Genomic DNA, 56,853 nt, shown 5'->3' on the forward strand with positions numbered 1-56,853 from the left:
CGCCGCGACCGAGCGGCTGCTCGCCGACTCCGGCCTCGCCTGGACCGCCCTGCGCAACGGCTTCTACGCCCACAGCCTCACCCACCTGGCCGGGCCCTGGCGCGAGACCGGCACCCTCACCGTTCCCGCCGACGGCCCGGTCTCCTGGACCGCCCGCGAGGACGCCGCCGAGGCCGCCGCGGTCATCCTCGCCGCCCTCGGCGGGTACGGCGGCCCGGGCGCCGACGGACAGGACGGCCCGGCCGCCCTCGGACACGACGGCCCGGCCGCCCTCGGACACGACGGCCCGGCCGCCCGCGGGTACGACGGCCCGGTCACCCTCACCGCCACCGAGGCCCCCACCTTCCACCAGGTGGCCGACCTCGCCGCCGAGCTGACCGGCCGCCCGGTCCGCTGCGTCACCGTCGACCCCGAGGAGTGGGTGGCCACCCAAGTGGCCTCGGGCGCACCGGAGTTCATGGCCCGCTTCACCCTCGGCATCTACCAGGCCGCCGCCCGGGGCCACTTCGCGGGCACCGACCCGCTGCTGTCCGCCCTCCTCGCCCGCGAGCCCCGCACCGTCCGCGACCTGCTCGCCACCGCCGCCTGACCTGACACGGCGGAGGCCGCCACCCCGGCTCGCGGGGTGACGGCCTCCGGTCGGAGCCGTTCGTGCCGGTGCGGCGTCAGCCGGTGAAGGCGGCGGTGCCGTTGGGGGTGCCGAGGCCGGTCGGGCCGTCGTAGCCGGCGCCGGCCTTGCAGAGGTAGGAGGGCGAGCAGGAGCCGTTCGAGCCGGAGGTCACGTCGAAGAGCGCGGAGGTGTGGGCGTAGGGGAAGGACGCCGGGCTGGAGCCGCTGGAGGGGTTGCCGCCCAGGGCGTAGACGCCGGCGATGATCGGGGCCGCGGCGCTGGTGCCGCCGTAGACGGCCCAGCCGCTGCCGCCGTAGGTCTGGTAGACGGCGACGCCGGTGGCGGGGTCGGCGACGGCCGAGACGTCGGCGATGGTGCGCTTGGTGCAGCCGGTGTCCTTCTGCCAGGTCGGCTTCGCGTCGTACTTGGAGCAGCCGGAGCCGGTGCCCTCGGTGGAGTTGGTCAGCCAGACGCTCTCCGACCAGCCGCGGGCGCTGGAGTCCCGCTTGAGGGCGGTGCCGCCGACCGCGGTCACGTACTTGGAGGCGGCCGGGTACTGGGCGCCGTAGGCGGAGTCGCCGGAGGAGACGGTGATGGCGACGCCCGGGTGGTTGAAGTACGAGGAGTCGTACGAGGTGTCGGCGGAGGACTCCGAGCCGCCGTAGCTGTTGGAGACGAACTTGGCGCCCAGGCTCACCGCGGTGTTCACCGAGGTGCCGAGGTTGGCCATGGTCGCGCTGCTCGCCTCGACCAGGACGATGTGGGCGTTGGGGGCGATCGCGGAGACCATGTCGAGGTCGAGCGATATCTCGCCCGCCCAGCCGGAGTTGTTCGCCGGCAGGCTGCTGCCGCCGGTCTGGTTGACCTGCTTGAAGCACCCACTGGCCTTGGTGCAGGCGGGCAGTCCGTACTGGGAGCGGTAGACGGCCATGTCCGACTCGGCGTTCGGGTCGTTGTACGCGTCCACGATCGCGATGGTCGTCCCGGCGCCGCCGTTGGCGGGCAGCTTGTAGGCGCTCAGCAGGTCGCTCGGCCCGAAGCCGGACGGGGTGGCGTTCGGGGTGACGCCGAGCTGCCGGACGCCCTCCACCGTGCTGGTCACGCGCAGCGCGTGACAGGCCACGGTGTCGCCGTGGGCGAGGGTGTCGCACGCCTTGACCCAGGACGTGCCGTCCTTGCCGTACACCTGCGGGTCGGCCGCCGCGCCCGCCGGGGCGGCGGCCGTGAAGGCGGAGAGGAGGAGGGCGGCGGTGCCCGCGACGGCGAGGGCCGTACGGCGGGCTGCGGCGGAAGTGCGCATGCGGAGGTGCCTCCTTGGCTGGGGTAGACCGGAAGCGGTGCAGGCCGGGCCGCACCGGCGGAGGGTGTCCGCCCGCGTGACCGGGCCGGGCCTGACGGCGGGATTCGGGGCCGCCGTCGAGCCGGGGAGTCCGTGCAACACCGGACTGGCGTTCGACAGTAGGCGGGCATGCTCATGCCCAACAAGCGGCCCGGGACGATCCGAACCGCACCTTTACCCAACGGGCCTGACGCTTGGCCAGTCGACGCCCCTTCGCCTGGGGAGGGTTTGCCTCCGCTTCCGCCTCAGGCCGTCCCCTCCGCCACTTCCACCCCCTTCCGCCGCTTCCGCCCCCGACCCCCGGGAACCCGGCCGTGACCGTCGCCGGACCGGGCGGTGACACCGTCACAGTCCGGGAACAGGCCGCGCCCCTCCCCTGTCGCGGCGCACCCGACTCCTGCCACAGTGAACCGGTCGCAGGCCACGGGGGCCGCACGGGAACGAGGTTGGCAGATGAGAACACGTCTGGCAGGAGTGCTGCTCGCCCTGGCACTGGCGGGCGGCGGCGCTACGCTGGCCACCGGCACGGCGTCCGCCGCACCGCGCACCACCGCGGTCACGGCCGCCGCCCAACAGGCACCCGCCGCCGCACCGGCGACCGGCACCCAGACCCGGCCCCAGGCCCCGACCGGCCAACGGGACCAGCACGCCAGCCAGTTGGCGAAGAGCAAGGCGAAGAAAAAGAAGAAGTCCAAGGGCGGCCTGATCGGCTTCCTGCTGGTGTCCGTGATCGTGATCGCGGTGATCGCCCTGGTGGTCTGGCTGATCTTCCGCAAGCTCCGCCGCCCCTGACCCACCCCGGCCCGCCATCGGGACCTCGATGGCGGGCCGTAGTGCGGCAGCCGGGCAACCGGACCCCCACCACCCAAGTCGCCCCCGCCGCGCCGGAGTCGGCGGGGGTCGATGCCCCGCCCGCACTTCGCCGTCGATGCGCTGGGCGGTGATCGGCGGCATGGCCCGCCGACTCACGCGCGGACGGCCTGCTCGGCGCTCCGGCCCGGGGCCTCCTCGCCCTCTTGCCACGACATCCGCACTACCGCTTCTGAGCCCTGTACCGCTTGAGGAGAGCGGTAAGCCGCTCCGGATCGGCCCCACCGTTCAGTTCGGCAGTGAGATCGTCGGGGCAGAGCTCGTAAAGGTCACCCCACCACCGGCGCCCCCGGTTGTCCCAGATGCGGTATCCACCAGGAACACCTCTGGCCACGTAGCGACGCCTACTCACGAGGCCATCCGCTGAAAGCGATTCCCACGTCCGTAGCCCACTTCCCTTCCCGCACGATCTGCGGGCAGCAGGCTACGACGGATCTTCCACGCGGTCACGAGAAAACAGGGTCGATCCAGAAGCCCTCGCAGGGCGCCGGCGCACCGGCCGCCTGCGAGGGCGCTCACCGCAGCACGGCACCACCGTCCGGGCCATGTCCTCCTGCGGTCGGACCGGACCTTGACGACGGCCCACCTGACGGAGGACGACAGCTCCGGCCGGCCGCACTGCGGGTGTCGCCGTCCGGGCGGAGCAGAACGCGGGCCAGGTCCTGCGGAGGTCAGGGTGCGATGTTCTCCAGGTCCTCCAGCAGGCTCGGGTGGGTGGGCGTCCAGCCGAGGGCGGCGCGGGTGCGGGTGCTGGTGGCGGGCTGGTCGGTGGCGAAGATCGGGCCGAGGAAGCCGAAGTCCTCCTGCGGGACGGGCCGGACCGGGAGGTCGAGGCGCCGGCCGATGACCGCGGCGATGTCGCGGACCCGGTCGCCCTCGTCGGCGACCGCGTGGTAGACGCCGCCGGCGGGGGACTGCTCCAGGGCCAGGCGGAACAGCACGGCGGCGTCGCGCGCGTGGACGGCGGGCCAGCGCTGCCCGCCGTCGCCCGGGTAGCCCGCGACGCCGGTGCGGCGGGCGGCCTCGGTGAGCAGTCCGGCGAAGCCGCCGGCGCCGTTGTCGTGCACGGTGCGCGGCATGCGCACCGCGGAGCTGCGCACGCCCCGGGACGCCAGCGCGAGCGCGCGGGCCACGGTGCGGCTGCGCTCGGCGACCGGGCCCTCGGGCAGGGCGTCCTCTTCGGTGGCGGGCCGACCCGGTACGGCGGGGGTGCCCGAGACCACGACCAGCGGGCGGTCCGTGCCCACCAGGGCCTCTCCCAGCGCGTCGACGGCGGCGGCCTCCTCGGCCATCGCCCGGACGAACGCGTCCGGCGCGCTGAAGTCGTTGCCGAAGGCGAGGCTGATCACGCCGTCGGCCTGCCGGGCGCCCTCGCGCAGGACGTCCAGGTCGGTGAGGCTGCCGCGCAGGACGTCGGCGCCGGCCGCCTGCGCCTTCGCGGCCGACGCGTCGGAGCGCGCGAGCGCGGTGACGCGGTGGCCCGCGGAGAGGAGTTCGGCGAGGACCGCAGATCCGATCAGGCCCGTCCCGCCGGTGATGAACACGTGCATGGGAGTCTCCCCAGAGTGATGCAACAGGTGTCTCATCAATGTACACGCGATGCGTCACCTGTCGCATCACGTACGATGGCGGCATGCCACGATGGAAGCCCGACGCCCGGCAGCGCCTGGTAGCCGAAGCACTGCGGCTGTTCGCGGAGCAGGGCTACGACGCCACCACCGTCTCCCAGATCGCCGAGCGGGCGGGTCTGACCCGCAGCACCTTCCACCGCTACTTCGGCGACAAGCGGGACGTCCTCACCGCGGGCCAGGAGACGCTCGGCCGCCTGCTGGCCGACGGCATCGGGGCCGCCCCGCCCTCGGCCACCCCGCTGGAGGCCGTGTGGGCCGGGCTGGAACGGGCCGCCGCCGCGATGACGCCCTTCAACCGCGAGATCAGCCCGCTGATGCGGGCGGCGGTCGAGGCGAACCGGGAGCTCCAGGAGGGCCTGGAACAGAAGCACGCCGGCCTCGCCGCCGCGATGGCCGAAGCGCTCGGGAGGCGGCAGGTGCCCCGACCGGCGGCGCGGATAGCGGCCGAGATCGGCGTGCTCGCCTTCACCACGGGCTACCAGCGGTGGAACCCCGAACGGGACGACGAGGAACTCACCCCCCACCTCCGGGCGGCGTTCGAGGAACTGCGCTCGGCCGTCACCGACCTGCGGTAGCCCCCCGGCCGCCCCGGCAGGTGGCACCGACCTCGGCGACGTCGTCGCCCTCGCCCGCCCCGCCCCTTCGACGACCCCCGGTCGACGCACCGCCCGCCGACCCGGACGATTCCGCGGACGGGGGATCATGGTGCGTCAGCACGTGGTCACGGAGCCCGCTCCAGGGCGGTCCGGTCGAGTGGAACAGGGAACGGGATGAAGGTCGGGTTCGGGTGGAAGCTGCACGGGGACGGGCGGGCGCCGCGGCCGGGGGCGGTGGTGCGGCCGGACGAGCGGCTGTCGTGGGGGCGGACGGTCGGGCTCGGGGCGCAGCACGTGGTGGCGATGTTCGGGGCGACGTTCGTGGCGCCGGTGTTGATGGGTCTGGACCCGAACCTCGCGGTGATGGTGTCGGGTGTGGCGACGGTGTTCTTCCTGCTGGTGACGCAGGGGCGGATTCCGTCGTACCTGGGCTCCAGCCTGTCGTTCGTGGGCGTGGCGGCGGTGATCAAGACCCAGGGCGGGGACGCGTCGACGCTGACGGGTGCGCTGCTGGTGGTGGGTGCGGTGCTGGCGGCGTGCGGGGCGGTGGTGCAGGGGTTCGGGGCGCGGGTGATCCACGCGGTGCTGCCGCCGGTGGTGACGGGCGCGGTGGTGATGCTGATCGGGTTCAACCTGGCGCCGGTGGCGGCGGGGACGTACTGGCCGCAGGACCAGTGGACGGCGCTGCTGACGATGGCGTTCACGGCGCTGGCGCTGGTGGTGCTGCGCGGGTTCTGGTCGCGGATCGCGATCTTCCTGGGGCTGGTGTTCGGCTACGCGGCGTCCTGGCTGTTCGACCGGGTCTTCGGGCGGATCGACTCGCCGGTGGGCGGCGGGGCGTCGACGGAGCACTGGCGCCTCGACCTGTCGGGTGTCGGCAAGGCGGACTGGATCGGCCTGCCGTCGCTGCACGCGCCGAGCTTCTCGACCTCGGCGGTGTTGGTGGCGCTGCCGGTGGTGGTGGCGCTGATCGCGGAGAACGCCGGGCACGTGAAGGCGGTCTCGGAGATGACGGGTGACCCGCTGGACGACCGGATGGGCACCGCGATCATGGCGGACGGCGCGGCGACGGTCCTCTCCACGGCGGTGGGCGGTCCGGCGACGACCACGTACGCGGAGAACATCGGCGTGATGGCGGCGACCCGGGTGTACTCGACGGCGGCGTACTGGTGCGCGGCCGGCTTCGCGATCCTGTTCGGCCTGTGCCCGAAGTTCGGCGCAGTGATCGCGGCGGTCCCGGGCGGGGTGCTGGGCGGCATCACGGTGGTGCTGTACGGCATGATCGGCCTGCTGGGCGCGCAGATCTGGATCCACAACAAGGTGGACCTGACCAACCCGCTGAACCTGGTACCGGTCGCGGCGGGCGTGATCGTCGGCATCGGCAACGTGACGCTGAAGTTCACCGACGACTTCGAGTTGAGCGGCATCGCGCTGGGCACCCTGATCACGCTGCTCGGCTACCACGGCCTGCGCGCCCTGGCCCCCGCCCACCTCAAGGCGGGCCCGGCGGACGGCCCGCTGCTGGACGAGGGCACCAGCGCGTACGACGACGACCGCCGGGAGTGAGGCCGGCTCGGTCCGCCGTCCCGTCGAGGCAGTCCTCGTACACCGCGACCTTGTGCCGGACGATGTCCAACGGGCGGTGCGGCTCGGCGAGTCGGTCCGGGACGCGCCGCCCGCCGCCCGCCGCCCTCGCCCCGGCCGCCCTGCGCCGCCCGGTCGCCGACCGCGCCGCGGCGGACGCCTGACGCCGAGAGCCCGCCCGTCGACCGGCCGGTTCAGCCCCCGGCCGGCAGGCGGCCCTGCAGGGTGCGGGACAACTCGGCGATGCAGTCCGCGAGTTGGCGGTCGGACAGCTGCGCCGGGTCGCCGCCGCAGCCGGAAGCAGCCGGAGCGGTGGCCGGAGCCGTGGGCGGAGCGGTGGGCGTCGCCGCCGGATCGGGCTGCGGTTGCGGCTGGGGCTGCGGCTGGGCGCCGGGCGGGGTGATGGCGCCCTTGAGGGAGACCAGGTTGGGGGTGACGGTGGCGTCGCCCGAGAGGTCGATGTAGTCCTGGGTCTGCCCGTTGAAGTCGACGAAGCCGCGCCACATGTCCCGGCCGAACGGGATGATCTCCTGGAGCGCGCCGCCCTCGCCCGCGCTGATGCTGATCGAGGTCTGCTGGGCCAGGTACGAGACCATCCGGCCGGCCAGCACGTCCAGGTTGACCGACGGGGCGTCGTCGGCCCGGACGTACACGTGCAGGTCGTTGAGGCCGTCGCCGACCCGGTCGGCCTGGAGGACCGCGAAGGCGACCACCAGTTGCGAGGAGCTGTCCCGGGGCACCAGCGGCGTCACGTAGTACAGGTGGCCGTCGGCCTTCGAGCGGAGCAGGAACTCGCCGGGGTTGGTGGCGTTCGCGGCGGCCGAGGTGTGGTCGTAGCCGAAGCCGCGGTCGTCCTTGGCGCCGCGCCCGCCGAGCCACTGCACCTCGTGGATCTGCGAGCGGACCACCGAGGCCGGGTAGACCGCGCCGGGCAGGTCGCCGGGGGCCGCGGTGGGCCGGTGGACGAGGTCGGGGCGGCCGTCGGCGGAGCCCTTGAGCACCAGGACGCCGGCCGGGGCGAGCACCGTGCGCTGCTTCCAACCGGTCTGCCTGGCCACCGAGATGACGACCACGGGCCGGGCGGTGCGGACGTCCGGGCCGTCGCAGTAGCCCCAGATGTCCTGGTCGCTGTAGACCAGGTCGGGGAAGCGCTCGGCGAGCAGGTTGCGCAGGCTGACCGCGCCCGTCCCGCCGAAGGCCCGGTCGAAGGCGTGGTCGCCGCCGAAAGCGCAGGAGGTGACGGAGTTGGAGCCGCCGTCCCAGACCGCGACGCCCTCCATCGGCTGCTCGCCGGAGCCGTCCAGCACGGCCGTCCACACCCCGGCCGCCGGCCGGCCGCCGCTGCCGTCACCCGCGGCGCCGTCGCCGGCGGCGGCACCGGGCAGGTAGTGCAGGCTGTGGTTCAGCAGGTGGACGCCGGAGGTCAGGCCCGCGCTGTCGGTGAGCGCCTTGGTGGCGGCGGCGTAGGACGCGGTGCGGGCCTCGAAGTCGAAGTCCGGCATCGGGGCGGTCTTCACGCAGGCCGGGACGTCCGAGGTGCCGACCAGGTCGCAGCGGGCACCGTCGCCGGGGCGACTGTGCTCGGTGACCGGGAGCACCGAGCGCGGGGTGGCCGCGCCGCCCGCCGGGACGTCCAGGACGGTGGAGCGGGCGTAGAACCGGCCCGCGTCCTTGTCGTCGTCCCACAGGCCGGTGCCCGCGCGCACCAGCGAGCCGAGCACCGCCAGCACCACCGCGGCCGTCGCCAGCCGGACCCACCAGTCGCGCAGGCCCGCCCCGGACTCCTCGACCACGTACCCGAGCGCCACCCCGGTGCCGCCCAGGCCGATCGCGAGCCAGAACCAGAACAGCGGCGCGGCGTCCAGCGGGCCGCCGCGCGGGAAGAACAGGCGCTCGACCAGCAGCAGGTAGCTCTGGTCCTGCTGGCCGAAGCCGCCGAACAGGAAGTGCTTGACCACCCGGGTCAGCACCGCCAGCAGCGGCATCCACAGCCACCAGACGGCCACCCCGATCAGGGCGTCCCGCGCCGCGCGGCGGCCCCGTGCACTCGTCATCCCGCTCCCCCGTTCCCGACCCGCTGCGCAGCGCGGGCCCCCCTGGTCCATCGTTCCCGCCGCGCCCGCCCGGCAAGCCTGCGGGACGGGCGGACGGACGATCGGACCGAGCGCCGCCGTGAACCCCGGTCCTCGGCCGTTGCCGGACACGCTGGCGTGACGGTCCGTCAGGCGGACCCGGCGGCCTCCCGCAGGGTGCGGGAGAGCGTGCCGCGCAGGTGGGCGAACTCGGGGGTGCCGCGCAGCGCGGCGGGGTCGGTGGCGCTGTCGCGGGGCAGGTCGACGGGCAGGTCGGCGACCACCCGGCCGGGGTCGGCGGCCATCACCAGGACCCGGGAGCCGAGCAGCACCGCCTCGTCCACCGAGTGCGTGACGAACAGCACGGCGGTGCCGGCCCGGGCGGTGAGGGTGCGCAGTTCCTCCTGGAGGCGTTCGCGGGTGAGCGCGTCCAGGGCGGCGAACGGCTCGTCGAGCAGCAGCAGCCGGGGCCGGCCGGCCAGCGCCCGGGCGATGGCGACCCGCTGCTGCTGGCCGCCGGACAGCTCCCAGGTGCGCCGCCCGGCGTAACCGGACAGGCCGACCAGGTCGAGCAACTCGGCTGTGCGGGCGGCCCGTTCGGCCCGGGGCAGGCCGTGCCGGGCGAGCGCGAAGGCCAGGTTGCCGCCGACGGTGCGCCACGGGAACAGCCGCGGCTGCTGGAACACCAGCCCGGTGCCGTGCCCGGGTCGGGGCGGCGCGCCTTGCACCAGCGCGCCGCCCTCGACGGCCGGTTCGAACCCGGCGACCACCCGCAGCAGGGTGGTCTTGCCGCAGCCGGACGGGCCGACCAGGACGACGAACTCCCCCTCCGCGACGGTCAGCGAGACGTCGTGGACGGCGGTCACCTCCCGCCCGGCCCGCCGCCGTCCCCGGGTGCCGCCGTACCGGACCGTGATCCGGTCCAACGCGACTGCGGGGGCCGTGCGTTCGGCCGCCTCGGCCACCTCGCTCACCTCGGCCGCCTTGCCCGCCTCGGCCGCCCCGGTCGGCGGTCCGGGCGCCTCAGCCGGTGACACGGGCCAGCTCCTCCACGGCCAGCGCCTTGGCGAACACCGAGGCGTCGGGCACCGCGTCGATCTTCTGCTGGCCCTTCAGGAACACCGCGGCGTCGTGCAGGTTGTCGGCGAGCTTGCCGGGCGCGCCTGGCTTGCCCAGGTAGTCGGGGCCGGCCTGTTCGGCGGCGGTGAGCAGGACGAGCTGCTTGAGCTGGGCGAGCGCGTCGGCGGGGCTGAGGTTGAGCTCCTTGGCGATCGAGGCGGCGGCCTGCTCGGGGTCGCTCTTGGCGAGCGTGACGGCCTGGTCCTCGGCCTTGAGCCAGGCGGTGACGATCTCGGGGTGGGCCTGGGCGAAGGCGTTCGTGACCACGCCGAGGTCGGCGGTGCGCTTGCCCTGGTCGGCGAGCTGGCGGCTGGTCACCAGCACCTTGCCGTCCTTCTCCAGCTCGGTGAGGGTGGGCGTCCAGGTGTAGGCGGCGTCGATGTCGCCGCGCTTCCAGGCGGCCAGCGCGTCCTGCGGCTGGAGGTCGATGACGTTCACCTTCGCCGGGTCGACGCCGGCCGCCTGGAGGGCGGCCAGCAGCGAGTAGTGCGAGGTGGAGCCGAACGGGGTGGCGACCTTCTTGCCGACCAGCTGCTCCACCGAGGTGATGCCGCCGCGGGCGACCAGCGCCTCGTTCTCGCCGATCAGGTCGTGCACCCAGAGCACCTTGTACGGGATGTTCAGCGGCGCGGCCAGGCCCTTGGTGACGGGGCTGGAGCCGGCCAGTCCGAAGTCGACCGAGCCGGCCAGGACGGCGGTGTTGACGTCGCCGCCGGAGTCGAACTTCACCCACTTGACGTCGGCGTCGGGCAGCGCCTGCTCCAGCAGCCGCTTGTCCTTCACCACCAGGTCGGCGTTGGGTATCTCCTGGTAGGCGATCCGGACGGTGGTTCTGCCCTTGCCGTCGGCGCTGCCGGACCCGGAGCTGGAGCAGGCGGTGGCGGCGGCGGTCAGCAGCACGGCCGCGGTGGCGGCGGTGGCGGCGCGCAGGACGGTACGGCGGTTCTCGGACATGACGAACTCCCTTGTTGGGATGAAGGATTGACGAATGGTCAGGCGCGTCCGCGCCAGGGCACGGCGAGCCGTTCGACGGCCTTGAGCAGGCCGTCCAGGACGATGCCGGACAGGCCGATGGTGATGATTCCGGCGAGCACGACGGCGGTCTGGTTGTAGCGCTGGGCGTCGCGGATCATGCCGCCGATGCCGGGCACCCCGTTGATGGTCTCGGCGGCCACCACCGAGGTGTACGCGACGCCGACGGCGATCCGCACCCCGGTGAGGATCTCGGGCAGCGCGGCGGGCAGCACCACCCCGCCCAGCAGCGACCAGCGGCCCGCGCCGAGCGCCCGGGCGGCCTCCAGCAGGTCGCCGGGCACCCCGCGCACGGCGGCCGCGGTGGCGGCGGCGACCGGCGGCAGCGCGGCGATCAGCAGCAGCCAGACCTTGGGCGACTCGTCGATGCCGAACCAGATCACCAGCAGGCTCAGGTAGGCCAGCGGCGGCAGGGTGCGCAGGAAGGTGACGGCGGGTTCCAGCACCACCGCGACCGGGCGCAGGGTGCCGATCGCCAGGCCGAGCGCGGTGCCGAACAGGACCGCCCAGCCGGTGCCCTGGGCGATCCGGCGCAGGCTGGCGGCGAGGTGCTCGCCCAACAGGTGGCCGCTGTAGCCGCGGACGCCGTCGTGGACGGTGGAGGCGAGCACGAACTGGTGCCACACCTCGCCCGGCGAGGGCACCAGCACCCGTGGCCACACCTGGAGTTGGACGACGAGCTGCCAGCCGGCCAGCAGCGCGGCGAGCGCCAGGGCGCGCAGCGCCGTCCAGCGCAGCGCCTCGGCCACCCGGCCCCGGGCGGCCCCGCCCCGCGCGCCCGCCGCGCCCGTCACGTCCGCTGTTCCCGTCACGCCCGGCGTTCCCGCCGTGCCGGCCGCCGTACCGACCGTCGTGCCGGTCCCCGTCGCCGCGCTCATGCCGCGTCCCGTTCGGCCAGCAGGGCGCGCACCCGGGGGACGACCTCCTCGCCGACCCGGTACGCCTCCTCCAGGTGCGGGTAGCCGGAGAGGATGAACTCGTCGACGCCCAGGGCCCGGTACTCGGCGAGGCGGGCGGCGACCTCGTCGTGCGAGCCGACCAGGGCGGTGCCGGCGCCCTCCCGGACCAGGCCGATGCCGGCCCACAGGTTGGGGGCGACCAGCAGGTCGCGGGCGGCGGCGGTGCCGCCGCCGTGCAGGGCCGCCATCCGGGCCTGGCCGGTGGAGTCCATCGCCGCGAACCGGGCCTGGCTGGCCCGGACGGCCGCCGGGTCGATGCCGGACAGTATCCGGTCGGCCTCGGCCCACGCCTGCTCGGCGGTGTCGCGGCTGATCACGTGCAGCCGCAGCCCGTACCGCAGGGTGCGCCCCTGCTCGGCGGCGATCGCGCGCAGCCGGGTGATCCGCTCGGCGATCGCCGCCGGCGGTTCGCCCCACAGCAGTTGGACGTCGGCGCGGCGGGCGGCGACCTGCTCGGCGGCGGGCGAGGCGCCGCCGAAGTACAGCGGGACGGGGTGCTCGACGGCGGGGTCGACGAGCTGGGCGTCGACGAGTTGCAGGTGCTCGCCCCGGCGGTCGACGCGCTTGCCGTCCAGCAGGTCGCGCAGCGCGGCCATCACCTCGTCGGTGCGGGCGTAGCGCTCGTCGTGGGCCAGATGGTCGCCGTAGGCGCGCTGTTCGGCGGGGTCGCCGCCGGTGACCACGTTCAGCCGCAGCCGGCCGCCGGCCAGGCGGCGGAAGGAGTCGGCCTGCTGGGCGAGCAGGGTGGGGCTGGCGAAACCGGCCCGGAAGGCGACCAGGAAGCCGATCCGGCGGGTGTGCTGGGTGAGCGCGGTGGCCAGGACCCACGGGTCGACGCAGCCGAGGCCGACCGGCGCGAGCAGCGCGGTGAACCCGGCCTGCTCGGCGGCCCGGGCGACCTGCGCCAGGTAGTCGACGTCGGCGGGCCGGCGGGTCGCGGCACCGGTGCGGCCCTGCACGGCGGTGACGCCGCCGGGGTCGCGGCCGTCGCCGCCGGTGGGCAGGAACCAGTGGAACACGGGGGTTCGGTCGGGCACGGGGGTCCTCTTCTCCGGGGGCGGCCGAGGCGGCGGGCGGGACAGCGGGCGGGGCTCGCACCCGGGCGTGCCGGGCGTGCCGGGCTTACCGGGCGCACCGGGTCGTACGGTCGGCAGGATGCGGGCGCGGCGACGGCGCCCTCCGCACCCGCTGCGGACGCGGGGGGTGCGGACGCGGGGGGTGCGGACGCGCAGGTGCGGCGGGGTACGGGCGAAGCCGGGGGTGTGCGGCGCTCAGGCGCGGCGACAGGCAGCGGAACACACCCGGAGAAGGTCGATGTGACCCCGGGTGGTGAGGAATACGCGCTGCGACATGCGCCGGAAGCTACCACGTTCCGGCCGGTCAGGGGTCGAGAACGTCCACATCGCGGTCACCGCGTCCACGATCCGGACGGCCGGTCGAAGTGGTCGGCGCCACGGGACTTTTCGGCCAACCCCGGTGACGTTCGATCAGTTATTCGACGGACCGCGCCTACTGGAAACAAACCTTTCGTTCAACCACTTGACCACGCCCGGTACGCCGCTATCGTCTCCCCCAGCAGTCGGTCTAGACCTATGACCGTCTCCGGCCTGTCGCAACGGTCGTACGGAGGAGCCCCGTTCGTGTCCGCCCCACCGCGGCACGACGGGGACCGCCGCACCTGGACGGTCCAGGACGGACCTGAACCCCCACATCAGGAAGGCACCCCACATGCAGACCAAGAGAAAGGTGACCGCCGTCGTCGGCGCGCTGGTCGCCCCCCTGCTCGGCATGACCATGAGCGCGGGCACCGCCAGCGCCCACGGCTGGATCACCAACCCGGCGAGCCGCCAGGACCAGTGCGCCAACAACGTGGTCAGCTGCGGCCAGATCAAGTACGAACCGCAGAGCGTCGAGGGCCCGAAGGGCCTGTTCACCTGTTCCGGCGGTCACTCCGAGTACGCCGAGCTGGACAACGACAACCTGGGCTGGAAGGTCACCAACGTGTCCTCCGTCCAGACCTTCACCTGGCACTTCACCGCCCGGCACTCCACCGCGAACTGGCAGTACTACATCGGCAACAAGCTGATCGCCACGTTCCCCGGCAACAACGCCCAGCCGCCGGCCGACCTCAGCCAGACCGTGAACTTCGGCAGCTACACCGGCCGCCAGAAGGTCCTCGCGGTGTGGAACATCTCGGACACCGCGAACGCGTTCTACTCCTGCATCGACGTCAACATCGGCGGCACGGGCGGGACGACGGGCGGCACCACCGGCGGCACCACGGGCGGGACGACCGGCGGGACGACGGGTGGCACCACCGGCGGCACGACCGGCGGCACCACGGGCGGGACCACCGGCGGCACCGGTAGCTGCACGACCGCCGCCTGGAACGCGACCGCGGCGTACAGCGCCGGCCAGACCGTCTCCTACGGCGGCCACAACTGGCGCGCCAAGTGGTGGACCCAGGGCGAGCAGCCCGGCACCACCGGCCAGTGGGGCGTCTGGGACGACCTCGGCGCCTGCTGACGAGCCACCCGGCACCCCGCGAAACCGCTTGACCGACCGACGGCCCCCTGTGGGGGAGGGCCGCCCGACCCGGCCCGGCACCAGGCCCCCGACCCGCACCCGGGTCGGGGGCCCACGCGTTCCCGAGCCCCACCCGGGACCCCGGCCGACCGTCCGCCCCGGCCGCGACCGCCACGCCCCGAACCGTCGCCGCGACCTCCGCGGTCCTCGCGCCCCCAGCTTCCTGGACGCGCTGCGCGCGCACGCCATGCGCTTCACCGGGCACGACCTGGACGGTGAGGTCCGGGCCACCGGACTGCCCGGCCACCCGTGCTACCTACCTGGCCGCCCTGTTGCAGCCGGAGCTGACCCCGGAGCACGAGGGCCCGCGTCCGTTCGTCCGCGCCTTCGCCCGGGCCTCGGCCGGGACGGCGGCAGGCCGGACCACCGCCCCGACCCGGATTTCGGCCCAGATCCCGGGTCCGGCCCCGGCTCGCCCCTCCCGGTAAGGCCGGGGCGGAGACCGGCCGCCCCCGTCAGCCCCGGAGCCGGGCCAGCAGCGCACCCCACCAGCCGCGCCGCTGCGAGGGCACCACCGGCGGCGCGGGCGGCAGCGGCGGCGTGACGGCCACCGGGGCGGGCGCCATGCGCGACGGGGTGGCGGCGGGCGTCCGCGGGCCGGGCACGGACGGCCCGAACGCCGTCGCCGAACTCGACGGGTACGGCGCGGACGACACGGTCGGCGCGGTCGGCGCGGACGACACGGTCGGCGCGGTCTCCGGATACCGCGAGGTCGACGGGTACGACGGGTTCGGGGGGACGGCCCCGGCGGCCGGTGCCGCCGCCTGCGGCTGAAGGGCGGCGCGCGGGGTGAAACGGGCCGGCAGCTCGGTCAGGTGCCGGGACATCCAGTTGCCCCGCCAGACCAACTGGTCCTCGTCCACCGAGAGTTGGAGGTCGGGCAGCCGGGTGAGCAGGATGTCGATGCCGGACTCGGCGATCGCCCGCCCGATCTCCTGCCCGGGGCACTCGTGCGGGCCGCTGCCGAACGCCAGGTGCGAGCGGTTGCCGAACAGCGGGGTGTCCAGGTCGGGCCGGACCGCCGGGTCGGCGTTGCCCGCCGCGACGCCGAGCAGCAGCATGTCGCCGGCCTTGATGGCCTGCCCGCCGAGTTCGGTGTCGCCGGTCGCCCAGCGGCCGGGCACTAGCATGAACGGCGGTGAGTCCCAGAGCACTTGGTCGAGGGCGTCCGGCAGGGTCATCTGGCCGCCCGACAGGTGGGCGCGGAAGCGGCTGTCGGTGAGGACCATCTTCAGCGTCTCGGAGATCAGGTTGATGGTGGTCTCGTTGGCGGCCAGCAGCACCGAGCGCAGGTGCTCCAGCACCTCGTCCTCGCTCAGCCCGGACGGGTGCTCGATCAGCCAGGTGATCAGGTCCTGGCCGGGCTCGTCGCGCTTGCGCTCCACGGTGCGGCGCAGCGACTCGACCACGTACTCGTTGCTGGCGACGGACGTCTCGGTGCCCTTGACCAGGTCGCGGGCGGCCTCGACCAGCCGCGGGCCGTACTCCTCGGGCATGCCGAGGAGTTGGGTCATCACCAGCATCGGCAGGTGCTCGGCGAACCGGGAGACCAGGTCGACCCGGCCGCTGTCGCCGAACTCGGCGATCAGCTGGTCGGAGAACCGGGTGACGTAGCGCCGCATGCCGCGCCGGTCGAAGCGGTTCAGGCCGTCGGTGACGGCGACCCGCAGCCGACGGTGCTCCTCGCCGTCGACGAAGGAGCAGGTCGGCTGCCAGGCGATCACCGGCAGCACCGGGGAGTCGGGGGCGACCCGGCCCTCCCGGAACTCGGTCCAGCGCCGGGAGTCCCGGGAGAACCGGGACGGGGTGCGCATCGCGGTCAGGTTCGCCGAGTAGCCCAGCACCAGCCAGGCCGGCAGGTCGCCGTGCAGCAGGACGGGCGCGACCTCGCCGTGTTCGGTGCGCAGCTTCTCGTAGAAACCGGCCGGGTCGGCCTCGGCCTCGGGGCCGAACAGCCGCAGCAGTCCACCGCCCGGCGGCCCCCCGGCGGCGCGGTGGGCGGGACAGCCGGGCGGCGGGACGGGCGCGCCCTGGTACGCGTGCTCTTCGTACGTCACGGGATGACTCCGGGGAGAGGGGGAGGAGTTGACGGGCCGCGGGCGGCCGGTGGGCGGCGGTCGGGACGGCGGGACGGCGGGACGGCGGGACGTCAGCCGACCGGCTGGGCCGAGGGCGCCGGGGCCGGGACGGACCCGCCGGACGCACCGGACCCGCCGGGCCCGCCCGGCTGGGCGGCGAGGTCGTAGAGGTACCGCATCAGGGCCATCAGCACGTCCCGGCTGGACTCCCGGGAGCGGGCGTCGCAGTGGACGATCGGCACGTGGTGCGGCAGGTCGAGCGCGGCGCGCAGTTCCTCGACGGGGTAACGGGGCGACTCCGGGAAGCCGTTGAGCGCGACCACGAACGGCACCCCGCGGTCCTCCAGCCGGCCCAGGACGTCGAAGGAGACCTCCAGCCGACGGGTGTCGACCAGCACGACCGCACCCAGCGCGCCCTCGAACAGGCCGTTCCAGAGGAACCAGAAGCGCTCCTGGCCCGGCGTGCCGAAGACGTACAGCACCAGTTCGTCGCTGATGGTGATCCGGCCGAAGTCCATCGCCACGGTGGTGGAGTCCTTGCGCTCCACCCCGGCCAGGTCGTCGATGCCGACGCCCGCCTCGGTCATGGTCTCCTCGGTGGTCAGCGGGCGGATCTCGCTGACCGCGCCGACCAGGGTGGTCTTGCCGACCCCGAAGCCGCCGACGATGACGACCTTGACGGCGGTGGCCACGGTCGCCGGGAGCAGCTCGGCCTCGCGCGGCCCGCGCGGCTCAGAGCCGTTGAAGTCCATGGATCACTGCCTCCAGCAGGGAAAGGTCGGGAAGGGCGGCCGGCGGGACGGGGGCGCGGACCTCGATCCGGCGCTCGGCGAGCAGGTCCGCCAGCAGGACGGTGACCAGGCTGTTCGGCAGCCGCAGGTAGGCGGAGATCTCGGCGACCGAGAGCGGGGAGCCGCAGATCCGCAGGATCGCGGCGTGCTCGGGCTGCATGGTGGGCTCGGGCCGGGCGCGGGCGACGACCAGTGTGACCAGGTCGAACCCGGCGGTGGCGGACTTGCGGTCGCGCCCCCCGCTGATCACGTAGAGCCGCTCCGGGTTGGCGTCCGCCCAGTCCTGGTTGCTCATCCCCGCACCTCGGTGTGGCCGACGGCCGGTCGGCGCGTCGGCGGTGTTCCGGTGGTTCCGGCCGTCCCGGCGGCTGCGACTGGCGCCGCTGCCGCCGCCGCTGCCGCATCGGGCCCGGCGGGCGGTGCGTCCGCCCGGCCCGGCCGTGACCCGGCCCGACGGAGCGCCCGCCGTCCGGCTCGTGGCCCGACGGAGCGCCCGGCCCCTGGCCCGACCCGTCGGCCGGTCGGGTCGGCGGCGCGACTCACGCGATCTGCTCGCTGCCGCGGACGGGTGTGGTCAGGTGCTCGCCGATCCGGGCGACCAGGTCGCGCATCCGCTGGCCGACCAGGCCCGCGTCCACGCCCTCGTCCGCGAGGACCGCCAGGTAGGCCCGGGAGCCGGCCGCCATCAGGTAGAAGAAGCCGCCGCCGACCTCGATCACCACCAGCCGCATCCGCCCGTCGCCGTGCGGGAACTCGTGGCCGACCGCGTTGGCCAGGCTCTGGAGTCCGGCGCAGGCCGCGGCCAGCCGGTCCGCGGTGTCGGGGTCGGTGCCGTGCTGGGCCAGCCGCAGGCCGTCCGCGGACAGCACGATGACGTGCCGGATGCACGGGACGGTCTCCGCGAGGTCCTTGAGCATCCAGTCCATGTTGGTCCGTTGCTGAATCACTTGTCGCCTTTCCCTGCTGATTCGTCACTGGCGTGGCTGCCGCCGCCCGGCCCGGCGGCCGGCGCGGTGCCGTTGACGCCGTCGGTGAAGGCGGCCAGCCACAGGCCGGGTTGGACCGGCTCGGGGGCGGGTGCGGGTACGGGTGTCTGCGGCGCGGCCGCGGCCCGCACCGCGGGCGCCGGGGCCTGGGTCGGGGCAGGGGCCGGCGTCCGGGCCGGGGCCTGCTGCGCGGGGCGGGAAGCACCGAAGCGGGACGGCGCGGCGTGCCGGCGGCGCTGGGGCAGCCCGTTCGCGGTGCGCTCGAACACCTGGGGCGCGTCGTCCTCGTACGGCTTGGACGCCGGCCCGGACGCCGCCGCGGACGCCGGCCCGGACGCCGCCGCGGGCACGGCGCGCGGGAACGTCCCGCCGGAAGGGGCCGGGAACGTCCCCGGCGCGGAGGCCGGGAAGGCCGCGGTGGCGGCGAAGCCTCCGGCGGGGGTGTGCGTGGCGGCGGCGGGGTGCGGGCGGGGCGCGGTGTCCGCGAACTCGGCGCCGGGCACCGGCGGGTAGGGCTCGCCGTCGTACTGGCCGCCCGGCCCCTGGGGGGAGGGGAAGGCCAGCGGGGTGGTGGTGGCGATCCGGCCGATGCCGTGGGCGCGGCTGGGCGCGGGCGCGGTGGTGATGTACGCCTCGGGGACGATCAGCACCGCGCGCACGCCGCCGTACGCGGAGGGGCGCAGCGAGACCTGGAAGCCGTAGGCGCGGGCGAGTCGGCCGACCACGGCGAGGCCGAGCCGGGGGGCCTCGCCGAGGCCGTTGAGGTCGATGCCGGACTCGGCCTCGGCCAGCATCCGTTCGGCCCGGGCGCGGCCCTCCTCGCCGAGGCTGAGGCCGCCGTCCTCGATCTCGATGGCGATGCCGGTCTGCACCTCGACGGCGGTGAGGTGGACGTTGGTCTGCGGCGGCGAGTAGCGGGTGGCGTTGTCGAGGAGTTCGGCGAGCGCGTGGATCAGCGGTTCGACGGCGGGGCCGACTACGGCGACCTCGGAGACCGGGTGGAGTTCGACCCGGCGGAAGTCGAGGATGCGGGAGATGCCGCCGCGCAGCACGCTGTACAGCGGGACGGGGTTGTTCCACTGGCGGCCGGGGCGGGCGCCGCCGAGCACGGCGATGGAGTCGGCGAGGCGGCCGATCAGGGCGTTGCCGTGGTCGAGCAGCAGCAGGTCGTCGAAGACCGCGGGGTCGTCGCCGTGCCGGTCCTCCATCTTGCGCAGGTCGATGGCCTGGCGGTGGACGATGGCCTGGACCCGGCGGGCGATGTTGACGAAGGCGCGCTGCGCGGACTCGCGCATCGCCTCCTCGTTGTCGACGGCGTCCAGGACGGCGCGCAGCACGGCGTAGCGGAAGTCGTGGAACTCGTCGCCGGCGTTGTCGACGCGCTGCTGCTCGTAGGAGCGGAGCACGTCGGTGATGAACTCGCCGCCCTGCATCCGGGCGACGGCCTGCGGGAGTTCGTTCCTGGCGAGTTCGAGCATGCCGGCCTGCTGCCGGGCCAGGCGGTGCCGCTGCTGGGCGTCCTGCCGGGCGGCCTCCTCGTGGGCCAGTTCCAGTGCGCGGCCCCGGCGCACCGCTTCGTACCCCGCCACCGCCACGGCCGCGGCGCCCACCAGGCCGCACCAGATGATCCCCGAGGTCGCCGCGCCCGGGTTCGCCGCGGCGGCGAGGCCGACGGCCGCGCCGATCACCGCCACGGGCAGCAGACAGACGAGCACGGCCGCGGGCAGCCGTCCTCCTGAAGACGATCCGTCTGGTGACGATCCGGCTCGAAGCATCAGCATCCTCATACGCTCGGAGGGGACAGGGGGGTGGGCGGGGCCGGGCGGTGCGGCGGGGCCCGGGCGCGAAGCAGCATAGCCGGTGCACGGAGGACCTGACGGCTCGTCAGGTCTCTTTTCCCCCAGGAGATTTGCTCCTCCGGGAGGCCGCTCCCCGGGCCCGCCCGGGCAGGCCGGACCGCCGCGCGCCCGACTCATAGGCTTGTCGCACCATGCGCCCCCGGAGTAGCCCCACCCGCCGGATTCACCCGGACGAGCGGCAGTCCCGGCAAACCTTCGACCACGGCCGGTCGAAACTGCTAGGGCCCGCCATCGAACCCGCGACCGCCCCTGCGACGGGGGTTCGAGGGCTGGCCCCGGTCCGACCCGGACGCTGCCGCGCACCCCGTTCACGGCTCCTCCGCAGCCCGGCGGCGGGCTCCGGGCCAGGGCCCACCATGGGCCCCGTCCTCCCCCGGGGCCCGATGGCGGCCCGCACCGACCCGGTCCTCCGCACCACCCCCTGACCCGCCCCGCTCCTCCCCCACCCGCTCAGGTCAGTTCCAGCACCTTCCGCCCGCAGCGCAGGAACACCCGGCGGGTGGCGGTCGGGCGGGCGAGGCCGTGGGCGCCGAGGACGACGAGCAGGCGCTCGTCCGCGTCGGTGCGGGTGAGCGGGACGGTGTGCTGCGCGCCGTCGGTGTGTTCGACGACGAGCCTGAGGCCGCCCGCCGCGGCGACCCGGCGGACCTGGTTGAGGCTGGGCAGCTCGCCGCTGACCTTGACCAGCAGGTCGCCGAGGGTGGCCGCGCCGTGCGCGGCCGGGTCGACGGCGGGCAGCGGCCCCGCCTGGGAGTAGCGGCGCACCGCGTACCGCGCCCGGAACGCGTCCCGGGCGGCGATCGCGGCGTCCTCCCGTGCACGGTGGCGGTGACGGCGGCGGCCAGCAGGGTCTTCGCCGCCACCGGGTGCCGGCGGCCGTCGCCGACCTGGGCGAGCAGCAGCTCGACCTCCCCGTCGAGGAGTTCGGTGAGCGCCCGGAGGTACCCGGGCAGCAGCCGGTCCGCGCAGGCCATCAGGCGGCCGAACATCTCCTCGGCGGGGAAGCCCAGGGCGACGTAGTTGTTCTTCGACTTGCTCATCTTGGCGCCGGTGCCGTCGGTGCCCTCGATCAGCCCGGTGGCCAGCACCACCTCGGGCCGCTGCCCGGCCGCCGCCATCACCCGGCGGCACATCTGCAGGTTGAGCAGCTGGTCGAGGCCGCCGAGTTCGAGGTCGGCGGCCAGTTCCACCGAGTCCGTCGCCATCACCACGGAGTAGACGAGTTCGGCGAGGGTGAGCCCGCTGCCCTCGGCGAGCCGGGTGCGGAAGTCCTCGCGCTGGAGCGCGGCGGAGGCGGGCAGCCGGGCCAGCACCGCCAGGAAGCTCGGCAGTGTCATCGGCGCCAGCCACTCGCTGTTGAAGCGGAACTCGGCGCGGGAGAAGTCGAAGAACGGGCCGACCTGCTGCCGGTAGGTGGCCACGTTGCGCCGGACGTCCTCCTCGGTGAGCGGCGGGCGCTCGGCGCTGCGGCCGGACGGGTCGCCGATCCGGGCGGTGACGTCGCCGACCAGGAACACCACCCGGTGGCCCATCCGCTGCAACCGGCTGGCCAGGATCATCGGCACGGCGTGCCCGAGGTGCACCTCCGCGCCGGTCGGGTCGATGCCGAACTTCACCGTCAACGGCCTTCCCTCGCCCAGCAGTTCGGCCAGCGACCGGACGCCGGGCAGCACCTGGGCGGCGCGTGCCCCGAGCAGTTCGGCCTGCCGCTGCGGGCCGAGCCCCGACAGGTCGGCGCACCGGCGCCCGGCCAGCAGCCCGAGCAGTCGGCCCAGCTCCGGGCCCTCCCGCCACTCCCCCTCGTCCTCGATCAGTTCACGGATCTGTGCGGTGGTGCGGTCGAACGCGGTGGCGGTCATGGCCATCCTCTCGGGGGGCGTCGGCGTACGGCGGCACGGCAGGCACGCGGGCACAGCGAACACAGCGACGCGATGGACGCGGTGGGCGCGGTGGGCGCGGCCGGGCGGCACGGGACGACGGAGGCGGGGGGTTCGGAGGAGGCCGGACGGCAGCGCTGCCGGCCGGCCCGCGAAGGGGCGACCGCCCACGGCTCGCGGCAGGTGCCGGCGCCCGGCTGCGCCCGGTCGGAGGCGCAGCAGGCACGGCAGGGTGAGCGCGTCGGCGCGTCAGTACGTCACTACGTCAGCGCGTCAACGGGATCGTCCGAAGGGCCGGGAGACCCGGCCGCCCACGGAAGGAGGGCAGGCCGGAGGGCGGTGCGAGCCGCCACTAATATCGCTTCACCACGCGAACCTCCGGGGACAGGGAACGGCGGGAGCGCGAACCGCGCCCGGCACCGCCGTCGCCGCCCATGCTGCCGCATCTCCCCCGCCCCGCGCACCCGGTTTTTCCCCGCCCCGCGCACCCGGTTTCCCCCGTCCCGCGCGCCGCGGTTTTCCACCCGCCCGCACCACGTGTGCGCCTTGGCAGCGGCGCCCCCGGCTGCGAAGGTGACGGAGTATCAGCCCACCATCCCCTTGTCCGATCATCCTGATGGGAGCGTGCGCATGACCGCACCGGTACTGACGGTGGACCAGGTGGTCGACCGGATGACGGACCTGGCCGCCGAACTCCCGCCCCGCGACGGGGTCGCCGTGTTCAACGCGATGTACCTGACCGTCACCCGGCTGGTCCGCGACCACCTCACCGCCGGGTACTTCGACGACCCGGCCGCCATGGCCGAACTCGACGCCGTCTTCGCCGCCCGCTACCTCGCCGCCGTCGACGACGACCGCGCCGCACGCCGCCCCGCCGCCTGCTGGCGCCCGCTGTTCGAGCTGCGCGCCGCCCCGGGCGTCCACCCGCTCCAGTTCGCCCTGGCGGGCATGAACGCCCACATCGAGAACGACCTCCCGCTCGCCGTCCTCGACACCTGCCGCCTCACCGACCGCACCCCCGACCGGCTGCACGCCGACTACCTGCGGATCAACGCCCTGCTCGCCCGGGTCGAGGCCCAGGTCCGCGCCTCCCTGCTGCCCGTCCCGGCCGGCGGCGCGCTGCTGCACGTGCTGTCGGTCTGGAGCATCGACCGCGCCCGCGACGCCGCCTGGGCCTCCGTCCTCGCCCTGTGGGAGCTGCGCCGCCTGCCGCCCGCCCGCGCCCTGGTCGCCGACGCCCTCTCCGGCTCCGTCGGCATGGTCGGCCGCGCCCTGCTCACCCCGCTCAACCCGAACTGACCGCGCTCCGGGGCCTGACGGACCGGTGCCCGATGATGGTTCCACCGGCGGGACGGACGGGACGGGACGGACGCCGGAACGGCCTCCGGACGAGAGCGGACACGGGCACGGGCACGAGCACGGACACGGACACGAACACGGGACGGAACAGCCATGGCGAAGCGCACGAAGGACCAGCCGGGGTCGAAGCGCCGTGGCCCCGACCCGCGGCACTTCGTGCAGGTCGCCCGCCGGCCGAGCCTCGGCGTCGAGGTGTCGACGGGCCGGGCCTGGATCGGCGTCGACCAGCAGGTCGGCCACGGCTCCGCCGACGCCCTGTTCGCGCTGACGGAGGAGCAGTACGCCGCGGCGCTCGCCGGTGCGGGGCTGGGGCCGTTCGAGGGCGAGTGCTGGCGGGGCGAGCACGACGACCTGCTGCTGTTCCACCCGGGCGGCGGGTCCTGGTACCCGGAGCGGTGGTCCCCGTGCCGGGCCCGCATGCTGCCTCCCCGGTTCGAGGGCGAACTCTGGTGGCATGTCGACGCGTGGGACGAACCCGCGGACAGCGCCCGGGCCGAAGTGTCCCGAAGCCTCGCCGCCGGCCCGAACGGCGCCGCCGACCGGGTGTTCCGGCTGGTCGGCGACGGCGCCCACCCCCGCCCGGCCGCGCTGATCGGCGGGCTGGCCCCGGGCAGCGACCGCGCCCGGGCCCGGGCGGTCCTGGGCGATCCGGTGGAGGCGGGCGGCGACGTGTACGCCGTCGAGGGCGACCGGGTGCGGCTCGGGTACGCCGACGGCGGGCTGGTCGAGATCGCCCTGGAGCGCCCGGCCCCGCGGCCGCTGCCGGAGGGTCCGGTCCGCGCCTTCCTCGCCGTGCTCGGGGAGCCCGAGGCGGGCGCGGCCTTCCGGGAGGTGGCGCGGCTGGCCGGCGGTACGGGCCGCCGGTGGGCGGCGTCCTCCGGCTCCCCCCGGCGGCTGCTCGCGTTCGACGGCGGCGTCGAGGTGCAGGTCGAGGAGGGCCGGGTCCTGAGCGCCCGGGTCCGGTTCCGCCCGGACGCCTCCGGCCCGGCCTACCGGCACGCGCCCGACCTGCTCCCCGGGGTGGCCCGGCGGCCCACCCGCGCGGACTTCCACCGCGCGCTCGGCGCGCCGTCGGCGACCGGCGGGGGCACCGACCTGTACCGCTACGGCACCCGCGACCTCCTGGTCGAGTACGTCGAGCACGTCGAGCACGTCGAGCCCGTCGAGCACCTCGAATACGCGGCCGATACCGCGGACGCGGTGACGGCGGTCCTGCGCGGGACCAGCGCCCCGCCCGGCGTCCACCGTTGGCGTTCCGGCGAGTTCACGCTGTTCCTCGACGTCCTGGGCCACCCGGAGGCGCACCCGCTCGTCGCCCACGTGCGCGGCCTCCCCGGGGTGCACCTGACGCTCCGGCGCGGCGCCGTCACCGAGGTCGGGATCGGCGGCCGCGGCCACCGGAGCGAGCGCTTCGCGGCCTTCGTCGACGGGATGCCGGGCGAGCCCACCCGCGCGGACCTGCCGCTCGGGGCGCCCACCGAGCGCGGCCCGCACGACGACCTGTGGGACTTCGCCCGGGGCTGGGTCCACGTCCACTCCTCCGACGGGACGGCGGTCAGCACCGTCACCGTCCGCCGGGAGCCGCCGCACGGCCTCGCGGCACGCTCCCGGACGGCGCACCGCGACCGCTGACCGGCCCGCGGAGGAGGCGGCGCGGGCCCGGTGGCGCTGTCGTACCGCGCCCGTACGCTCCGGCCATGAGCGTCTCCCTCTACTACTCCGCGGACCGTGCGCTGCCGCTGACCGCGGCCGAGGCGTCCGCGGTCGCCCGCGTCGCCGCCGCCCACCTGGCGTCCTTCCCGTACCGGGACGAGGAGAGCCTGTACCTGTACGACCTGCACGAGGACGGCGGCGGCGAGCCGGAGCGGATCGTGGCGGGCTCCACCAAGCTGCCGCTCGACCCGGACCGGGCGCTGCCGGTGATCACCCACGTCCTGGCGGCGGTGACCGCCCTGCGCCGCGCCCTGCCCGGGGCGCGGTGGCACGTGCACCTGGACGACCTCGACGTCCCGTGGGACGAGCACGGCGGCTACGCCTTCTGACCTCCGGGCCGGGCGGGCGCGCGGAAGGGGCCGGGCACTCCCCCGGAGTGCCCGGCCCCTCTCTTCTCCCGGCTACCGCCGACTACCGACCACCGACCGCTCAGGCCCAGCTGGAGTGCAGCGGCTTGCCCTCGGCGTAGCCGGCCGCGCTCTGGAGGCCGACGATCGCCTTCTCGTGGAACTCCTCCAGGCTCGCCGCGCCCGCGTAGGTGCAGGAGGAGCGGACGCCCGCGACGATCGAGTCGATCAGGTCCTCGACGCCCGGGCGGGCCGGGTCGATGAACATCCGCGAGGTGGAGATGCCCTCCTCGAAGAGGGCCTTGCGGGCCCGGTCGTACGCCGACTCCTCGGAGGTGCGGTTGCGCACGGCCCGGGCCGAGGCCATGCCGAAGCTCTCCTTGTACTGGCGGCCGTCCGCGGTGGTCTGGAGGTCGCCCGGCGACTCCAGGGTGCCCGCGAACCAGGAGCCGACCATCACGTTGGACGCGCCGGCGGCCAGCGCCATCGCCACGTCGCGCGGGTGGCGCACGCCGCCGTCCGCCCAGACGTGCCTGCCCAGCCGGCGCGCCTCGGCGGCGCACTCCAGCACGGCGGAGAACTGCGGCCGGCCGACGCCGGTCATCATCCGGGTGGTGCACATCGCGCCGGGGCCGACGCCGACCTTGAGGATGTCCGCGCCCGCCTCGACCAGGTCCCGCACGCCGTCCGCCGAGACCACGTTGCCCGCGACGATCGGTACCTGCGGGTCCAGCCCGCGCACCGCGCGCAGCGCGCTGATCATCGACTCCTGGTGGCCGTGCGCGGTGTCGACCACCAGCACGTCCGCCCCGGCCTCCAGCAGCGCCTTGGCCCGGCCGGCCACGTCGCCGTTGATGCCGACGGTCGCGGCGATCCGCAGGCGGCCCGCGCCGTCCACCGCGGGGGTGTAGAGGGTGGCGCGCAGTGCGTTCTTCCGGGTCAGGAGGCCGACCAGGGTGCCGTCCTCGGCGACCACCGGGGCGAGCTTGCGGTGCGCCTCGTTCAGCCGGTCGAACGCCGTGCGCGGGTCGATGTCCCGGTCCAGCAGCAGCAGGTCGCGCGACATCACCTCGGAGAGGCTGGTGAAGCGGTCCACGCCCTGGCAGTCGCTCTCCGTCACCACGCCGACGGGCTTGCCGCCCTCGACCACCACCAGCGCGCCGTGCGCGCGCTTGGGCAGCAGCGAGAGCGCGTCCGCGACGGTGTCGCCGGGGTTCAGCGTCAGCGCGGTGTCGTGCACCAGGTGCCGCTGCTTGACCCAGCCGATCACCTCGGACACCACGTCGATCGGGATGTCCTGCGGGATCGCCACCAGCCCGCCGCGCCGGGCCACCGTCTCCGCCATCCGCCGCCCGGCGATCGCGGTCATGTTCGCCACCACCAGCGGGATGGTGGTTCCCGTCCCGTCGTTCGAGGAGAGATCGACACCCTGCCGGGAGCCCACCGCGGAACGGCTGGGGACCATGAAGACGTCGTCGTACGTGAGGTCGTACGCGGGCTTGAGGTCGTTCAGGAAGCGCATGAAGGGGCTCTCTGGCTGGGGAGAAACGTTACGGCGCCGCGCGACCGAGCCGCGCACACCCAACGTTCGATTCTCATTGATTCCCCCGCCCCGAGCCAGCCCACGCCCGAATCCTGAAGATCACCACAACCGGACGCCCCCGATCCCGGAACCCCCTCGTACGAACCTCCAAAGCCCCACCACCCGGCCCCGCCCGGCCGCCCCCGGCCGCCCCGGTTCGGCTCAGTCCGCCGACGGGAACAGCGTGCGCAGCGCCAGGTCGGCCACCTGCCGCACCTGCTCGCGGGTGTGACCGCTCGCCGCCTGGACGGCGATGCCGTCGGTGACGGTGTGGACCAGCCGGGCCAGGACGCCGGGGTCGCAGCCCGCCGTCAGGTCGGGGGCCCGCTCGAAGCGCCGGCGCAGGGCGGCTTCGCCGGCCATCCGCCGGGCGATCACCTCCTCGCGGACCGCCCGGGAGTCCGGGCCGCAGGCGTGCACGCTGTTGACGCTCAGGCACCCGGGCGGCGCGTGCGTCCCGCCGGTCAGCTCGACGGCCCCGAGCAGCATCCGCTCGACGACGGCTCGCGCGGTGGGTTCCTCCAGCGCCTCGGCGGCGAAGGCGCCGGGGCCGGTGAAGTAGCGGTCGAGCGCCTTGCGGAACAGCTCCTCCTTGTTGCCGAACGTCGCGTAGAGGCTGTTGCGGTTGATGCCCATCGCCGCGGTCAGGTCCGACAGGGACGTCCCCTCGTAGCCCTGCCGCCAGAAGAGCTCGAGCGCCCGGTCGAGCGCGGTCCGCGGGTCGAAGGCGCGCGGGCGACCGCCTGGCATGCCGTACCTCCTCCGATTTCCGGCCTCCCGGCACGGTACTCCCTCGACCCCCTTGAATTCGCGCGCCCGCTCGCCTAGTTTCTAACCGATCGGTTAGAAACCAGGCAGGACGGGCCCTCGGGGAGGACGCGTGATCAGGGTCGGAATCGTCGGAGCGAGCGGCTGGGCCGCCGCCTCGCACCTGCCCGCACTCGCCGGGCTCGCGGACTTCGAGGTGACCGCGGTCGCGACGACCGGGCAGGCCGGTGCCGACCGGGTGGCGGCCGCCCACGGCGTCCCGCTGGCCCTCGTCGGCGCCGAGGCGCTCGCCGCCCGTCCCGAGGTGGACCTGGTCGTGGTGTCGGTCAAGGCGTCCGGGCACGCGGCGGCGATCCGGGCCGCGCTGGCGGCGGGCAAGCACGTGCTCTCCGAGTGGCCGCTGGGCGTGGACGCCCCGGAGGCGGAGGAACTCGCCCGGGCGGCCGACGCGGCGGGCGTCGTCCACGCCGTGAACCTGCAGGGGCACCGGTCGCCGGACGCCCGGTACGTGGCCGACCTGCTGGCCGCCGGGACGATCGGCCGCCTGGAGTCCGCCGTCCTGGTCGCCGCAGGCGATCCGCTGGGCGGGCCCCGGATCGCGCCGGAACTGGAGTGGTCCACCGATCCCGCCGCGGGCACCTCGCTGCTGACCGTCATGGCCGGCCACTTCCTGGCCACCCTGCACCGGGTCGCGGGCCCGCTGGTCGAGGTCTCCGCGAGGCTGCCCCGGTCCCGCGACCGCGTCGAGGTCACCGGCACCGGGCGGACGGTCCGCAACGGGGTGCCCTCCCAGGTGCTGCTCCTGGGCACGCTGGAGAACGGCGCCGCCGCGTCCGTCACCGTGCACGGCGGCAGCGGCAGCCCGGACGGATTCCTGATCAAGCTGGTCGGCTCCGACGGCACGCTGACCGCCGTCCCGCCCCGCCCCGGCACGTACATGCACTGGACGGACTGGGACATCCGGATCGACGGCGAACCGGTGCCGGTCCCCGCCCGCTACCGGACCGTCCCCTTCGACCCCGCCGCCGGACCGGTCGCCAACGTCGCGGCCGTCTACCAGGAGGTCGCCGAGGCGATCGCCCGGGGCCGCACCCCCTGCCCGGACTTCCACACCGCGGCGGCCCACCACCGCCTCCTCGCCGCGATCGAGCGCTCGGCGGCGACCGGCACCTCGCAGCAGGTGCGCTGAGCGCGACGCCACCGGCCCCCCGCCCGCCGCGGGCATGCCGCGGCCCCCTGCGGTGCGGTGCACCGAGGGGGCCGAGAGGCGGTTCCGCGCTGGTGGGCGGTTCCTAGTAGCCGCGCCAGTTGGCGCCGTAGCCGCGGGCGGCGGCCATGTTGTCCATGTTGCCGTAGCGGGCGTCGCAGTAGCGGGAGCTGGCGATCAGGTTGTCGACGGGGTTGCGGATGTCCGTGTGGCCGGGCAGCGCGTACACCTTGAAGGTCGGCATGATCACCTGGGTCAGGCCGATCGACGGGGTGCCCTTCTTGGCGTTCGAGTCCCAGTTGTTCTGGGCGTTCGGGTTGCCGGAGGACTCGGCGATCGCGGCGGCGCGCATCGCCTTCGCGGACGGGACGTGCTGGCCGTTGGCGGCCAGGACGTCGCGGGCCTCCTGGATCCAGCCGTCCAGGTTGTTCGGGTAGGTCTTCTTCGCGGCGGCGGCGGCCTGCTCGGCGGCCTGCTGGTCCGCGGCCTGCTTGGCCTGCTCGGCGGCCTGCTGCTGGGCGGCCTGCTCGGCGGCCTGCTGGTCCGCGGCCTGCTTGGCCTGGTCCGCGGCCTGCTGCTGGGCGGCCTGCTCGGCGGCCTGCTGGTCCGCGGCCTGCTTGGCCTGGTCCGCGGCCGGCTGGTCGGCGGCCGGCTGGTCCTGCTGGACCGGCTCGCGCGCCTCGCTGCGGGAGGCGGCCTGGCCGCCGTCGCGGTTCGCGTCCTGGGTGTCCGCGGCGGTGACCGCGGCGGCGTCGGTGCGGTGGGACGCGGGTCCGGCGAACGCCTGGGTGACGGGCAGCAGCGTGCCCACGGCGATGGCGCCGGCCAGTCCGATGCCGAGGACGGCGTCGGGCATGCGGTGGTGGCCCATCCGCACCTGGGGCAATCGGCCGAGGTTGTGCTTGATGCGTCGCATGTTTCGGGTACCTCCGAGAGTCGGTTCCAGGTCATGCCGGGCCCGGGCGGACATGCGTGGTCCCCGCTCGGTGCGGGTTCCTCGGCCCGGGACGGCCGGCCCGGCGGCTCCTGCTCACCGGGGACGCCGCGCCGCGCTGGTCTCGCGGTCCGCTGCGTCATGAAGCCCCGTGAGCACTCGGATCGGCTCGGGGCACAACCACGAGACTGCCGGAGCCCCAACCGGGCGGCAAATACCCCCAAATGGGACCTACACAACTCCTCCACAACTCGAATTCCCTTACGCTCCAAGGGAGTTCACCCACGCCGACCCCCGGTATTCCACCCCGCCTATGAAGAAGGTCACAGCACCGCCCAACCTCCCCCGACACCGGGAATTTGGGCCCGGACCCAGTCCCGCCAAGGGTTCCGCCCCCTCCGCCCCCGTTCCGCGTCCCCACCCCCCGTGTGACCCCGACCACCGCCCCGCCCTGTGACGCCGCTCTCCCCCCGACCACCCACCGCATCCGCCCGACCACCGGAACCGCCCACCCCGTGACCCGGCTCACGCCCCCGCACTCCCCTCGCCCCCTTCGCCCGGCCCCACCCCCCCCCCACCGGCCCCGGGCCCGGGCGGGCCTGGTTGACTGCGGCGGGAGGTCAGGGTGGAGGCGTTGGTCTCGGCGTTCGCGCCGATCTGGGTGCTGACGGCGGCCGGGTGGCTGGCCGGGCGGACGGGGCTGCTGGGGGCGGACGCGGAGGCGGTGCTCGGGCGGTTCGTGTTCCACGTCTCGATGCCGGCCGCGCTCTTCACCGTGGTGGCCCGCACCGACCTGGCCTCCTTCGCCGACCGCTGGGTACTGGCGTTCGCCGCCGGGACGCTGATCGCCTCCCTGCTGGGCCTGCCCGTCGGACGGCGGCTGCGGCGGCTGCCCCGGACCCCGGCCGAACGGACGGTGGCGGTGATGGCGGCGGGCTACGTGAACTCGGGCAACCTCGGCATCCCGGTCGCCGCGCAGGTCCTCGGCGACGCCTCGTACGCGGCGCCGGTGCTGCTGTTCCAGGTGCTGCTGGTCACCCCGCTGATGCTGACCGTGCTGGACGCGACCACCCCCGCTCCCTCTTCCTCCCCTTCTCCCGCCGACCGCCCCACTTCCCGCCCCACCTCCCGCCCCGCCGCGCGGCTGCGGCGCCTGGCGCTGCTGCCGCTGCGCAACCCGGTGATCCTCGGCGCGGGCCTGGGCGCGCTGTTCTCCGCGGCGGGCTGGCGGCTGCCGGGGCCGCTGGCGCACTCGGCGGACCTGCTGGGCGCGGCGGCCGTCCCGACCGCCCTGGTCACCCTCGGACTGTCGCTGCGCACCCCGCCGGGCGCGGCGGCGCAGCGCCCGGACCGGGGTGAGCTGGGTCTCGCGGTGCTGGTGAAGACGGTCGGGCAGCCGCTGGCCGCGCTGGCGGTGGGCGCGCTGCTGCTGCACCTGCGGGGGCCGCAGCTGCGGGCGGCGGTGCTGCTGTCGGCGCTGCCGACCGCGCAGAACGTGTACGTGTACGCGCGGCTGTACGGGGCGGCTCCGGTGCTGGCCCGCTCGGCGGTGCTGGCGTCGACGGTGCTGTCGATGCTGACGCTGTCGGTCATCGCCTGGTCGCTGGGCGGCGGTTGACCGGACCCGCCGGGGAACGCAGCGGGCCGGCGACCGGGAAGTGCGGCAGGTCACATGTCCGGAAGGGCCGCGGGCCGCCGGCCCGGGAGTGCGGCAGGTCACGTGTCCGGGAGGGCCGCGGGCCACCGGCCCGGGAGTGCGGCAGGTCACAGGCTTCGCCCCGGCGGGGGCCGCTCCGTAGAGTTCGGCGGTACGGATGGGGCGACGAGGAAGCATCGGCAGTGACGAACCAGCAGAGCGGCCCGGGCAGCGCCCCGGTCGAGGACGACACCGACTACGGCAAGGGCATCGACCCGAACGCCTGGAGCTGTGCCTGAGCGTGCTCGCCGAGCTGGACGAGATCCACGTCGACCACCCGGACGCGATCCGGGTCCGGCTGGCGGTCGGCGGCCTGTTCCGCACCCTCAAGCAGCGCCGCCGGCAGGAGACCCGGGCCCGCAAGACCGCCAACGACCGCGCGGTGACGGCGAAGACCGCGACGGGCGCGCCGGGGCGGATCGACGACGAGACGGCGGGCGCGTTCGGGCTGAGCACCGAGACCACCACCGAGCTGGCCGGCATCCTGGAGCGCCCGCGCTCCTGCTACACCTGCAAGCAGCGGTACGTGGAGGTGGACGCGTTCTACCACCAGCTGTGCCGCTCCTGCGCCGCGCTGAACCGCTCGCGCCGGCACGCCCGGACCGATCTGACCGGCAAGCGCGCGCTGCTGACCGGCGGACGCGCCAAGATCGGCATGTACATCGCGCTGTGCCTGCTGCGCGACGGCGCGCACACCACCATCACCACCCGCTTCCCGAACGACGCGATCCGCCGCTTCACCGCGATGCCGGACAGCGCCGAGTGGATCCACCGCCTGAAGATCGTCGGCATCGACCTGCGCGACCCGGCGCAGGTGATGGCGCTGGCGGACGAGGTCGCCGCGGACGGCCCGCTGGACATCCTGATCAACAACGCGGCGCAGACCGTGCGCCGCTCCCCGGGGCGTACCGCGAGCTGGTGGCGGCCGAGTCGGCGCCGCTGCCGGCCGGGGCGCTGCCCGCGTCCACGGTGATCGGCCGGTTCGGCTCGGGCGCGGTGGACGTGCCGGCGCTGCCGGGGCAGCGCGGCGGCGAGCAGCCGTCGGTCAGTGCCGAGCAGGTCACCTCGCTGGCCCTGGTGACGGGTTCGGCCTCGCCGGAGCGGATCGCGGCCGGGACGGCGATCGACGCGGGCGGCCTGGTGCCGGACCTGGCGGACACCAACAGCTGGGTGCAGACCGTCTCCGAGGTCGGCCCGATCGAGCTGCTGGAGGTGCAACTGTGCAACTCCACCGCCCCGTTCATCCTGATCTCGCAGCTGCGCCCGGCGCTCGCCGCGTCCTCGGCACGCCGCAAGTACGTGGTCAACGTCTCGGCGATGGAGGGCGTCTTCGAGCGCGGCTACAAGGGCTCGGGCCACCCGCACACCAACATGGCGAAGGCCGCGCTGAACATGCTGACCCGCACCAGCGCGCAGGAGATGTTCGAGACCGACGGCATCCTGATGACCGCGGTGGACACCGGCTGGATCACCGACGAGCGCCCGCACCCGGAGAAGATGCGCCTGCACGAGGAGGGCTTCCACGCCCCGCTCGACCTGGTGGACGGCGCGGCCCGGGTGTACGACCCGATCGTCCGCGGCGAACTCGGCGAGGACCTCTACGGCTGCTTCCTGAAGGACTACCAGAAGGGCAAGTGGTGACGGACGTCCGGCCCCTCGACGCGCGGCTCCCGGCCGCCGCGCACCCGCTGCCGCCGCTGGTCGGCGCGGGCGTGATCGTGCCGACCGGGGACGGGCGGGTGCTGATCGGGCGGCGCACCACCGCCGGGGAGTCGCCGACCTGGAGCCTGCCGGGCGGCAAGGTGGACCACCCCGGGGAGTCCTTCGAGGCCGCCGCCGCACGGGAGTTGGCCGAGGAGACCGGGATCGTGCTGCCCGCCGAGGAGATGCGGGTGCTGGCGGTGCTGCTCGATCACGAGCTGGGCCGCACCCGGGTGACGGCGGCGGTCCTGGCCCCGCCGAGCCTGGCCGAGGCCCTGGTCACCGAACCGCACGCGTGCGCCGGCTGGGAGCGCTTCCCGGTGGACGCGCTCCCCGAGCCGATGTTCTACCCGTCCGCGCAGGTGCTGGCCGCCTGGCTGCCGGACCACCGCGCCCCGGGCGGCACCTGGCACTACCCGGCGGCGACACCGCCCTCCTGACGGGCCGTCAGTCCCCTGCGGAACCTCGCGGCGGCACCCCGGAGACTTCCGGGGCGCCGCCGCGACGCGTCCTCCGCGCCCCGGGCTACCTGCGCCCGGCCGCCCGGAGCCGGACGTCCGCCGGGGGCCTGGTCCCGGCCCGGCGCACCAGCAGGACGAAGGTCCGGGCGTAGGCGTCGCCCTCGGTGACCCGGGGCCAGTCCAGCCCGGCGAGGGCCGCGGACGCGGCCGCGTGCGGTTCACCGTGCACCCACACCTCGGCGGACTGCCCGGCGCCGCCACCGCCGTTGCCGCCACCGCTACCGCCGAAGTGCACCTGCACGCCGACGAGTTGGTCCCGGCCGAGGTCCCCGCCCAGGGCCGGGGCGAGGGCGGGCAGCACGGGGTTGCGGACCAGCCAGTCCTGCACGTCGTGGAAGTGCCGGCCGGTGCCCCAGCCGACCACGCCGCCGTGGATGGCGTGCCAGCCGGGCAGGCCGTCCGGGTCGGAGGGGTCGAGGTGGCCGGCGAACCGGCCGTTGTGGGCGACGAGTTCGATCAGCGCGGCGCCCGTGGTGGACGCCCACGCCTCGACGCCCCGGCGGACCGGGTCCTGGTCGCCGCCGTCGATCCGGGGCACCCGGTCCCGGACGGCGGTCTCCGGGCGGTCCCGGTCGGCCAGGAACACCAGTTCCAGCCGGTCCGGGTCGTCGTCCGGCGCGGTGCCCAGCTGGACCGCCAACTCGCCCGGCCCGCGGACCTCTTCGCCCTCGACCCGCCACTGCTCGCCGTGCAGCGCGGACAGTTCGTCCGCCACCGCTCCCAACACCGCCTGCTCGGACGGTCGTTCCGTACTCTTGCCGGACGCGTCCGGGCCGGTGCCCGACCGGCCGCGCCACCATGATCCCCATGCCATGGCGCACACCGTAACGTTGTACAGATTTGCTCACAATGTGTGGGTGGGGATCGGGTCAGGTAGTCGATGTCGTCCGCTGTGTGTATCGTCGCACTGCGCGATCAGGGACTTACCGCGGGCAGCAGCTGGGGGCGGCAATGGCTGTGGAACTACCATCGGGGCTCACCCACATCATCGGGCTGCTGGGCGTGCGTTTCCCAGCCGCCAACGAGGACGAACTCAACCAACTGGCCGACCAGTTGGACAAGTTCGCCGGAGCGCTGGACAGCGCCCAGATGACGGCGGACAAGGCGCTCACCATGCTGCACGAGGTCTACCAGGGCGAATCGGCGGACAAGCTCTCCGAGCTGTGGAGCACCATCACCAAGTACTCCAAGGTGATCGTCGAGACCTGCCAGACGGTGTCCAAGGTGCTGCGCGCGGCGGCCGTGGTGGTCGAGCTGGCCAAGACCCAGTCCATCACCCAACTGTTCTCCATCCAGGCCCAGTTGGCGGCGGCCTCGTCCACCGGGCCGTGGAGTGCGGCGGCGGTGCTGCGGATGGGCCGCGAGATCATGAACCAGCTGCTGGAGGCGGCGGTCGGCAAGCTCGCCCAGACCGTCACCCGGCCGATCGAGGACATGATCGAGAAGGCCGCGCAGAAGATCGTGCCCACCCCGTCCAACAACTCCAACGGGCAGGGCTTCTCCATCGACCTGGCCCAACTCGCCCAGTGCGCGGCCGACCTGCGCCGCGGCGCGGACGACATCGAGACGCACGGCACCAGCTTCAAGCGGATCGTGCAGAGCCTGAAGATGGGCGACTCCGGCGACAAGTTCGGCAAGCTGGTGATCGAGGCCGCCGAGAAGGTGCTGCAGACCATCGCCGAGGACGTCCTCAAGCGCATCCTCGCCTCGTTCCGCGACACCGCGGACAAGATGGACACGATGGCGGGCAACCTCAACGAGAACGAGGACAGCAACCGCACGGTGCTGAACAGCCTCACCTCGCTCGCGGCCAACCCGCTCAGCCCCAACGCGACGGCCACCAACGGCGCTTCCGCCGGCGCGTCCCCCGCGCTGAACGGCCCGCGCCTGGGCGGCGGCGACGCGGGGCTCGCCGCGTTCGCGGGCCTGATGCCCAAGCTCGGTCCGATCGGCTCCGGGCCGGCCGGCGGCAGGAGCGGCGGCTCGGGCCTCAACACGCTCGGCCTCAAGGAGCCGCTCGTCTCCGGCGGCCACGGCGGCGGCGCGTCCGGCGGGTCCGGTTCCGGGTCCGGCAGCGGCGCGGGCGGGGGCACCGGCGGCCCCGGCGGTCAGGGCGGCGGCGCCTTCGTCCCCCGGCTCTCGATGCCGGCCGGCAGCCTCGGCAACAGCGGCCGGGGCAGCAGCGGCACCCGGATCGAGACCCAGAAGTCCGGCGAGGGCAGCGGCGGTTCCGGCTCCGGGTCCGGTTCCGGCTCCTCCCCCTCCACCGCCACCAACTCCGTCGGCCGCGGCGTCCCGCCGGGCGGCATGATGGGCATGGCGGCCATGGGCCACGGCGGCTACGGCCCGGTCGGCGGCTCCGGCATCCGCGGCTCCTCCCAGCGCCGCACCAACCGCACCGCCGAGGGCGGCCCCGAGGACACCGCCTCCGCCGACGGCATCATCGCCGACGACCTCGGCGCCGCCATGTACCCCAACCTCCAGTTGGGCCGCGTCACCCCGCAGCGCAAGCCCGAGTCCGAGCGCGACGACCGCTACGACGACGACTTCGAGCTCGACCTCGAGGAGCTCGGCGACCTCGACGACCTGCACTGACCCCGGCCGGTCCACGGCCCAGGAGCCCCGCCAGCGCCCCCGAAAGGGCCTGCCGGGCTCCGTCCTTCTCCCCCGGCCGCCCGGTCCGCGACCTGGAACGCACCCGCCCGGTCTGTGAATTGACCGTGAACCGTAAACTTTTCGCCGTGGTGGTATGGACCACGAACGAAACAGATGGCTAGGGTCGTAGCGGTTCGCACGCGCGGCCGTTCGGAACCCTGGGACAGGACGTGACCGTGGCCGAGACACTGGTGGCCTCCGAGTACGAGGCCGAACGGCTGGACGCCACCGCCGCCTGGGTCGCCCGCCACCGGCCGCCGGGCAGCGGAGCGCTGGCCGAACTCGGCGCCGGCGACGGCGCGCTGACCGGACGGCTGCTGCGGGCCGGGTACACCGTGCACGCCGCCGAACCGGACCCGGCCCTGCGGGCCCGACTCTGGGACCGACTCCGCGGACGGGCCCGACTACGGCTCAGCGGGGCCGACCTGGCGGCCCCGCCACCGGTGCGCCGCCGCTTCGGCGCGGTACTGCTGATCGACACCCTGCACGCCGGCCAGGACCTGGAACTCCTGCACGCCCTCCCACCGACCTGCTGTTCGTCGCCCTGGCCCCGCCCGCCCTGGACGGCCGACTCCGCCCGTGGCTCTCCGCCCAACAGGGCTGGCTGCTGGTGGAGGAGATCGACCTGGCCGCCCCGCGCCCCACCCAACGCACCCTCGCCCCGGGCAGCCGCGGCGTCCTGCTCCGCCGGGCCGGCTGATCCCGGCAGCGGCGAGACGGCGACAGCGACAGCGACAGCGACAGCAGCGACACAACGCGCGACACGGCATGGGCCCGGCACGGCCCGGCACGAGCCTGCCCGGCCCGGCGACGGCCCGACTGCGGCGCGGCTCAGGACAGCCGGGCGATCAGCTCGTCCATCGCCACCCGCCCGGCGTCCATCGCGGCCCGCAGCAGCACCGGGTCCCGGGTCAGCCGTCCGACCTTCGGGGCCTCCGGCCCGGGGCGGACGGAGAGCACGGCGGGGCCGTCGGCGGGCGGGGCGAGGTCGTGGCGGCCGAGCAACTCCTCGTCGGCGAGCAGCCGTTCGGCCCGCCCCAGGTAGGAGTCGCGCAGCGGCGCGGGGTAGCGGCGCAGCACCGTCCGGGCGACCATCCGGGAGCCGCGCGAGGGCCCGGCCGCCACCGCCGCCGCCGCAGCCGTCGCCGTCGCCGCCGGGACCGGGCCCGGGAGCGCAGCACCAGGACGTGCGTGGCGCCCTGGGCGAGCGCGGTGCGGAACGGGATGGACTCGGCCAGCCCGGCGTCGTAGTAGCGGCTGCCGTCGAGTTCCACCGGCGGTCCGGCGAGCAGCGGGAGGGCGGCGCTGGCCCGCAGGGCGAGGCGGAGCCGGGCCGGGTCGGTGAGCAGGGGGTGGAGGTCGGTGGCGACGCCGGTGCCGGTGTGGGTGGCGATCGGGTGCAGGGTGGTGGGGTTGGCGAGGATCGCGTCGAAGTCCATCCGGGCCACGTGCGCGTAGAGGTGCTCGACCAGGTTGTGCAGGTCGACGACGGGACGGCCGCGCAGCACGTTGCCGGGCCGGACCATCGCCCGGGCGTACTCCTCGTCGGCCCAGCCGCGAGTTGCCCGGGGTCGCTGCTGAGCAGCCAGGCGCCGGTCAGCGCCCCGGCGGAGGCCCCGTAGACGGCGTCGAACACCCCGGTGAGACCGGCCTCGTGGAGGGCCAGGGCCATGCCGCCGGAGATGATGCCGCGCATGCCGCCGCCCTCGACGGCGAGCGCGATCCGCAGCCCGTCGGTCCGCCCGCCGGGACGGCTGCCGGTGCGCCGCCGCTCGGCGAGGGCGGCCAGGACCCGGCCCCGCGCGCCCGTGGCGTCCACGGCATCCGTGGCGTCCGCGATCCCGAACCCGTCCTGCTGATCCACGCCGTACTCCCGTACTCCCGCACCTGTACCGACACCCGCACCACGCCCGCCCGGACGTCCCGCCGGGCGCCGGGGCCCGGCGTCCGGAACGCCGAGAAGTGTCGCACACGAACCCGGGCGCGCCGCCCTGCCACGCCACCACCGCCGTCCCCCGCCCACTCTCCCGCCCCGTCACCCTGCGCCACGCTAGTGTGACGTCATGTCGGTCCTCGGCACCTCCGCCCACTCCGCCACCGCCGCGCTGCCCGAACCCGTCGCCCGGGCCGTCGAGTTGGCGGACCGGCTGGGGTTCGCCCAGTCCTGCCGCCCGGAGCACGGGCGGCTGCTGCAGGCCCTCGCCGCGGGCGCGACCGGCCGGATCGGGGAGACCGGCACCGGGTGCGGCGTCGGCCTGGGCTGGCTGCTCGCCGGGCGGCGGCCGGGCGTCCGGGTGGTGAGCGTCGAGCGGGAAGCCGAACGCGTGGCCGCGGTAAGGGAGTTGTTCGCCGACGTGCCCGACCTGGAGGTGCTGCACGGCGACTGGACGCGAATCCACCGGCACGGCCCGTTCGACCTGCTGGTCCTGGACGGCGGCGGCAACGGCAAGCAGTCCGCAGCCGCCGACCCGGAACGCCTGCTCACCCCGGCGGCACCCTGGTGGTCGACGACCTCACCCCGCTCACCGGCTGGCCCCGACCTACCGAGGCGCGCCCGACACCGGCCGCACCGTCTGGTACGACCACCCGGCCCTGCTCACCACCGAGGTCCGCCTCGCCCCGGACCTGTCCACCCTGCTGGCCACCCGCCGCCCCTGACGTCCGCTCGGCGCTCGGGTCCGGTCAGCGCTCGCGTCCGCTCGGCTCTCGGGTCCGGTCAGCGCTCGCGTCCGCTCAGCGCTCGCGTCCCCGCGGCTTGAGCGGCACCGGCGGCAGTTGGGGGGCGTGCAGCCGTTCGCCGTCGTAGCCGTGGACCCGGCCGAAGCGGGTGCCGGTCTCCCAGTCGGCGCGGGCCGCCGCGATCTCCTCGTGCGTGCGGCCGACGAAGTTCCACCACATGACGAGGCGTTCCTCGAAGGGTTCGCCGCCGAGCAGCAGCAGGGCGGCGTCGGTGCGGGCGCGCAGCGGGAGTTCGCGGCGGCCGCAGCCGAGGTAGAGGAGGGAGCCCGGTTCGACCGGGACGCCGTCGACGTCGGTGCTGCCGGTCATGGCGAGGACGGCGTACTCGAAGCCGGGTTCGAGCGGCAGGCGGTGGGCGGCGCCCTCGCGGAGGGTGAGGTCGGCGCCGGTGAGGGCGGTGTGGGTGGTGCCGGGCGAGGTGGTGCCGTCGAGGGTGCCGAGGATGAGGTCGGCGTGCAGGCCGCCGGCGGTGACGACGGGCAGCTCGGGGTGGTGTTCGAAGGCGGGCGCGGTGTGCCGGTGGGCGTCGGGGAGGGCGACCCAGAGTTGGGCGCCGTGCAGCAGCGGCGCGTGCTCGCGCGGGGACTGCTCGGAGTGCGAGATGGCCCGGCCGGAGGTCATCAGGCCGAGTTCGCGCGGGCGGACGGTCTGCACGTTGCCGAGGCTGTCCCGGTGCAGCACGCTGCCCTCGTGCAGCCAGCTGACGGTCTGCAGGCCCGTGTGGGGGTGCGGCGGCACCTGCATGCCGGGCTCGTCGGCGATGTCGTCGGGGCCGTAGTGGTCGACGAAGCACCAGGCGCCGACCATCCGGCGGCCGAGGTTGGGCAGCAGCCGCCGGACCACGGTGGACTCGCCGAGCGGGACGCGCCGCCCGGTCAGCAGGTCCTTGACGGGGCCGGTGGCGGCCTGGCGGCCGCAGACGGCCGGGGCGGGTTTCCGGTCGAGGTTGCTCATGGCCGCCAGTATCGACCGGACCGCCCGCCGCCCCCGGCCGCACGCACCCCGTGTCCGGACGAATCCCGCGAACGCAGCCGCTCCCGTCCCCGCCCCTACACGCAGACGCAGACGCGGACGCACCCCCCGTCAGCCGACGAGGCGGCCTCAGTGCTTGCAGGCCCACCACGCCTCGGCGCTCGCCGCCTCCGCCTGGGCACGCAGCGCGCGGACGGCCTCCGCCGGGTCGGCCGCACCGTAGACCGCCGAGCCGGCCACGAACACGTCGGCCCGGCCTCGGCGCAGGCTTCGATGGTGGCGGGGGCGACCCCGCCGTCGACCTGGAGCCACAGGTCGAGGCCGTGCTTGTCGATCAGCTGCCGGGTGCGGCGGATCTTGGGGAGCATGATGTCGAGGAAGGCCTGGCCGCCGAAGCCGGGCTCCACCGTCATGATCAGCACCATGTCCAGCTCGGGCAGCAGGTCCTCGTACGGCTCGATCGGGGTGGCGGGGCGCAGCGCCATCGAGGCGCGGGCGCCCTTGGCGCGGATCTCCCGGGCGAGGCGGACGGGGGCGGCGGCGGCCTCGACGTGGAAGGTGACGGAGCCGGCGCCGGCCTCGACGTACTGCGGGGCCAGCGGTCGGGCTGTTCGATCATCAGGTGGCAGTCGAGGGGGGTGTCGGTGGCGCGGGCCAGCGACTCGACGATCGGCACGCCCAGCGTGAGGTTGGGGACGAAGTGGTTGTCCATCACGTCGACGTGCAGCCAGTCCGCGCGCGCACCGCCTCGGCCTCGTCGGCGAGGCGGGCGAAGTCCGCGGAGAGGATGCTGGGGTTGATCTGCGCCATGGCGAGGGTACCTTCACGACTCGGTGCGGGCGGCCCGGGCGACCGCCCCCGACCATCATCCCCCGTCCGCCGGACGGCCCGGCAGGTGGCCGGGCAGCGGATCGAGCAGGTGACCGGGCGGCAGAACCGTCTCGGAGCGCCCGCACGTCGCGGAGGCGCACCCCCGAAGTGTTCACACGGCCGAAACACTTCCCCTTCCCGGTGTCGGCCCGCTCTGGCAGGCTCCACAGCAGGCGGACCCAACGCTGCTCGCCCCTCACGAAAGGCGTCCGATGACCCAGGTCGTCCACCCCGCACGTGCTCTCTGGTGGCTGTTCGAACCCGTCCACGCCCTCACCTACTTCTCCCCCGAGGCCCGCGCCGCGTACGAAGCGGCGGGGCTGCGCGGCTACTGGCGCGGTTACTTCGGCGGCCGCTCGGCGCCGCTGGGCGCGGTGGACGCGGCGCCGGTGGTGGCCGCGTTCTTCAACTTCGCGCCGCAGATGGTCGAACGGGCGCTGCCGGAGGTGTGGACGCTGGCGAGCCCGGAGCAGGCGCTGGAGGCCCGGGTCGAGGGGGTGACGGGCGCGCTGCGGCGCGTCCTGGCGGACGTGAAGCCGGACCTGATCGACCGTTCGGTGGAACTGCTGGAACGCGCCGTCGAGGGCCTGGACTGTTGTGGGCGCGTGCTGGCCGCCGCGAACGCCGACCTCCCCCGCCCGGAGGGCCGCCTGGCCCGACTGTGGCAGGCCACCACCGTGCTGCGCGAGCACCGGGGCGACGGCCACGTCGCCGCCCTGGTCACCGAGGGCCTCGACGGCTGCGAGGCGCTGGTGGTCCGCTGCGCGCTGGACACCCGCCGCGAGACGCTCCAGCCGCACCGGGGGTGGAGCGACACCGAGTGGGACGAGGCCACCGCCCGGCTGACCGACCGCCACTGGCTGGCCCCGGACGGCTCGCTGACCCCCGAGGGCCGCCGCCGCCACCTCGCCCTGGAGGCCGCCACCGACCTGGCCGCCTCCCGGGTCTGGACGCACTTCCACCGCTCCGAGCTGGACGAACTCCTCAGCGCGCTGCGCCCGATCTCCGCCGCCTGCCGCGCCGACCTGCCCCCGACCACCCCGATCGGCCTGCCCAACGCGGCCTGACGCCGAGCGGGTCCCCACCCCGGCCACCCGGCCGGGGTTCAGCCGCACCGGACGTCGCCCGCCATCGGCCACTGGCCGTCCACCGGACCTGCCCCGGAGCCAGGCCGGCCGGTCAGTACGGGGGCGGTCCGAGGACGATGGCGCGGCCGGAGTAGAACCGCTCCAGGTCGCCCCAGGGGACGCGGGCGGCGCGCTGCGAACCGTCGGGGAAGCCGGACGGGTTGTGAATCCGCAGCGCCTCGTCGTCGGCGCCGACCGCGAGCACCAGGTGCCCGCCGGTGTGCGGCACTTCGGGGGCGAGGGTACGGATGCCGGGGTGGACGGAGAGCACCGGGAGCCGGCCCGCGGCGAGTTCGGCGGCGATCCGGTCGGCGGGCAGCGGGTCGACCGCCTCGGCGTGCAGGCCCCAGCGGGTGCGGGCGTACGCGGCGAACGGGGCGTGGATCAGACCGTCGAGCCGCCCGTCGGGGTGCCGGACGTACGCCCCGGCCCGTTGGCACTCCTCGGCGAGCGGGACGGCCGCCGGGGCGACGCCCCACCAGTGGTCGAGCGCCATCCGCAGGCAGGCCATCCCGCACAGCCGCCACGACCAGTACTCGTACTCGTCCTCGTCGGCGGCGCCGGAGCGCTCCCACAGCGGGTCGTCGGCGGCCCGCAGCGTGCCGTCCAGGATGTCGGGCACGAGTTCGGGCGACTCCCACTGGGAGTAGTAGGGGACCTGATGGCTGATCGGCTTCACCCGGTCATCCTGGCGCACTTTCGTCCCCGTCCCCCGGAGCGCCGTCCGCGACACCGGGAACCGCCACCCCACCGGCAGCGGGAGGAACCGCGCCGCGCGGCCCGGCGCACGCGGTGGCCGCCGCCCGTCCGCGTGATCGCCCGCCCGCCGTTTCCGCAGTATCGTCCGTGCTCGCACCCGCGCCCCGCGCGCACCCGCCTCCAACCGCCCCGCCCACCCCACCCGCCCCCCGAACGGAACCGCCGTGGCCGAGATCCGCCCCGAACCCGTCGACTCCCCCGACGCCCGCCTGCTGCTGACCGAGTACCAGGCCGAGGTACGCCGCCGCTGGAGCGGACCCCCGCCCGCCGGAGCGCTGCCCGTCGAGGAGGCCCCGGCGGACCTCGAACTCACCGCGGCGCGCGGCGGCGTGTTCCTGCTCGCCCGGCTGGACGGCCGCCCGGCCGGCTGCGCGGGCGTCCGGACCCTGGCCGCCGACCCCGCCGACGCCGCCGACCCCGCCGTCTCCGGCACCCCCGCCGTCTCCGGTGCCCCCGGCAGCGCCGAGCTGAAACGGCTGTACGTCCGCCCGTCCGCCCGCGGGCACGGCCTGGGCCGCGCCCTGCTCGCCGCCGCCGAGGACGCCGCCCGCGCGCTGGGCCACACCCGGCTACGGCTGGACACCATGGCCGAATTCGCCGAGGCCCGCGCGCTGTACACGGCCGCCGGCTACGCGGACATCCCGCCGTACAACGCCAACCCGTACGCCGCGCACTGGCTGGAGAAGACCCTGTGACCGGGCCGGTGGTGAACCTGTGGCGGGCGGGCCTGAGCGCCGTACCGGACGGGGTGTGGGCCCGCACGGACGCCGAGGTGCTGATCCTCGCGGACAACGAGCTGACCGAACTCCCGGATACCATCGGCGAGTTCACCCGCCTGCGGACCCTCGACCTGGGGCACAACGCGCTCACCGCCGTCCCCGACCGGATCGGCGCCCTCACCGGCCTGTCCGGCTTCCTCTACCTGCACGACAACCGGCTCACCGCGCTGCCGGCCGCCCTCGGCCGGCTGCACCGGCTGCGCTACCTCAACGTCGGCGACAACCCGCTCACCGAACTCCCGGACAGCATCGGCGACTTGACCCATCTCCTCGAACTGCGCGCGCAGAGCTGCCGGTTGACCGCCCTCCCGGCGACCCTCGGCGCGCTGTCCCGGCTGCGCGAACTGCGCCTGCGCGGCAACCGCCTGACGGCGCTGCCCGCCGCGCTCTCCGGACTGCGCGAGCTGCGCTGCCTGGAACTGCGCGACAACCGGCTCACCACCCTGCCGCCCGCGCTGGCCGGACTCCCCCTGCTGCGCGAACTCGACCTGCGCGGCAACCCGTTGGCGCCGGTCCCGCCCTGGCTGGCCGAACTCCCCGCGCTGGAGAAGCTCGACCTGCGATGGACCCCGCACCCGCCCGCCGCGCACCTGGTCGACACCCTCGAACGGCGCGGCTGCGCCGTGTACTCCTGACCCGGCACGGACGGACGGGCGGGGGCGGCCCGACGGAGGACCCCTCCCCCGGACCGCCCCCGCCCGTCGACGACCGTCAGCCGACGACCGTCAGCCGTCGGCCGTCAGCGCCTCACCAGGCGTAGTGCTCCGGCGCGCTGCGGTAGCCGGGGAAGATCTCGTCCAGCCGCTCCAGCGCCTTGGCGTCCAGCCGGACCTCCAGCGAGCGCACCGCCGCGTCCAACTGCTCCTCGGTGCGGGGGCCGATGATCGGGGCGGTGACGGCCGGACGGCCGCGCAGCCAGGCCAGCGCGACGTCGCCGGGCTCGTGCCCGAGCTCCTGGCACAGGTCCTCGTACGCCTGGATCTGCTCGCGGTGCTCGTTCAGGGTGTCCTGGGCCCGGCCCTCGGCGCGGCGCACGCCCTCGCGCTCCTTGCGCAGCACGCCGCCGAGCAGGCCGCCGTGCAGCGGGGACCACGGGATCAGGCCGAGTCCGTAGTGCTGGGCGGCGGGGACGACCTCCAGCTCGACGCTGCGCTCGATCAGGTTGTACAGCGACTGCTCGCTGGTCAGGCCGAGGAAGTTGCGGGCCCTGGCGGTCTCCTGCGCCTGGGCGAGGTGCCAGCCGGCGAAGTTGGAGGAGCCGACGTAGATGATCTTGCCCTGGAGGGTGAGCACCTCCATCGCCTGCCAGACCTCGTCCCAGGGGGTGTCCCGGTCGACGTGGTGCATCTGGTAGAGGTCGATGTGGTCGGTCTGGAGGCGGCGCAGGCTGGCGTCCACGGCGCGGCGGATGTTGAGCGCGGAGAGCTTGCCCTCGTTGGGCCAGTCGCCCATGTCGCCGTACAGCTTGGTGGCGATCACGGTCTTCTCGCGCCGTCCGCCGCCCTTGGCGAACCAGTTCCCGATGATGCTCTCGGTGAGGCCCCTGTTCTCGCCCCAGCCGTAGACGTTGGCGGTGTCGAAGAAGTTGATGCCGTGCCCGTGCGCGGCGTCCATGATCCGGTGCGCGTCGGCCTCCACGGTGTGCGGGCCGAAGTTCATGGTGCCCAGGCAGAGCCGGGAGACGGACAGGCCGGTACGGCCGAGGTGGGTGTACTCCATGGCTTCCACCCTCCGCCGCACCGGCCGACTTGTCCAGTACCACCCGCCCGTCCAGTACCGGCCACGACCGGACACGACCGGCCCGCCCGCCTCGCCGCCCCCGTCGCGTCCGCCCCCGCACCCGACCCGCCGTCAGGAACCGTCCGCCCACGAGGGACCCCGGCCGTTGCGGCTACGCGGTGTAGCGGGTGGCGAGGGCCGGGGACTGGCCGCCGAAGGCGGCGAGGTCGGCGGTGAACACGTTCTGCAGCAGTTGGTAGTCCTCGACGCCGGGGGCGCTGACGGTCTCGCCGAGTTCCAGGCCGCGCAGGGCGCCGGTGACGAGGTCCTCGGCGCTCATCCGGGGGACGGCGCTCAGGTCCATGCCCTGGGAGGAGTGGAACTCGGTGGCCACCACGCCGGGGCAGACCACGGCGACGGTGACGCCGGAGTCCTCGACCTCGGCGGCCAGGGCCTGGGTCATGGCGACCAGGTAGGCCAGGGTCCCGGCGTAGACGGCGCGGCGGGGCATGACGCTCTTGTCGGCGGGCCCGGAGAAGGCGATCATGCCGGCGACGTTGAGGATGGTGCCCGTCCCGCGCCGCTGCATGGGCCCCACCGCGGCCCGCATCAGCTGGGTGGGGCCAGGACCTTGACGTTGACGAGTTCGCGGGCCTTGTCGGCGGGCAGGTCGGCCAGCGGCATGTAGTGGGAGACGCCGGCGTTGTTGACCAGCACGTCCAGCGGCTCGGCCGCGCAGATCGCCGCGAGGGCGTCGACGCCGTCCTCGGTGGAGAGGTCGGCGACGACGGTGCGGACCTCGACCTCGGGGTGCGCGGAGGCGAACGCCTCCAGGCGCTCCCGGCGGCGGCCGACGACGATCAGGTCGTAGCCGTCGGCGGCGAAGCGTTCGGCGAACGCCTTGCCGATGCCGGAGGTCGCGCCGGTGACGAGGGCGAGCTTGCCCGTGGCGGGTGTTTCCTTGCGTCGTGTCTCGCTCATGCCTCCAGCATGCGCGCCGACCGCCCCACCAGGGAGTAGACCCGCTTTCCTGGGACCATCGGTACCAGGAAGCACGAAGCTCCTTTTTGCCACAATGAGGGCATGCCCTCGACAGAACTCGGCGCGGCCCTGCACGCCTGGCGCGACCGCACCGCCCCCGAGCGGGCCGGTCTTCCCGCCGGTGGCCGCCGGCGCGCCCCCGGGCTGCGCCGCGAAGAGCTCTCCCAGCTGGCCGGGATCTCCGCCGACTACATCGTCCGGCTGGAACAGGGGCGCGCCCGCAACCCCTCACCCCAGGTCGTCGAGGCCCTCGCCCGCGCCCTGCGCCTGGAGAGCGGCGAACGCGAACACCTCTTCCGCCTCGCCGGACTCGCCGTGCCCGGCCCCGGCACGGTCCCCCGCCACCTGACCCCCGGCGTCCACCGCATGCTCGACCGCCTCACCACCACCCCGTCGCGGTCTACGACGCCACCTGGACCCTGCTCCTCGCCAACCCCCTCCACACCGCCCTGATGGGAGAGTGGACCGGCCCCGACCTGAACGCCGCCTGGCGCGCCTTCGTCACCTCCACCACCCGCGTGCGCCACACCCCCGAATCCAACGGCGCCCTCCAGCGGCTCCTCGCCGCCGACCTCCGCCGCACCAGCGCCCTCTACCCCCACGACGCCGCGCTCACCGAGCTGATCACCCGGCTGCGACGGCACAGCGCCCGCTTCGCCGAGCTCTGGGACACCGGCACCACCGCCGAGCACGAGTCGAGCCGCAAGACCGTCGACCACCCCGCCGTCGGCCCCCTCACCCTGGACTGCGACGTCCTCCACGTCGCCGGCAGCCGGCTGCGCATCATGGTCTACACCGCCGGGCCCGACACCGAGGACGCCGAACGCCTCGCCCTGCTCTCCGTGCTGGGAACCCAGACGCTCACCGGCTGACACCGCCGGGCGGCACCCGCCCCCGGCGGCGCCGCCCCGACCCCCGCCCGCCGTCAGGCGGTCCGCCGCAGCAGCGCCAGGTACATCGCGTCCGTCCCGTGCAGGTGCGGCCACAGCTGGACGTCCGGGCCGTCGCCCAGGTCGGGGACGCCGGGCAGCAGCGGGCGGGCGTCGATCCACTCCACGTCCTCCCGGCCGCGCAGCACGTCGTCGACCACCGCCCGGGTCTCCGCCAGGTGCGGGGAGCAGGTCGCGTAGCCGACCACGCCGCCGATCCGCGCCGCGTCCAGTGCCGAACGGAGCAACTCCCGCTGCAGCGGCCCGAATCCGGCGACGTCCTCGGGCGGCGCCGCCACCGCGCCTCCGGGCGGCGGCGCAGCGCGCCCAGGCCCGAGCACGGCACGTCGACCAGAACGCGGTCGAACGCGCCCCGCTCCCAGGCGCCCCGCGTCCCGTCCGCGGTGATGACGGCGTACGGGCCGGGGTTGCCGTCCAGCGCGCGGGCCACCAGCCGGGCGCGGTGCGGCTGCTTCTCGGAGGCGACCAGCGCCGCGCCGCGCTCCGCGGCGACCGCGCCGAGCAGCGCGGCCTTGCCGCCGGGGCCCGCGCAGCCGTCCAGCCAGAGCCGGTCGGGGCCGTCCAGCGGCGCGTTGGCGAGGGCGAGGGCGACCAGCTGGCTGCCCTCGTCCTGCACGCCGGCCCGGTTCTCCCGCACCGCGTCCACCCCGGCGGGGTCGCCGCCGTCGGTGAGCCGCAGCGCGTACGGCGACCAGCGGCCGTCCTCGACCTCGGGCAGCGCCGCGCGCAGTTCGGCGACCGAGGAGCGGCCGGGCCGGGCGACCAGGGTCACCTCGGGGCGGGCGTTGTCGGCCTCCAGCAGCCGCTCCATCGCCTGCCGCCCGCTCGCGTCCGGCTGCCAGCGGCCGAGCGCGTCCCAGAGCGAGGAGACCACCCAGCGCGGGTGGGAGTGGACGACGGCCAGGTGGTCCTCGGCGTCGTCCTCGTACGGCGGGGCGACCTGGGCGACCCAGCCCGCCAGGTCCTGGGCGCTGATCTTGCGCAGCACGGCGTTGACGAACTTGGCCCGGCCGTCGCCGAGGACCACCCGGGCCAGCTCGACGGTCGCGGAGACCGCCGCGTGGCTGGGGATCCGGGTGCCGAGCAGCTGGTGCGCGCCCAGCGACAGCACGTCCAGCACCGGCGGGTCGACCTCGCGCAGCGGGCGGTCCACGCAGGCGGCGATGACCGCGTCGTAGGTGCCCTGGCCGCGCAGCGTGCCGTACACCAGCTCGGTGGCGAGCGCGGCGTCGCGCCGCTCCATGCCCTTGCGCTCGGCCTCGCGCAGCAGCGACGGCAGGATCAGGTTGGCGTACGCGTCGCGCTCGTCGACGGCCCGCAGCGCCCGGAACGCGACGATCCGGGCGGGGTCCTTCTTGGGACGGCGGTGCGGACGGGGGGCGCGCTTCGCGCCGGCGGGGTGCTCACAACGGGTGCCTCGAAACAAAGGTGCTGCGGATCAGGTCCGACCCACCGAGGGGTCTCGCCCCAAGTCTAGGCCGAACCCGCCGTCCGCCCCCGCTCCCGCCGCCCGGCCCCGCTCCCGCACCCGCACCCGCACCCGCACCCGCCATCCGGTCCCGCCCCGCACCCGCACCCGCACCCGCACCCGCACCCGTACGGTCGGCGGCCCTCAGCCCTCGAAGCGCTCCCCGGTCTCGATCCGGGCACCGCGCGCCCAGTCCGCGGCCGGCATCGCCTTCTTGCCCTGCGGACGGACCTCGCCGAGCTCCACCTCGTGGCTGCCGGTGCCGACCCGGACGCTGTTCTTGGCCACCGCCAGCTCGCCCGGCGCCAGCGCGCTCTCGCCCGGCAGCAGGCGCACCGGGCCGGTCAGCTTGAGCCGCTCGCCGCGGAAGGTGGTCCAGGCGCCGGGCGCGGGCGCGCAGCCGCGCACCACCCGGTCGACCCGCAGCGCGGGGTGGGTCCACTCGATCCGGGCGTCCTCGACGGTGAGCTTGGGCGCCAGCGAGACCCCGGCGAGCGGCTGCGGCTCGGGCCGGGCCTGCCCGTCCTCGATCGCGTCCATGGTGCGCACCAGCAGCTCGGCGCCCGCGCGGGAGAGCCGGCCGAGCAGGTCGCCGCTGGTGTCGGTGGGCTTGACCGTCTCGGTCAGGACGCCGAACACCGGCCCGGAGTCCAGGCCCTCCTCGATCAGGAAGGTGGACGCGCCGGTCACCTCGTCGCCCGCCAGCACCGCGTGCTGCACGGGCGCGGCGCCGCGCCACGCGGGCAGCAGCGAGAAGTGCAGGTTCACCCAGCCGTGCACCGGGATCTCCAGCGCGCCGGGCCGGATCAGCGCGCCGTACGCCACCACCGGGCAGCAGTCGGGGGCGAGTTCGGCCAGCCGGGCCAGGAACTCCGGCTCGCTCGGCCGGACCGGCTTGAGCACCTCGATGCCCGCCTCCTCGGCGCGCTGCGCGACGGGGCTGGCCACCAACTTGCGCCCGCGCCCGGCCGGCGCGTCGGGGCGGGTCACCACGGCGACCACCTCGTGCCGGGAAGCCAGCAGGGCGTCCAGGGCGGGAACGGCGACCTCGGGGGTGCCGGCGAAGACGAGACGCACGGGCGGGGGCCTTTCACTGGGATCACGGGGATCACCGGGATCACGGGGATCGCCGGAATCACTGGGGTCACTGGGGTCACTGGAATGCGAACGGTCGGAACATCGGATAGCCGGAGAAATGCCCGCCGGGCGGCCCGCCGTTCCGGGCACCGCTTCTCCGCCCGGCGTCGGGCGGCGTCCGCGCACGGTCGGCGGACGAACCGTCGGGCGGACCGTCGGGCGGACCGTCAGCGGATCGGGCCGAAGGTGGAGTGCGGCGAGATCCGCACCGTCGGCGCGGGGCCGCCGCCCCAGTCCGTCTCCCGGATCGCCTTCATGGCGGCCTTCCGGGCCTCCCGGTCCAGCCGGTCGATGAAGATGATCCCGTCCAGGTGGTCGGTCTCGTGCTGGATGCACCGCGCCATCAGCTGGGTGCCCTCCACCGTCACCGGGTCCCCGTACATGTTGACGCCCCGGGCCACCACCCCGTACGCCCGCTTGGTGTCGAACCGCAGGCCGGGCAGCGACAGGCACCCCTCGGGGCCGTCCTGCTCCTCCTCGCTGAGCGACAGGTCCGGGTTGATCAGGTGGCCCACCACGCCGTCCACGTGGTACGTGAACACCCGCAGCGAGACGCCCAGTTGCGGCGCCGCCAGCCCGGCCCCGGGAGCCTCCAGCATGGTGTCGGTGAGGTCCTTCACCAGTTTCCGCAGCTCCTTGTCGAAGACGGTCACCTGCTTCGCGGTGGCCCGCAGCACCGGGTCCCCGAAGATCCGGATCGGCTGAACTGCCAAGACTGCGACTCCCTCTGCACCGACAGGACCGCCCGGAAAGGACGGCCTCCGGGAAGTCTATGCAATCCCCCGCGACGCTTCGGAGCGGCCACTGGCATATCCCGAGTCGCAGTCCGCGCGTGACCCAACGTCCCGCCGTGCGTTGGTCAATGCGAATTGACCGGGACGCGCGAGCGCCCCGAGCACGCGACCCGACCGAGAGGTGGCAACGAGGCCATGGCCGAGCAGATCAACCACGACGCCCGGGCCCGGGCGTCCCTGCACCTGCTGGTGCGGGACATCGAGCGGGTCCGCCGCCAGGTCGACGCCCTGCGCACGCTCACCGCCCAGCTGGGCAACGTCTACCGGCCCCGCCGCCCCAGCACGTCCGCCGGATTCGTGGTCTACGGCCGCGCCCCGGCCCCGACGGTCCGGCTCGCCCAGGAACTGCGCGAGAGCGTCGAGACCCTGGTCGCCGCCGCCGTCGAGTTCGACCGCGCCCTCGGCTTCTCCTGGGACTCCGTCGGCTCCGCCCTCGGCGTCACCAAGCAGGCCGTCCACCGCCGCTACGGCATGCGCCGCCCCACCGGCGAACTCCTCCCCACACCGCGCGACACCGAGACCCCCACCGCCCCGCCGCCCATCGCCACCACCGCGGCCGAACACGCCGCCGCCGCGGCCCGCCCCCCGATCCCGCAGGCCCGCCAGGCCAGCCCCCTGATGCCCCAGCGCACCCGCTGACGCCCCGGGCAGACCCGGAGAACGCAGGCGAAACCGGAACGCGCGAAACCAGGGGCGCGGGGAACTGCGCGGCCGACCGAGCACGCACAGCCAGATCGCGACGCAGGACGAGAACGTGCACCGCCCCGCGACCTCGCTGACGCGCGACTCCCGCCGCGCGCGGTTCCCCGCGCCCCCGTTTCCGCACCGCCCCGCCGACGCCCACCAGCCCTCCCGCGAGCCGCCCGGCGCAGCGGGTCTCAGCCGATGTCCGTCGGGTCCACCCGAATCCGCACCGTCTCCGCCCCCCGCAGCGCCAGCCGCGCGATCTGCGCCGCCTTCAGCGCGGACGCCAGCGCGGCCCCCTGCCCCGGCGCGACCCGCACCAACGCGCGCTCCACGCCCTCCTCCCGCGCTCCCCCGGAACCCCCGGGACCCCCGAGCCCCCCGGAACCCCCCGAACCCCCGTACGCCGGAACCGACACCGACACCGGCACCGGCCCCAGCACGTCCGCACCCGCCGGGAGCCGCAGCAGCCCCAGCAGGTCCGCGACCGCCCGGGCCGGCCCCGCCACCGAGGCCATCCGCGAGACCGGCGGGAACCTGAGCTCCTCCCGCTCGTCGAGTTCCGTCCCGGCGTGCCCGGCCGGGTCCCACCGCACCAGCGCCTGCACCGCCCGCGCCGCCGGCTCCGCGACGACCACGACGGTGCCGCCCTCCCCCGCCGGGCGGACCAGCGCGGCGGCCGTCAGCCAGCGCCGCACCGCCTCCTCGCCGGCCCGCAGGTCGGGCCGGTTGAGCAGGGCCCAGCCGTCCAGCAGCAGCGCCGCCGCGTACCCGGGCCCGTCCGCCACCGGCTCCGCGCCGGGCGTGGCCAGCACCAGCGCGGGCGTGTCCGGCACCGTCGCCAGCACCGCGTCCCGCCCGGACGTCCGCACCGGGATGCGCGGAACGCCTTGCCCAGTTCCTCCGCGGTGCGCCGCACGCCCACCACCGCGGCCCGCAGCCGGAACGACCCGCACTCGACGCAGTGCCAGTCCCGCTCCTCCGTCCCGCACCAGGCGCAGACCAGCGCGGCGTCCGCCGCCGGCGACTGCAGCGGCCCGCCGCAGGCCCGGCAGCGGGCCGTCTCCCGGCAGTTCCCGCAGACCAGCCGGGGCGCGTAGCCCCGCCGCGGCACCTGGACCAGCACCGGTCCCCGGGCCAGCGCCTCCCGGGCGGTCTCCCAGGCCACCGAGGGCAGCCGGGCCGCCTGGGCCGCCCCATCCCGGGCCTGGTCGTGCTCGGTGACCGTGCGCACCCGGGGCGCGGTCCGCCGGACCGTCTCCCGGGCGGCGGCCAGCGGCCGGGCCCAGCCGGAGCGCAGCAGCTGCGCGGCCTCGACCGTCATCGACACGCCGCCCAGCAGCACCGCCGCGCCCTCCTCGGCGGCCCGCAGCAGCGCCACCTCCCGCACGTGCGGGTACGGCGCGTTGGGGTCGCTGTGGCTGCTGTCGCCGTCCGACCAGACCACCACCAGCCCGAGGTCGTGCACCGGCGCGAACACCGTCGCCCGGGTGCCGATCGCGGCCCGCACCGAGCCCCGGCTGACCGACAGCCAGCGCCGGTAGCGCTCCTGCGGGCCGGCCTCGGCGGCCAGCACCGCGTGCCGCCCCTCGCCGAGCAGCGCCCGCAGCGCCGCGTCCACCCGGGCCACCGCGCGCCCGTCCGGCAGCACCACCAGCGCGCCGCGCCCGGCGGCCAGGGTCGCGGCGACTGCCCGGGCGATCTCGGCCGGCCACTCGGGGCCGGGCAGCGCCGTCCAGACCGCGCGCGGGGCGTGCCCGCCCGCCAGCGAACCGAGGAACTCGGGCCCGTGCACGTACCGCTCCCAGCTCCCGGCCGGGGGCGCGTCCGGCGGCGGCAGCGGACGCGGTGACGGCTCGCCCTCGGCCCCGGCATGCCGGGGCGGGATCGCCAGTTGCAGCACGTCCGCCAGCGTCCCGGCGTAGCGGTCGGCGACGGCCCGGCACAGCCGCAGCAGCTGCGGCGTCAGCACCTGCTCGGGCGACAGGACGCGGGCCAGCGGCGCCAGCGGGCCCGCGTAGTCGGAGTCGTCCCGGCGCTCGACCACGAACCCGTCGTGCAGTGCCCCGCCCTCGCGCCGCCCGTGCGCGCCGACCCGGCCGCCGAACCGCACCCGGACCCGGACGCCCGGCCGGGCGTCCTCGGACATCGCCTCGGGCACCGCGTAGTCGAAGTACTGGTCCAGGCTCAGCACGCCCTTGTCGACCAGCACCCGCGCCACCGGCTGCCGCTCGGCGGGCACCACGCCGCGCGCGGCCCGCGGCTTCGCCCGGCGCACCGTCTCCCGGATGAACGCCAGCTGCTCCCCGGGGCCGTCCGCGCTGCTCACGCCCCCAACCTAGCGGAACCCGCCGACAACACCGGCGGCACGACGCAGCCGCCCGCCGGGGGTCGGAACCCCCGGACGGACGGCTGCGGACGGAGCGGACTCAGCTGGTGGCGGCGGCCTTCAGCGCGTCGACGCGGTCGGTGCGCTCCCAGGTGAAGTCCGGCAGCTCACGGCCGAAGTGGCCGTAGGCGGCGGTCTGCTGGTAGATCGGGCGCAGCAGGTCCAGGTCGCGGATGATGGCGGCCGGACGCAGGTCGAAGACCTTGGTGACGGCTTCCTGGATCTTGGTGACCGGGACGCTCTCGGTGCCGAAGGTCTCCACGAACAGGCCCACCGGCTCGGCCTTGCCGATCGCGTAGGCGACCTGGACCTCGGCCCGGCGGGCCAGGCCCGCCGCGACGATGTTCTTCGCCACCCAGCGCATCGCGTACGCCGCCGAACGGTCCACCTTGGACGGGTCCTTGCCCGAGAAGGCGCCGCCGCCGTGGCGGGCCATGCCGCCGTACGTGTCGATGATGATCTTGCGGCCGGTCAGGCCCGCGTCGCCCATCGGCCCGCCGATCTCGAACCGCCCGGTGGGGTTGACCAGCAGCCGGTAGCCCTCGGTGACCAGCTTGATGCCCTGCTCGGCCAGCGCCTTCAGCTCCGGCTCCACCACGAACTCCCGGATGTCCGGGGTGAGCAGCGAGTCCAGGTCGATGTCGCTGGCGTGCTGCGAGGACACCACCACGGTGTCCAGCCGCACCGCCCGGTCGCCGTCGTACTCGATGGTGACCTGGGTCTTGCCGTCGGGCCGCAGGTACGGGATCGTCCCGTTCTTGCGGACCTCGCTCAACCGCCGCGACAGCCGGTGCGCCAGCGTGATCGGCAGCGGCATCAGCTCCGGCGTGTCGTCGCACGCGTAACCGAACATCAGGCCCTGGTCGCCCGCGCCCTGTCGGTCCAGCTCGTCCTCGACGTCGCCTTCGACCCGGTGCTCGTGCGCGGTGTCCACACCCTGCGCGATGTCCGGCGACTGCGCGCCGATCGACACCGACACACCGCACGAGGCCCCGTCGAAGCCCTTCTTCGACGAGTCGTAGCCGATCTCCAGGATCTTCTCCCGGACCAGCTGCGCGATCGGCGCGTACGCCTTCGTGGTCACCTCGCCGGCGATGTGCACCAGACCCGTGGTGATCAGGGTCTCCACGGCCACGCGCGAGGTCGGGTCGTCCTTCAGGAGGGCGTCCAGGATGGTGTCGCTGATCTGGTCAGCGATCTTGTCGGGGTGTCCCTCGGTCACGGACTCCGAGGTGAACAGGCGGCGAGACACAGCGCTCCCTGGGGTTGCAGCGGCTGCTGACTGAATGCGCTCGGAAGTCCCGAGGCATCCGGAAAGACTTGATTCCTGGAGTGGAGTGTAACGGTCGGCTACCGATCGCGGGGCACTCCTGACGAAGCTCCGTCGTGTCCGGGACACGGATCACACCGGTGGATCTTCGCCGGTCAGGACGGGTCGCGGCCGAACCGGCGGCTCCGCAAGATCCAACTACCGGGACAACTCGGGGCGTTGCGTCGGTTAACGCTCCGCCTCGGCGCCGTCGCGGGGCAGCCGGGCGGCGACCCGGTCCCAGATCGCGTCCGCCAGGATCTCCTTCGGCCCGTCCGCGATGTGGACTTCCGAGCCGTCCGCGCCGAGCAGCACGGCGCTGTTGGTGTCCTGTCCGAACGCCTTGCCGTCGCCGACCTCGTTGACCACCAGCAGGTCGCAGCCCTTGCGGGCGAGCTTGGCCCGGCCGTTGGCCAGCACGTCGTCGGTCTCGGCGGCGAAGCCGACCACCAGCTGCCCCGGGCGGGGGCGGTCGGCGGCGACCTCGGCCAGCACGTCGGGGTTGCGGACCAGCACGATCGGCGCGGGCTCGACCCCGTCCACCTTCTTGATCTTGCCGCTGGCGTACTCGGCGGGCCGGAAGTCGGCCACCGCGGCGGCCATCACCACCGCGTCGGCGTCCCCGGCGGCCTTCAGCACCGCCTCGCGCAACTGCAGCGCGGTGCCGACCCGGACCACGTCCACCCCGGCCGGGTCGGGCAGCGCGGTGTTCGCGGCCACCAGGGTGACCCGGGCCCCGCGGGCCACCGCGGTGGCGGCCAGCGCGTAGCCCTGCTTGCCGGAGGAGCGGTTGCCGAGGAAGCGCACGGGGTCGAGCGGCTCGCGGGTGCCGCCCGCCGAGACCACCACGTGACGGCCGGTCAGGTCGCGCTCCAGCGGGCCGCGCTCCAGCAGTCGGCGGCAGACGGCGAAGATCTCGGCCGGGTCGGGCAGCCGGCCCTTGCCGGTGTCGACGCCGGTGAGCCGGCCCACGGCCGGCTCGATGACGACCGCGCCGCGCCGCCGCAGCGTGGCGACGTTCTCCCGGGTGGCGGGGTGCTCCCACATCTCGGTGTGCATGGCGGGCGCGAACACCACCGGGCAGCGGGCGGTCAGCAGGGTGTTGGTCAGCAGGTCGTCGGCCAGGCCGTGGGCGGCCTTCGCCAGCAGGTCCGCGGTGGCCGGGGCGACCACCACCAGGTCCGCCCGCTGCCCGATCCGCACGTGCGGGACCTCGTGCACCCGCTCCCAGGTCTCGGTCGCCGCCGGCCGCCCGGACAGCGCCGCCCAGGTCGCCTCCCCGACGAAGTGCAGCGCCGCCGCGGTCGGCACCACCGTCACCTCGTGCCCGGACTCGCTGAACCTCCGCAGCAGCTCACAGGCCTTGTAGGCGGCGATCCCGCCGCTCACGCCGAGGACCACACGGGACGCGTTCATGACGGTCGGCTCTCCTTGCTGCGACGCTGCGACGGGCTCGCGCCCACCTTACGGCCCCTCAGCGCGCGGCTGCGACGTGTCACCGCGCACACCCCCGCACACCCCCGCGGCCCGACGACCCGGCGACCCGACGTCCCGGCGACCCCGGGAACGGCGGAGGGCCCGCCCGACGCGCGGTGGCGTCGGACGGGCCCTCCGGGGAGCGCGGGGCTCAGGCGCCCTCGATCG

Annotated in this window: 44 protein-coding genes and 7 pseudogenes (2 of these 51 only partly in view); 19 read left to right on the forward strand and 32 right to left on the reverse strand. The window is 75.1% G+C overall.

Annotated elements, in window-relative coordinates; all coding sequences use genetic code 11:
* Nucleotides 1–589: the 3' portion of an NAD(P)H-binding protein gene (locus QMQ26_RS06100; protein ID WP_282205029.1), read on the forward strand. Its footprint begins 359 nt before the window's first position; the window shows 589 of its 948 coding nt (coding positions 360–948); its start codon lies beyond the left edge, outside the window; the stop codon is at nucleotides 587–589.
* 76 nt (nucleotides 590–665) lie between these two features.
* On the opposite strand, the gene QMQ26_RS06105 is transcribed toward QMQ26_RS06100, so the two are convergent.
* Nucleotides 666–1,910: a S53 family peptidase gene (locus tag QMQ26_RS06105; protein WP_282205030.1), complete on the reverse strand. Its 1,245-nt coding sequence runs from the start codon at nucleotides 1,908–1,910 to the stop codon at nucleotides 666–668.
* Nucleotides 1,911–2,402: 492 nt separating this feature from the next.
* On the opposite strand from QMQ26_RS06105, the gene QMQ26_RS06110 reads away from it, so the two are divergent.
* Nucleotides 2,403–2,741, forward strand: coding sequence for a hypothetical protein (locus tag QMQ26_RS06110; RefSeq protein ID WP_282205031.1), 339 nt, complete (start codon nucleotides 2,403–2,405; stop codon nucleotides 2,739–2,741).
* A 241-nt stretch (nucleotides 2,742–2,982) separates the two neighbouring features.
* Here QMQ26_RS06110 and QMQ26_RS06115 read toward each other — a convergent pair whose 3' ends face one another.
* Entirely contained in the window at nucleotides 2,983–3,171 is a 189-nt protein-coding gene (locus QMQ26_RS06115) for a hypothetical protein (protein WP_282205032.1), read from the reverse strand.
* A gap of 319 nt (nucleotides 3,172–3,490) precedes the next feature.
* Entirely contained in the window at nucleotides 3,491–4,369 is an 879-nt protein-coding gene (locus QMQ26_RS06120; protein WP_100835204.1) for an SDR family oxidoreductase, read from the reverse strand.
* A gap of 83 nt (nucleotides 4,370–4,452) precedes the next feature.
* Between QMQ26_RS06120 and QMQ26_RS06125 the strand changes: the two genes are divergently transcribed.
* On the forward strand, nucleotides 4,453–5,025 hold the full coding sequence (locus tag QMQ26_RS06125; RefSeq protein WP_100835205.1) for a TetR/AcrR family transcriptional regulator: 573 nt from the start codon (nucleotides 4,453–4,455) through the stop codon (nucleotides 5,023–5,025).
* Between the two features lie 195 nt (nucleotides 5,026–5,220).
* Nucleotides 5,221–6,612, forward strand: a complete 1,392-nt coding sequence (locus tag QMQ26_RS06130) for a uracil-xanthine permease family protein (RefSeq protein WP_100835206.1) — start codon at nucleotides 5,221–5,223, stop codon at nucleotides 6,610–6,612.
* 212 nt (nucleotides 6,613–6,824) lie between these two features.
* On the opposite strand, the gene QMQ26_RS06135 is transcribed toward QMQ26_RS06130, so the two are convergent.
* The 5 genes from QMQ26_RS06135 to QMQ26_RS06155 all read right to left on the reverse strand — a co-directional run bounded on the left by QMQ26_RS06135 (nucleotide 6,825) and on the right by QMQ26_RS06155 (nucleotide 12,849).
* Complete coding sequence (locus QMQ26_RS06135; RefSeq protein WP_282205033.1) at nucleotides 6,825–8,684, reverse strand: hypothetical protein; 1,860 nt, start codon at nucleotides 8,682–8,684, stop codon at nucleotides 6,825–6,827.
* Nucleotides 8,685–8,851: 167 nt separating this feature from the next.
* Entirely contained in the window at nucleotides 8,852–9,676 is an 825-nt protein-coding gene (locus QMQ26_RS06140; protein ID WP_404814156.1) for an ABC transporter ATP-binding protein, read from the reverse strand.
* 49 nt (nucleotides 9,677–9,725) lie between these two features.
* Nucleotides 9,726–10,775 carry a taurine ABC transporter substrate-binding protein gene (locus QMQ26_RS06145; RefSeq protein WP_100835209.1) on the reverse strand — a complete coding sequence of 350 codons (1,050 nt, stop codon included), beginning with the start codon at nucleotides 10,773–10,775 and terminating at the stop codon, nucleotides 9,726–9,728.
* Between the two features lie 38 nt (nucleotides 10,776–10,813).
* Nucleotides 10,814–11,665, reverse strand: coding sequence for an ABC transporter permease (locus QMQ26_RS06150; RefSeq protein WP_404814077.1), 852 nt, complete (start codon nucleotides 11,663–11,665; stop codon nucleotides 10,814–10,816).
* Between the two features lie 62 nt (nucleotides 11,666–11,727).
* Nucleotides 11,728–12,849 (reverse strand): LLM class flavin-dependent oxidoreductase, encoded by a 1,122-nt coding sequence (locus QMQ26_RS06155; protein WP_282205034.1) that lies wholly within the window; start codon nucleotides 12,847–12,849, stop codon nucleotides 11,728–11,730.
* A 691-nt stretch (nucleotides 12,850–13,540) separates the two neighbouring features.
* Between QMQ26_RS06155 and QMQ26_RS06160 the strand changes: the two genes are divergently transcribed.
* Nucleotides 13,541–14,338: a lytic polysaccharide monooxygenase gene (locus tag QMQ26_RS06160; protein ID WP_100835212.1), complete on the forward strand. Its 798-nt coding sequence runs from the start codon at nucleotides 13,541–13,543 to the stop codon at nucleotides 14,336–14,338.
* Nucleotides 14,339–14,853: 515 nt separating this feature from the next.
* Here QMQ26_RS06160 and QMQ26_RS06165 read toward each other — a convergent pair.
* The 6 genes from QMQ26_RS06165 to tyrS all read right to left on the reverse strand — a co-directional run bounded on the left by QMQ26_RS06165 (nucleotide 14,854) and on the right by tyrS (nucleotide 21,971).
* Nucleotides 14,854–16,455 (reverse strand): cytochrome P450, encoded by a 1,602-nt coding sequence (locus QMQ26_RS06165; RefSeq protein WP_282205035.1) that lies wholly within the window; start codon nucleotides 16,453–16,455, stop codon nucleotides 14,854–14,856.
* Between the two features lie 92 nt (nucleotides 16,456–16,547).
* Complete coding sequence (locus tag QMQ26_RS06170) at nucleotides 16,548–17,228, reverse strand: GTP-binding protein (RefSeq protein WP_282205036.1); 681 nt, start codon at nucleotides 17,226–17,228, stop codon at nucleotides 16,548–16,550.
* A complete protein-coding gene (locus QMQ26_RS06175; protein WP_100835214.1) occupies nucleotides 17,209–17,562 on the reverse strand; it encodes a DUF742 domain-containing protein in 354 nt (117 codons plus the stop codon). Before QMQ26_RS06175 ends, QMQ26_RS06170 begins: the two co-directional genes overlap by 20 nt.
* A 244-nt stretch (nucleotides 17,563–17,806) precedes the next feature.
* Nucleotides 17,807–18,214 (reverse strand): roadblock/LC7 domain-containing protein, encoded by a 408-nt coding sequence (locus tag QMQ26_RS06180; protein ID WP_030462807.1) that lies wholly within the window; start codon nucleotides 18,212–18,214, stop codon nucleotides 17,807–17,809.
* Nucleotides 18,211–20,034, reverse strand: coding sequence for a sensor histidine kinase (locus tag QMQ26_RS06185; protein WP_404814078.1), 1,824 nt, complete (start codon nucleotides 20,032–20,034; stop codon nucleotides 18,211–18,213). Before QMQ26_RS06185 ends, QMQ26_RS06180 begins: the two co-directional genes overlap by 4 nt.
* Nucleotides 20,035–20,567: 533 nt before the next feature.
* On the reverse strand, nucleotides 20,568–21,971 hold the full coding sequence (gene tyrS / locus QMQ26_RS06190) for a tyrosine--tRNA ligase (protein ID WP_282205037.1): 1,404 nt from the start codon (nucleotides 21,969–21,971) through the stop codon (nucleotides 20,568–20,570).
* Nucleotides 21,972–22,619: 648 nt separating this feature from the next.
* Between tyrS and QMQ26_RS06195 the strand changes: the two genes are divergently transcribed.
* The 3 genes from QMQ26_RS06195 (at nucleotide 22,620) to QMQ26_RS06205 (ending at nucleotide 25,390) form a co-directional block, all read left to right on the forward strand.
* Nucleotides 22,620–23,288, forward strand: a complete 669-nt coding sequence (locus QMQ26_RS06195) for a DUF5995 family protein (protein ID WP_282205038.1) — start codon at nucleotides 22,620–22,622, stop codon at nucleotides 23,286–23,288.
* Between the two features lie 153 nt (nucleotides 23,289–23,441).
* Nucleotides 23,442–24,980 carry a hypothetical protein gene (locus QMQ26_RS06200; protein WP_282205039.1) on the forward strand — a complete coding sequence of 513 codons (1,539 nt, stop codon included), beginning with the start codon at nucleotides 23,442–23,444 and terminating at the stop codon, nucleotides 24,978–24,980.
* Between the two features lie 65 nt (nucleotides 24,981–25,045).
* Nucleotides 25,046–25,390 carry a hypothetical protein gene (locus QMQ26_RS06205; protein ID WP_282205040.1) on the forward strand — a complete coding sequence of 115 codons (345 nt, stop codon included), beginning with the start codon at nucleotides 25,046–25,048 and terminating at the stop codon, nucleotides 25,388–25,390.
* Nucleotides 25,391–25,490: 100 nt separating this feature from the next.
* On the opposite strand, the gene QMQ26_RS06210 is transcribed toward QMQ26_RS06205, so the two are convergent.
* Entirely contained in the window at nucleotides 25,491–26,930 is a 1,440-nt protein-coding gene (locus QMQ26_RS06210; RefSeq protein WP_100835219.1) for a GuaB1 family IMP dehydrogenase-related protein, read from the reverse strand.
* 222 nt (nucleotides 26,931–27,152) lie between these two features.
* Complete coding sequence (locus tag QMQ26_RS06215; RefSeq protein ID WP_282205041.1) at nucleotides 27,153–27,740, reverse strand: TetR/AcrR family transcriptional regulator; 588 nt, start codon at nucleotides 27,738–27,740, stop codon at nucleotides 27,153–27,155.
* A 130-nt stretch (nucleotides 27,741–27,870) separates the two neighbouring features.
* Here QMQ26_RS06215 and QMQ26_RS06220 point away from each other — a divergent pair, with 130 nt between their 5' ends.
* Nucleotides 27,871–28,947, forward strand: a complete 1,077-nt coding sequence (locus QMQ26_RS06220) for a Gfo/Idh/MocA family protein (RefSeq protein ID WP_282205042.1) — start codon at nucleotides 27,871–27,873, stop codon at nucleotides 28,945–28,947.
* A 103-nt stretch (nucleotides 28,948–29,050) separates the two neighbouring features.
* On the opposite strand, the gene QMQ26_RS06225 is transcribed toward QMQ26_RS06220, so the two are convergent.
* Nucleotides 29,051–29,881, reverse strand: a complete 831-nt coding sequence (locus tag QMQ26_RS06225; RefSeq protein ID WP_282205043.1) for a transglycosylase SLT domain-containing protein — start codon at nucleotides 29,879–29,881, stop codon at nucleotides 29,051–29,053.
* 643 nt (nucleotides 29,882–30,524) lie between these two features.
* On the opposite strand from QMQ26_RS06225, the gene QMQ26_RS06230 reads away from it, so the two are divergent.
* The 3 genes and pseudogenes from QMQ26_RS06230 (at nucleotide 30,525) to QMQ26_RS06240 (ending at nucleotide 33,736) form a co-directional block, all read left to right on the forward strand.
* Nucleotides 30,525–31,517, forward strand: coding sequence for an AEC family transporter (locus tag QMQ26_RS06230; RefSeq protein ID WP_282205044.1), 993 nt, complete (start codon nucleotides 30,525–30,527; stop codon nucleotides 31,515–31,517).
* Between the two features lie 221 nt (nucleotides 31,518–31,738).
* Nucleotides 31,739–33,236 (forward strand): annotated as a pseudogene (locus QMQ26_RS06235) (SDR family NAD(P)-dependent oxidoreductase).
* Entirely contained in the window at nucleotides 33,233–33,736 is a 504-nt protein-coding gene (locus QMQ26_RS06240) for a nucleotide triphosphate diphosphatase NUDT15 (protein ID WP_282205045.1), read from the forward strand. Before QMQ26_RS06235 ends, QMQ26_RS06240 begins: the two are co-directional and overlap by 4 nt.
* 85 nt (nucleotides 33,737–33,821) lie before the next feature.
* On the opposite strand, the gene QMQ26_RS06245 is transcribed toward QMQ26_RS06240, so the two are convergent.
* Complete coding sequence (locus tag QMQ26_RS06245; protein WP_282205046.1) at nucleotides 33,822–34,631, reverse strand: DUF6348 family protein; 810 nt, start codon at nucleotides 34,629–34,631, stop codon at nucleotides 33,822–33,824.
* Nucleotides 34,632–34,819: 188 nt separating this feature from the next.
* On the opposite strand from QMQ26_RS06245, the gene QMQ26_RS06250 reads away from it, so the two are divergent.
* Complete coding sequence (locus tag QMQ26_RS06250) at nucleotides 34,820–36,412, forward strand: WXG100-like domain-containing protein (protein WP_282205047.1); 1,593 nt, start codon at nucleotides 34,820–34,822, stop codon at nucleotides 36,410–36,412.
* Nucleotides 36,413–37,303: 891 nt separating this feature from the next.
* Here the strand turns inward: QMQ26_RS06250 and QMQ26_RS06255 are convergent.
* Both QMQ26_RS06255 and QMQ26_RS06260 read right to left on the reverse strand, forming a co-directional pair.
* Nucleotides 37,304–37,432, reverse strand: a complete 129-nt coding sequence (locus QMQ26_RS06255; protein ID WP_282205048.1) for a hypothetical protein — start codon at nucleotides 37,430–37,432, stop codon at nucleotides 37,304–37,306.
* A pseudogene (locus QMQ26_RS06260) lies at nucleotides 37,384–38,168 on the reverse strand (patatin-like phospholipase family protein). The gene QMQ26_RS06255 and the pseudogene QMQ26_RS06260 overlap by 49 nt, the downstream one beginning before the upstream one ends.
* A gap of 367 nt (nucleotides 38,169–38,535) precedes the next feature.
* On the opposite strand from QMQ26_RS06260, the gene QMQ26_RS06265 reads away from it, so the two are divergent.
* A complete protein-coding gene (locus QMQ26_RS06265; protein WP_282205050.1) occupies nucleotides 38,536–39,231 on the forward strand; it encodes an O-methyltransferase in 696 nt (231 codons plus the stop codon).
* On the opposite strand, the gene QMQ26_RS06270 is transcribed toward QMQ26_RS06265, so the two are convergent.
* Both QMQ26_RS06270 and rpe read right to left on the reverse strand, forming a co-directional pair.
* Entirely contained in the window at nucleotides 39,206–40,165 is a 960-nt protein-coding gene (locus QMQ26_RS06270) for a pirin family protein (protein ID WP_282205051.1), read from the reverse strand. The two genes, QMQ26_RS06265 and QMQ26_RS06270, sit on opposite strands and share 26 nt — an antisense overlap.
* Before the next feature lie 147 nt (nucleotides 40,166–40,312).
* Nucleotides 40,313–40,993: pseudogene (gene rpe / locus QMQ26_RS06275) on the reverse strand (ribulose-phosphate 3-epimerase).
* 272 nt (nucleotides 40,994–41,265) lie between these two features.
* Here rpe and QMQ26_RS06280 point away from each other — a divergent pair.
* Nucleotides 41,266–42,120, forward strand: coding sequence for an SCO6745 family protein (locus QMQ26_RS06280; RefSeq protein WP_100835231.1), 855 nt, complete (start codon nucleotides 41,266–41,268; stop codon nucleotides 42,118–42,120).
* Between the two features lie 112 nt (nucleotides 42,121–42,232).
* On the opposite strand, the gene QMQ26_RS06285 is transcribed toward QMQ26_RS06280, so the two are convergent.
* Nucleotides 42,233–42,859 (reverse strand): C39 family peptidase, encoded by a 627-nt coding sequence (locus tag QMQ26_RS06285; protein WP_282205052.1) that lies wholly within the window; start codon nucleotides 42,857–42,859, stop codon nucleotides 42,233–42,235.
* 244 nt (nucleotides 42,860–43,103) lie between these two features.
* Between QMQ26_RS06285 and QMQ26_RS06290 the strand changes: the two genes are divergently transcribed.
* Together QMQ26_RS06290 and QMQ26_RS06295 are read left to right on the forward strand one after the other, a co-directional pair.
* Nucleotides 43,104–43,634, forward strand: a complete 531-nt coding sequence (locus QMQ26_RS06290; protein ID WP_282205053.1) for a GNAT family N-acetyltransferase — start codon at nucleotides 43,104–43,106, stop codon at nucleotides 43,632–43,634.
* Nucleotides 43,631–44,353: a leucine-rich repeat domain-containing protein gene (locus QMQ26_RS06295; RefSeq protein ID WP_404814079.1), complete on the forward strand. Its 723-nt coding sequence runs from the start codon at nucleotides 43,631–43,633 to the stop codon at nucleotides 44,351–44,353. Before QMQ26_RS06290 ends, QMQ26_RS06295 begins: the two co-directional genes overlap by 4 nt.
* Before the next feature lie 112 nt (nucleotides 44,354–44,465).
* On the opposite strand, the gene QMQ26_RS06300 is transcribed toward QMQ26_RS06295, so the two are convergent.
* On the reverse strand, nucleotides 44,466–45,437 hold the full coding sequence (locus QMQ26_RS06300; RefSeq protein ID WP_282205054.1) for an aldo/keto reductase: 972 nt from the start codon (nucleotides 45,435–45,437) through the stop codon (nucleotides 44,466–44,468).
* Between the two features lie 172 nt (nucleotides 45,438–45,609).
* A pseudogene (locus tag QMQ26_RS38165) lies at nucleotides 45,610–46,418 on the reverse strand (SDR family NAD(P)-dependent oxidoreductase).
* Between the two features lie 102 nt (nucleotides 46,419–46,520).
* Between QMQ26_RS38165 and QMQ26_RS06315 the strand changes: the two are divergent.
* Nucleotides 46,521–47,350: pseudogene (locus tag QMQ26_RS06315) on the forward strand (helix-turn-helix transcriptional regulator).
* Nucleotides 47,351–47,403: 53 nt separating this feature from the next.
* On the opposite strand, the pseudogene QMQ26_RS06320 reads toward QMQ26_RS06315, so the two are convergent.
* The 3 genes and pseudogenes from QMQ26_RS06320 to def form a co-directional block, all read right to left on the reverse strand.
* Nucleotides 47,404–48,854, reverse strand: a pseudogene (locus QMQ26_RS06320) (RsmB/NOP family class I SAM-dependent RNA methyltransferase).
* A 186-nt stretch (nucleotides 48,855–49,040) separates the two neighbouring features.
* A complete protein-coding gene (gene fmt / locus QMQ26_RS06325) occupies nucleotides 49,041–49,973 on the reverse strand; it encodes a methionyl-tRNA formyltransferase (RefSeq protein ID WP_100835237.1) in 933 nt (310 codons plus the stop codon).
* A gap of 227 nt (nucleotides 49,974–50,200) precedes the next feature.
* Nucleotides 50,201–50,746 (reverse strand): peptide deformylase, encoded by a 546-nt coding sequence (gene def, locus QMQ26_RS06330; protein WP_100835238.1) that lies wholly within the window; start codon nucleotides 50,744–50,746, stop codon nucleotides 50,201–50,203.
* Between the two features lie 216 nt (nucleotides 50,747–50,962).
* Between def and QMQ26_RS06335 the strand changes: the two genes are divergently transcribed.
* On the forward strand, nucleotides 50,963–51,466 hold the full coding sequence (locus QMQ26_RS06335) for a hypothetical protein (protein WP_100835239.1): 504 nt from the start codon (nucleotides 50,963–50,965) through the stop codon (nucleotides 51,464–51,466).
* A gap of 239 nt (nucleotides 51,467–51,705) precedes the next feature.
* Here QMQ26_RS06335 and QMQ26_RS06340 read toward each other — a convergent pair.
* The 4 genes and pseudogenes from QMQ26_RS06340 to rpoZ all read right to left on the reverse strand — a co-directional run.
* A pseudogene (locus tag QMQ26_RS06340) lies at nucleotides 51,706–53,840 on the reverse strand (primosomal protein N').
* A 100-nt stretch (nucleotides 53,841–53,940) separates the two neighbouring features.
* Entirely contained in the window at nucleotides 53,941–55,152 is a 1,212-nt protein-coding gene (gene metK / locus QMQ26_RS06345; RefSeq protein WP_100835241.1) for a methionine adenosyltransferase, read from the reverse strand.
* Nucleotides 55,153–55,398: 246 nt separating this feature from the next.
* A complete protein-coding gene (coaBC, locus tag QMQ26_RS06350) occupies nucleotides 55,399–56,625 on the reverse strand; it encodes a bifunctional phosphopantothenoylcysteine decarboxylase/phosphopantothenate--cysteine ligase CoaBC (protein ID WP_282205057.1) in 1,227 nt (408 codons plus the stop codon).
* A gap of 211 nt (nucleotides 56,626–56,836) precedes the next feature.
* Nucleotides 56,837–56,853, reverse strand: the end of a protein-coding gene (gene rpoZ / locus QMQ26_RS06355) for a DNA-directed RNA polymerase subunit omega (RefSeq protein WP_100835243.1). Its footprint extends 250 nt past the window's final position; 17 of the gene's 267 nt are visible here — the last part of the coding sequence; the start codon falls outside the window, past its right edge — the gene reads right to left on this strand; its stop codon occupies nucleotides 56,837–56,839.

It is taken from the genome of Kitasatospora fiedleri, assembly GCF_948472415.1.
GTDB classification, from domain to species: domain Bacteria; phylum Actinomycetota; class Actinomycetes; order Streptomycetales; family Streptomycetaceae; genus Kitasatospora; species Kitasatospora fiedleri.

Bases quoted from the DNA above. Each gene is read 5' to 3' on its own strand.
- QMQ26_RS06105 (WP_282205030.1), bottom strand. From the start codon at position 1,910: ATGCGCACTTCCGCCGCAGCCCGCCGTACGGCCCTCGCCGTCGCGGGC.
- QMQ26_RS06110 (WP_282205031.1), top strand. From the start codon at position 2,403: ATGAGAACACGTCTGGCAGGAGTGCTGCTCGCCCTGGCACTGGCGGGC.
- QMQ26_RS06120 (WP_100835204.1), bottom strand. From the start codon at position 4,369: ATGCACGTGTTCATCACCGGCGGGACGGGCCTGATCGGATCTGCGGTC.
- QMQ26_RS06125 (WP_100835205.1), top strand. From the start codon at position 4,453: ATGCCACGATGGAAGCCCGACGCCCGGCAGCGCCTGGTAGCCGAAGCA.
- QMQ26_RS06130 (WP_100835206.1), top strand. From the start codon at position 5,221: ATGAAGGTCGGGTTCGGGTGGAAGCTGCACGGGGACGGGCGGGCGCCG.
- QMQ26_RS06135 (WP_282205033.1), bottom strand. From the start codon at position 8,684: ATGACGAGTGCACGGGGCCGCCGCGCGGCGCGGGACGCCCTGATCGGG.
- QMQ26_RS06145 (WP_100835209.1), bottom strand. From the start codon at position 10,775: ATGTCCGAGAACCGCCGTACCGTCCTGCGCGCCGCCACCGCCGCCACC.
- QMQ26_RS06160 (WP_100835212.1), top strand. From the start codon at position 13,541: ATGCAGACCAAGAGAAAGGTGACCGCCGTCGTCGGCGCGCTGGTCGCC.
- QMQ26_RS06170 (WP_282205036.1), bottom strand. From the start codon at position 17,228: ATGGACTTCAACGGCTCTGAGCCGCGCGGGCCGCGCGAGGCCGAGCTG.
- QMQ26_RS06175 (WP_100835214.1), bottom strand. From the start codon at position 17,562: ATGAGCAACCAGGACTGGGCGGACGCCAACCCGGAGCGGCTCTACGTG.
- QMQ26_RS06185 (WP_404814078.1), bottom strand. From the start codon at position 20,034: ATGCTGATGCTTCGAGCCGGATCGTCACCAGACGGATCGTCTTCAGGA.
- tyrS (WP_282205037.1), bottom strand. From the start codon at position 21,971: ATGACCGCCACCGCGTTCGACCGCACCACCGCACAGATCCGTGAACTG.
- QMQ26_RS06195 (WP_282205038.1), top strand. From the start codon at position 22,620: ATGACCGCACCGGTACTGACGGTGGACCAGGTGGTCGACCGGATGACG.
- QMQ26_RS06200 (WP_282205039.1), top strand. From the start codon at position 23,442: ATGGCGAAGCGCACGAAGGACCAGCCGGGGTCGAAGCGCCGTGGCCCC.
- QMQ26_RS06205 (WP_282205040.1), top strand. From the start codon at position 25,046: ATGAGCGTCTCCCTCTACTACTCCGCGGACCGTGCGCTGCCGCTGACC.
- QMQ26_RS06210 (WP_100835219.1), bottom strand. From the start codon at position 26,930: ATGCGCTTCCTGAACGACCTCAAGCCCGCGTACGACCTCACGTACGAC.
- QMQ26_RS06215 (WP_282205041.1), bottom strand. From the start codon at position 27,740: ATGCCAGGCGGTCGCCCGCGCGCCTTCGACCCGCGGACCGCGCTCGAC.
- QMQ26_RS06225 (WP_282205043.1), bottom strand. From the start codon at position 29,881: ATGCGACGCATCAAGCACAACCTCGGCCGATTGCCCCAGGTGCGGATG.
- QMQ26_RS06245 (WP_282205046.1), bottom strand. From the start codon at position 34,631: ATGGCATGGGGATCATGGTGGCGCGGCCGGTCGGGCACCGGCCCGGAC.
- QMQ26_RS06265 (WP_282205050.1), top strand. From the start codon at position 38,536: ATGTCGGTCCTCGGCACCTCCGCCCACTCCGCCACCGCCGCGCTGCCC.
- QMQ26_RS06270 (WP_282205051.1), bottom strand. From the start codon at position 40,165: ATGAGCAACCTCGACCGGAAACCCGCCCCGGCCGTCTGCGGCCGCCAG.
- QMQ26_RS06280 (WP_100835231.1), top strand. From the start codon at position 41,266: ATGACCCAGGTCGTCCACCCCGCACGTGCTCTCTGGTGGCTGTTCGAA.
- QMQ26_RS06300 (WP_282205054.1), bottom strand. From the start codon at position 45,437: ATGGAGTACACCCACCTCGGCCGTACCGGCCTGTCCGTCTCCCGGCTC.
- QMQ26_RS06335 (WP_100835239.1), top strand. From the start codon at position 50,963: ATGGCCGAGCAGATCAACCACGACGCCCGGGCCCGGGCGTCCCTGCAC.
- coaBC (WP_282205057.1), bottom strand. From the start codon at position 56,625: ATGAACGCGTCCCGTGTGGTCCTCGGCGTGAGCGGCGGGATCGCCGCC.